General features: G+C 44.9%; 46 protein-coding genes, 2 tRNA genes and 1 pseudogene. 20 read left to right on the top strand and 29 right to left on the bottom strand.

The genetic code is table 11. The features are described from left to right. Positions 1 to 36 precede the first annotated feature (36 nt). Both F5613_RS16185 and F5613_RS16180 read right to left on the bottom strand, forming a co-directional pair. Positions 37 to 1,029: a fusion protein gene (locus F5613_RS16185; RefSeq protein WP_179400524.1), complete on the bottom strand. Its 993-nt coding sequence runs from the start codon at positions 1,027 to 1,029 to the stop codon at positions 37 to 39. A 10-nt stretch (positions 1,030 to 1,039) separates the two neighbouring features. After that, positions 1,040 to 1,300, bottom strand: a complete 261-nt coding sequence (locus F5613_RS16180) for a hypothetical protein (RefSeq protein ID WP_179400354.1) — start codon at positions 1,298 to 1,300, stop codon at positions 1,040 to 1,042. Positions 1,301 to 1,722: 422 nt separating this feature from the next. Here F5613_RS16180 and F5613_RS16175 point away from each other — a divergent pair, with 422 nt between their 5' ends. Beyond that, entirely contained in the window at positions 1,723 to 2,178 is a 456-nt protein-coding gene (locus tag F5613_RS16175) for a LexA family protein (RefSeq protein WP_179400353.1), read from the top strand. Continuing rightward, positions 2,175 to 3,425, top strand: a complete 1,251-nt coding sequence (locus F5613_RS16170) for a Y-family DNA polymerase (RefSeq protein WP_179400352.1) — start codon at positions 2,175 to 2,177, stop codon at positions 3,423 to 3,425. The genes F5613_RS16175 and F5613_RS16170 overlap by 4 nt, the downstream gene beginning before the upstream one ends. 300 nt (positions 3,426 to 3,725) lie before the next feature. On the opposite strand, the gene F5613_RS16165 is transcribed toward F5613_RS16170, so the two are convergent. From F5613_RS16165 to F5613_RS16145, 5 genes and pseudogenes are all read right to left on the bottom strand, one after another. Then, positions 3,726 to 4,250 carry a hypothetical protein gene (locus F5613_RS16165; protein WP_179400351.1) on the bottom strand — a complete coding sequence of 175 codons (525 nt, stop codon included), beginning with the start codon at positions 4,248 to 4,250 and terminating at the stop codon, positions 3,726 to 3,728. Positions 4,251 to 4,275: 25 nt separating this feature from the next. Next, positions 4,276 to 4,695, bottom strand: a complete 420-nt coding sequence (locus F5613_RS16160; RefSeq protein ID WP_179400350.1) for a virulence RhuM family protein — start codon at positions 4,693 to 4,695, stop codon at positions 4,276 to 4,278. Between the two features lie 7 nt (positions 4,696 to 4,702). Beyond that, entirely contained in the window at positions 4,703 to 5,215 is a 513-nt protein-coding gene (locus F5613_RS16155) for an ORF6N domain-containing protein (protein ID WP_179400349.1), read from the bottom strand. A gap of 269 nt (positions 5,216 to 5,484) precedes the next feature. Beyond that, a pseudogene (locus F5613_RS16150) lies at positions 5,485 to 6,675 on the bottom strand (site-specific integrase); the annotation flags it as partial. 451 nt (positions 6,676 to 7,126) lie between these two features. Further along, positions 7,127 to 7,203, bottom strand: a tRNA-Asp gene (locus F5613_RS16145). Positions 7,204 to 7,347: 144 nt separating this feature from the next. Here F5613_RS16145 and F5613_RS16140 point away from each other — a divergent pair. Further along, a complete protein-coding gene (locus F5613_RS16140) occupies positions 7,348 to 8,664 on the top strand; it encodes an aminotransferase class I/II-fold pyridoxal phosphate-dependent enzyme (protein WP_179400523.1) in 1,317 nt (438 codons plus the stop codon). Between the two features lie 117 nt (positions 8,665 to 8,781). Next, complete coding sequence (locus F5613_RS16135; protein WP_179400522.1) at positions 8,782 to 9,378, top strand: YqgE/AlgH family protein; 597 nt, start codon at positions 8,782 to 8,784, stop codon at positions 9,376 to 9,378. 30 nt (positions 9,379 to 9,408) lie between these two features. Here F5613_RS16135 and F5613_RS16130 read toward each other — a convergent pair whose 3' ends face one another. From F5613_RS16130 to recR, 3 genes are read right to left on the bottom strand one after another with little or no spacing between them, the layout of a single operon-like run. Continuing rightward, complete coding sequence (locus tag F5613_RS16130) at positions 9,409 to 9,942, bottom strand: GNAT family N-acetyltransferase (RefSeq protein ID WP_179400521.1); 534 nt, start codon at positions 9,940 to 9,942, stop codon at positions 9,409 to 9,411. Between the two features lie 20 nt (positions 9,943 to 9,962). Further along, the gene (locus tag F5613_RS16125) at positions 9,963 to 11,138 is read right to left on the bottom strand and encodes a glycosyltransferase family 2 protein (protein ID WP_179400520.1); all 1,176 of its coding nucleotides are present in this window, start codon (positions 11,136 to 11,138) and stop codon (positions 9,963 to 9,965) included. Positions 11,139 to 11,147: 9 nt separating this feature from the next. Next, positions 11,148 to 11,771 (bottom strand): recombination mediator RecR, encoded by a 624-nt coding sequence (gene recR, locus F5613_RS16120; protein ID WP_079683061.1) that lies wholly within the window; start codon positions 11,769 to 11,771, stop codon positions 11,148 to 11,150. A 157-nt stretch (positions 11,772 to 11,928) separates the two neighbouring features. On the opposite strand from recR, the gene F5613_RS16115 reads away from it, so the two are divergent. Together F5613_RS16115 and F5613_RS16110 are read left to right on the top strand one after the other, a co-directional pair. After that, positions 11,929 to 13,926 carry an OPT family oligopeptide transporter gene (locus tag F5613_RS16115; protein WP_179400519.1) on the top strand — a complete coding sequence of 666 codons (1,998 nt, stop codon included), beginning with the start codon at positions 11,929 to 11,931 and terminating at the stop codon, positions 13,924 to 13,926. A 12-nt stretch (positions 13,927 to 13,938) separates the two neighbouring features. Then, positions 13,939 to 15,252, top strand: coding sequence for a SpoIID/LytB domain-containing protein (locus F5613_RS16110; RefSeq protein ID WP_179400518.1), 1,314 nt, complete (start codon positions 13,939 to 13,941; stop codon positions 15,250 to 15,252). Between the two features lie 214 nt (positions 15,253 to 15,466). Here F5613_RS16110 and F5613_RS16105 read toward each other — a convergent pair whose 3' ends face one another. After that, the gene (locus F5613_RS16105; RefSeq protein ID WP_179400517.1) at positions 15,467 to 16,180 is read right to left on the bottom strand and encodes a LytR/AlgR family response regulator transcription factor; all 714 of its coding nucleotides are present in this window, start codon (positions 16,178 to 16,180) and stop codon (positions 15,467 to 15,469) included. 110 nt (positions 16,181 to 16,290) lie between these two features. Beyond that, complete coding sequence (locus tag F5613_RS16100; protein ID WP_179400516.1) at positions 16,291 to 17,355, bottom strand: sensor histidine kinase; 1,065 nt, start codon at positions 17,353 to 17,355, stop codon at positions 16,291 to 16,293. Positions 17,356 to 17,429: 74 nt separating this feature from the next. Between F5613_RS16100 and F5613_RS16095 the strand changes: the two genes are divergently transcribed. Together F5613_RS16095 and yihA are read left to right on the top strand one after the other, a co-directional pair. Beyond that, positions 17,430 to 18,902, top strand: a complete 1,473-nt coding sequence (locus F5613_RS16095; RefSeq protein ID WP_179400515.1) for a sodium:solute symporter — start codon at positions 17,430 to 17,432, stop codon at positions 18,900 to 18,902. Beyond that, the gene (gene yihA, locus F5613_RS16090) at positions 18,892 to 19,488 is read left to right on the top strand and encodes a ribosome biogenesis GTP-binding protein YihA/YsxC (RefSeq protein ID WP_179400514.1); all 597 of its coding nucleotides are present in this window, start codon (positions 18,892 to 18,894) and stop codon (positions 19,486 to 19,488) included. Before F5613_RS16095 ends, yihA begins: the two co-directional genes overlap by 11 nt. A gap of 118 nt (positions 19,489 to 19,606) precedes the next feature. Here the strand turns inward: yihA and F5613_RS16085 are convergent, their stop codons facing one another. From F5613_RS16085 to tamL, 3 genes are all read right to left on the bottom strand, one after another. Then, the gene (locus F5613_RS16085; RefSeq protein ID WP_179400513.1) at positions 19,607 to 20,203 is read right to left on the bottom strand and encodes a hypothetical protein; all 597 of its coding nucleotides are present in this window, start codon (positions 20,201 to 20,203) and stop codon (positions 19,607 to 19,609) included. Between the two features lie 321 nt (positions 20,204 to 20,524). Continuing rightward, a tRNA-Arg gene (locus F5613_RS16080) sits at positions 20,525 to 20,598 on the bottom strand. Between the two features lie 74 nt (positions 20,599 to 20,672). Then, a complete protein-coding gene (gene tamL / locus F5613_RS16075) occupies positions 20,673 to 23,015 on the bottom strand; it encodes a translocation and assembly module lipoprotein TamL (protein WP_068180121.1) in 2,343 nt (780 codons plus the stop codon). Between the two features lie 75 nt (positions 23,016 to 23,090). Here tamL and F5613_RS16070 point away from each other — a divergent pair, with 75 nt between their 5' ends. Beyond that, the gene (locus F5613_RS16070) at positions 23,091 to 23,861 is read left to right on the top strand and encodes an RNA methyltransferase (protein ID WP_179400512.1); all 771 of its coding nucleotides are present in this window, start codon (positions 23,091 to 23,093) and stop codon (positions 23,859 to 23,861) included. On the opposite strand, the gene F5613_RS16065 is transcribed toward F5613_RS16070, so the two are convergent. From F5613_RS16065 to F5613_RS16035, 7 genes are all read right to left on the bottom strand, one after another. Further along, the gene (locus F5613_RS16065) at positions 23,775 to 24,341 is read right to left on the bottom strand and encodes a hypothetical protein (protein WP_179400511.1); all 567 of its coding nucleotides are present in this window, start codon (positions 24,339 to 24,341) and stop codon (positions 23,775 to 23,777) included. The two genes, F5613_RS16070 and F5613_RS16065, sit on opposite strands and share 87 nt — an antisense overlap. A 5-nt stretch (positions 24,342 to 24,346) precedes the next feature. Then, on the bottom strand, positions 24,347 to 25,249 hold the full coding sequence (locus tag F5613_RS16060; protein ID WP_179400510.1) for a DUF4296 domain-containing protein: 903 nt from the start codon (positions 25,247 to 25,249) through the stop codon (positions 24,347 to 24,349). Then, entirely contained in the window at positions 25,242 to 25,877 is a 636-nt protein-coding gene (locus F5613_RS16055; protein ID WP_068180130.1) for a lipoprotein signal peptidase, read from the bottom strand. Before F5613_RS16055 ends, F5613_RS16060 begins: the two co-directional genes overlap by 8 nt. 102 nt (positions 25,878 to 25,979) lie before the next feature. After that, positions 25,980 to 26,360: a TraR/DksA family transcriptional regulator gene (locus F5613_RS16050; RefSeq protein WP_068180132.1), complete on the bottom strand. Its 381-nt coding sequence runs from the start codon at positions 26,358 to 26,360 to the stop codon at positions 25,980 to 25,982. 116 nt (positions 26,361 to 26,476) lie between these two features. Next, complete coding sequence (ileS, locus tag F5613_RS16045) at positions 26,477 to 29,899, bottom strand: isoleucine--tRNA ligase (protein WP_179400509.1); 3,423 nt, start codon at positions 29,897 to 29,899, stop codon at positions 26,477 to 26,479. Between the two features lie 199 nt (positions 29,900 to 30,098). After that, positions 30,099 to 30,452 carry a thioredoxin domain-containing protein gene (locus F5613_RS16040; RefSeq protein ID WP_179400508.1) on the bottom strand — a complete coding sequence of 118 codons (354 nt, stop codon included), beginning with the start codon at positions 30,450 to 30,452 and terminating at the stop codon, positions 30,099 to 30,101. 135 nt (positions 30,453 to 30,587) lie between these two features. Then, entirely contained in the window at positions 30,588 to 31,727 is a 1,140-nt protein-coding gene (locus F5613_RS16035) for a cystathionine gamma-synthase (protein WP_179400507.1), read from the bottom strand. 967 nt (positions 31,728 to 32,694) lie between these two features. Between F5613_RS16035 and F5613_RS16030 the strand changes: the two genes are divergently transcribed. From F5613_RS16030 to F5613_RS16010, 5 genes are all read left to right on the top strand, one after another. Beyond that, positions 32,695 to 33,603 carry a transposase gene (locus F5613_RS16030; protein WP_246303365.1) on the top strand — a complete coding sequence of 303 codons (909 nt, stop codon included), beginning with the start codon at positions 32,695 to 32,697 and terminating at the stop codon, positions 33,601 to 33,603. Between the two features lie 45 nt (positions 33,604 to 33,648). Further along, the gene (locus F5613_RS16025) at positions 33,649 to 34,578 is read left to right on the top strand and encodes a 5'-nucleotidase (RefSeq protein ID WP_179400506.1); all 930 of its coding nucleotides are present in this window, start codon (positions 33,649 to 33,651) and stop codon (positions 34,576 to 34,578) included. A 546-nt stretch (positions 34,579 to 35,124) separates the two neighbouring features. Next, positions 35,125 to 35,421: a DUF4884 domain-containing protein gene (locus F5613_RS16020; RefSeq protein WP_179400505.1), complete on the top strand. Its 297-nt coding sequence runs from the start codon at positions 35,125 to 35,127 to the stop codon at positions 35,419 to 35,421. Positions 35,422 to 35,512: 91 nt separating this feature from the next. Further along, positions 35,513 to 35,812, top strand: coding sequence for a transposase (locus F5613_RS16015; protein WP_179399000.1), 300 nt, complete (start codon positions 35,513 to 35,515; stop codon positions 35,810 to 35,812). After that, a complete protein-coding gene (locus F5613_RS16010; RefSeq protein ID WP_068187386.1) occupies positions 35,809 to 36,630 on the top strand; it encodes an IS3 family transposase in 822 nt (273 codons plus the stop codon). The genes F5613_RS16015 and F5613_RS16010 overlap by 4 nt, the downstream gene beginning before the upstream one ends. Positions 36,631 to 37,030: 400 nt before the next feature. Here the strand turns inward: F5613_RS16010 and F5613_RS16005 are convergent, their stop codons facing one another. The 6 genes from F5613_RS16005 to F5613_RS15980 all read right to left on the bottom strand — a co-directional run bounded on the left by F5613_RS16005 (position 37,031) and on the right by F5613_RS15980 (position 46,881). Then, complete coding sequence (locus F5613_RS16005) at positions 37,031 to 39,235, bottom strand: sodium-translocating pyrophosphatase (protein ID WP_179400504.1); 2,205 nt, start codon at positions 39,233 to 39,235, stop codon at positions 37,031 to 37,033. An 87-nt stretch (positions 39,236 to 39,322) separates the two neighbouring features. After that, a complete protein-coding gene (locus tag F5613_RS16000) occupies positions 39,323 to 41,731 on the bottom strand; it encodes a heavy metal translocating P-type ATPase (RefSeq protein ID WP_179400503.1) in 2,409 nt (802 codons plus the stop codon). An 80-nt stretch (positions 41,732 to 41,811) separates the two neighbouring features. Then, on the bottom strand, positions 41,812 to 42,372 hold the full coding sequence (locus F5613_RS15995; RefSeq protein ID WP_179400502.1) for a helix-turn-helix domain-containing protein: 561 nt from the start codon (positions 42,370 to 42,372) through the stop codon (positions 41,812 to 41,814). A 37-nt stretch (positions 42,373 to 42,409) separates the two neighbouring features. Further along, positions 42,410 to 43,294, bottom strand: a complete 885-nt coding sequence (locus tag F5613_RS15990) for a DMT family transporter (RefSeq protein ID WP_217697224.1) — start codon at positions 43,292 to 43,294, stop codon at positions 42,410 to 42,412. A gap of 273 nt (positions 43,295 to 43,567) precedes the next feature. Then, positions 43,568 to 45,292 carry an FAD-dependent oxidoreductase gene (locus F5613_RS15985; protein WP_179400501.1) on the bottom strand — a complete coding sequence of 575 codons (1,725 nt, stop codon included), beginning with the start codon at positions 45,290 to 45,292 and terminating at the stop codon, positions 43,568 to 43,570. 314 nt (positions 45,293 to 45,606) lie between these two features. Further along, on the bottom strand, positions 45,607 to 46,881 hold the full coding sequence (locus F5613_RS15980) for a uracil-xanthine permease family protein (RefSeq protein ID WP_179400500.1): 1,275 nt from the start codon (positions 46,879 to 46,881) through the stop codon (positions 45,607 to 45,609). Positions 46,882 to 46,984: 103 nt separating this feature from the next. Between F5613_RS15980 and F5613_RS15975 the strand changes: the two genes are divergently transcribed. The 4 genes from F5613_RS15975 (at position 46,985) to F5613_RS15960 (ending at position 51,260) form a co-directional block, all read left to right on the top strand. Continuing rightward, positions 46,985 to 47,815: a metallophosphoesterase gene (locus F5613_RS15975; RefSeq protein ID WP_246303448.1), complete on the top strand. Its 831-nt coding sequence runs from the start codon at positions 46,985 to 46,987 to the stop codon at positions 47,813 to 47,815. Between the two features lie 184 nt (positions 47,816 to 47,999). After that, positions 48,000 to 49,277: a dicarboxylate/amino acid:cation symporter gene (locus F5613_RS15970; RefSeq protein WP_179400498.1), complete on the top strand. Its 1,278-nt coding sequence runs from the start codon at positions 48,000 to 48,002 to the stop codon at positions 49,275 to 49,277. 76 nt (positions 49,278 to 49,353) lie between these two features. Beyond that, the gene (gene pdxH, locus F5613_RS15965; protein WP_179400497.1) at positions 49,354 to 49,998 is read left to right on the top strand and encodes a pyridoxamine 5'-phosphate oxidase; all 645 of its coding nucleotides are present in this window, start codon (positions 49,354 to 49,356) and stop codon (positions 49,996 to 49,998) included. Positions 49,999 to 50,297: 299 nt separating this feature from the next. Continuing rightward, the gene (locus F5613_RS15960; RefSeq protein ID WP_179400496.1) at positions 50,298 to 51,260 is read left to right on the top strand and encodes a UDP-GlcNAc--UDP-phosphate GlcNAc-1-phosphate transferase; all 963 of its coding nucleotides are present in this window, start codon (positions 50,298 to 50,300) and stop codon (positions 51,258 to 51,260) included. Positions 51,261 to 51,306: 46 nt separating this feature from the next. Here the strand turns inward: F5613_RS15960 and F5613_RS15955 are convergent, their stop codons facing one another. After that, entirely contained in the window at positions 51,307 to 52,269 is a 963-nt protein-coding gene (locus tag F5613_RS15955) for a calcium/sodium antiporter (RefSeq protein ID WP_179400495.1), read from the bottom strand. A gap of 139 nt (positions 52,270 to 52,408) precedes the next feature. Between F5613_RS15955 and F5613_RS15950 the strand changes: the two genes are divergently transcribed. Next, the gene (locus F5613_RS15950; protein ID WP_179400494.1) at positions 52,409 to 53,899 is read left to right on the top strand and encodes a S41 family peptidase; all 1,491 of its coding nucleotides are present in this window, start codon (positions 52,409 to 52,411) and stop codon (positions 53,897 to 53,899) included. Between the two features lie 167 nt (positions 53,900 to 54,066). Next, positions 54,067 to 55,681, top strand: a 1,615-nt coding sequence (locus F5613_RS15945) for a glycoside hydrolase family 2 protein (protein WP_394353479.1), incomplete at its 3' end; no start/stop codon positions are given.

Here is a 55,681-nt window from a genome sequence, read left to right as displayed (position 1 = left end):
TTGTGGGACAGAATAGGCTCTGTCCCTTGTGAATAATTAATCTAATCCGAAATAATACGCTAACCGTTGCTCTTGTGATTTTGGGAATATCCACCCTGCCAACTTCTGACCATTGAAAGTCAATCGAGCGTTAAATCGTCCGCCCATTGCTTTAAGTTCGTCTTTGATTGACTTTGTTTCTCCGAAAACCGCCACCGCTTTGGTTGAATACTCAACCAATGTGCAATTTGCTTTGCCTCCTGTCGGCTTGCTTGGCGGCGTTGTACCTCCGTTCTTGTTGATATGAATGTTATCCTCGTTTCCTGCGGTGTAGGCAAATTCCTCTATCGTGTTTTCACGTTTATACACGGGTTCTTTCTCGATTATCCAACCGTGATATTTGCTTTCGCCCAAATAGTAGCCGTCGCCCATGCTGTACTTCTCACGGTGTTCGTAATCTTCGTTAGGCTCAGCTAAATAAGCGGTTTCCTCAAAGTTGGATGCGTGTTTACGCATTTCAGAAAAGATGTCCCTTTTGTGCTTGGAAAAACCTATGATAACCGTCCGCTGTGTGCTATATGAGTAGTAATCAGTATAGCTGTCGCTCTCGTTTTGTCTTAAACGTGCTACGATAACCGCCTGTGCATCTTCGGGAAATATCTCAGCAAAGCGTTTGCGACCGATTTCCCTAACCTGTTCTACTCTGTTTTTTTCCTGTTCGGCTTCGTCCTGCTCTGTTTTCTTCTTTTGCTGTGCCTCCTGCAATAGCATTGCGACTTCAATGCCGTCCAAAAATGTCGGATTGTCCTGGTCGTAATAATAGCCGATACCGAATTTTTCTTTCAATGGTCGGATAATATCCGCAATGTAGAATTCCTTTGTCCGTAAACAAATTAACTTATATGCTATACCCCAATCTCTTTTAAGAATGTCGCACACAACGTATTTATCGTTGTTGTAGCCCTCCATTTGGATAATCTGATTGACTTCTACCACTTGTTTGGCTCTGTCAATTTCCTTGTTTGCACCTAATAAAAATACTTTGCTCATATTTCTGATTTTAAAAAATTAATAATGTGATGATTACGAGAATAATCCCGATAGAAACAACTGTCAGAAAGAGAGAGAAAAGCAAGCCTACAAACTTGAAAAAGAGTCTTAATAACTTCCAGATAAGCCAACCTGCCACCACAAGGGAAATAGTTCCACCCGAACGAGATAACAACCCTAAAAACGCTATCCAAACCACTACCGCCACCAATTTTATGATGATTCCGGAGCCGAGGGAGTTTTGTTTCAGTATGTTTTTCTCTTTTCTCATAATTCTGACATTTTTTTTGCGTCATCCATCACGTCGGTCGTTTTTTGTTTCGAGGGCATAAAAAGGGATAGTGCATAGGACTGTCAAGTTTTTTGCAATAAATACGCTCGCCCGACCCCAATTTTTCAGGGAGGGAAAGAGGAAGATTTGTGGCAAAACCACTTGTGGCTCGAACTTTACAGTCCGTAATCTGCACGTTCATACCTTTGCCCGCAGAACAAAAGCGACCGCTCAAAAGGATGACTTTAACCGGAATGTGGAAGAATTAGGAAGGCAAGGAAAAGAGAGAAATATACCGTTGAAAAGTTTTTTGAACAGATTTCTTTTATAATGAGAAAGATGCTTGAAATCCGGTTATACGACACAAATATTTTAAGATTAAAAAAGAAGGAGATAGCTCAATAAATTCTATTTTTGTAGCTATGATTAACAAGTCAAAACACAAAATTCGCATTTACCGTTCCGACACACAAACGGAACTCGCTCTGCCTTTTGCCAATGAAGGTATAAAGGCTGGATTTCCTTCTCCTGCCCAAGATTTTTTAGACCAATCGATTGATTTGAATAAGGAATTGATTAAAAATAAAGAGGCGACATTTTACGGTGTAGTGAATGGCGACAGCCTGAAAAAGATAGGCCTTATGCACGGTGATATTCTCGTTATCGACCGCTCGATGGAGTTTTGTGATAATTATTTGGCTGTGTGCTTTATTGACGGCGAATTTACGACCAAATTTATCAAAAGAGACAATGATATTATATGGCTGATGCCCGAAAATGACGATTACCAACCAATAAAAGTGACAGAAGAAAACCAGTTTATGGTGTGGGGTGTGGTAACATACAGTATCAAAAATTGTCTGCATATTAAACGATGATAGGACTTCTCGACTGCAATAATTTCTATGCTTCTTGCGAGCGCGTATTCAATCCCGCTCTCAACGGACAAGCTGTGGTTGTGCTAAGCAACAACGACGGCTGTGTTATTGCCAGAAGTAACGAAGCCAAAGGACTTGGCATTAAAATGGGAACCCCTTTTTACCAGATAGACGATTTGGTAAGGACGAAAAAGGTTGCCGTTTTCTCGACCAATTTTACACTTTACGGTGATATGTCGAACCGAGTGATGAATATCATCCGCCAATTTACGCCCGATGTGGAGATTTACTCGATTGACGAAGCATTTTTAGCATTGGACGGATTTAGTGATTTAGCTAATTACGGCAAAAAAATAGTTGGAACTATCACAAAATGGACCGGCATTCCTGTTTCTTTGGGCATCGCGCCTACCAAAACATTGGCAAAATTGGGTAACCGTTTTGCTAAAAAATATCCCGCTTATAAAAATGTCTGCATTATCGATTCGGACGAAAAACGTATCAAAGCATTACAGAAAACAGAAATAGGTGATGTGTGGGGTATCGGAAGACAGCACCGGAAGTTTTTAGAATCCCAAGGCATAAAAACAGCATTTGACTTTACGCAGAAAAGCAGTTCGTGGGTACGCAAATATATGACCATTGTTGGCGAACGCACCTGGCGTGAGCTCAACGGCGAAGCCTGCATAGGCTTGGAGCAGGTACTTCCCAACAAAAAGCAGATCCTCACATCCCGAAGTTTTGGTAATATGGTTTCGGAATATATCCCATTGTCCGAGTCGGTAGCTACTTTTGCCTCGCTTTGTGCCGGAAAGCTAAGAAGGCAAAAGTCCTGTGCCACTTCACTGATGGTGTTTATCCATACCAATAAATTCAAGGAAGATTTGCCGCAATATTATCAGAGTAGCATTATCGAACTGCCCGTGCCGACAAATTTCCCAGCTGAAATAATTCATTATGCGCTTGAAGCGTTGAAAAAGATTTTCAAGGAAGGATATCAGTACAAGAAAGCGGGCGTGATGATTACCAATATCGTTCCCGACAGTTGTATCCAGACCAATCTTTTTGATGGCTTGAACAGAGAAAAACAGAGGAGATTGACAAAAACGCTTGACCTGATCAATTCCAAGTATCCAAAATCGGTTATTTTCGGTGCTCAGGGCATAGACCACGAATGGAAAATGAGGCAGAACAATCTTTCTCCTTGTTATTCCACCCGCCTGAAAGACGCAATACGGATTAATTAGAACGGGGAAGATTATGTGCTTCAAGCATAATTGCGTGAAAATAAAAACCGTCTAAATACATTGTTCCGACAAAACAATCTTTACAAGGGTACGATACGCTTCAAAAGAGTATGCTTGTGTTTTCCTACCGAAACTTTCTTTGATGTGTGAGTGCAGTTCTCGTAACTTCCTGCCCGGCGAAGCGTGGCAGACAAGAAGATTACGCAAACGAAACGGAAACACAAAGAGTGTTGCAGGTGCGATAAAGAAAAAGCCTATCTCAATGAAGAAATAGGCTTTTGGTCTGTTTACAAGTATCGTTTAAATTCTCTTTTTACCATAAAGTTTTTTGCCATCGGGAGATAGATAAAAATCGAATGTTTCTTCAACAGCCTTTCCGCCGATAGTAAGCGAATATTTACATCGAACAATTACGGCGAGGGCATCATCCGCACTTCTGCTTTCATACCCTTGCAGGTTATCAGGAGTAAGATTTTTAAGCGAGTCGATACGGTTGTTCATTACTACAATGTCATCGTCGTATTTATCAACTTCACTTTTGAGCTTAGTATTCGCCCGCAAATCAGAGGTCATTTCCTTAGCCAGTTCGATACGTTTAACAATAAGTTCTTTATCCTTCCGAAATTCGTCAGTAAGGAAAGCGATACTGTCGGCAACTGTTATTTTGCCTTGTTCGTTTAACTCAATAATCTTGAAGTTTAGGTCGGAAGCAGAGCTTCCTTTTAGCAATGATTCGCTAATCGTTTTTTCGTAGATGCTATTGCTATTTGAGCCACCGCAGGCGACCAACAAAACCGCGATTAATAAATAAAATACATTTTTCATAATGCCTATGTATTAATAGTTTGACTTAATTCAATGAAATATCAAATAGTTTTGATGATAGGTTATATACAATCAAAACCTCTGTTTCTTTTCTGGGTTTCGTCCGGGTATATTCGGTTAGTGCTTTCATAACCCATTCCCTGAACGCTTTCGCTTCATAAGACGCGATGCGATAACTGACAAAAATCAGTACTTCCATATTATATAATGTCGTCTCGCTTTGGCGACCGTTATGCCCGTATTTGTGTATTCGGGTTACGTCTTCTTCTCGCAATAAACCCGATTTGAATATAGACCGCAGATTATTACCGACTGTATTTACAAATACGTTGAACAAATCAGCTATCTCGTGCTTAGTCATCCACAGGGTGCAATTTACGAGTTTTGCTTCGATAATTAGCTGATTTTCGTTGTTTTCTTTGATTCTGATATATCCTCGTTCCATAATTTTGCTATTCTTTATCGTGTTGAATATTAAAGCCTATTCGCCTGCGAGGCTTATTTTCCTGCTCCTTTTGTGAAGCCAGTTCGGTGAGAACCTGATAAATATCGCTGAACTGCATATTGGTTTCTATCATAAAATCCTCTAATTTACGGTTTAGTTCTGCATAACCGAGTGCGTATTGGCGCAAAGTTACGAAAGCTCTGATAATAGAGATATTGACTTGAATTGCCAAAGAACTGTTGAGTACGCTCGAGAGTTGGGCGACCCCTTGTTCAGAAAATGCGAATGGGGGATAACGGCTACCGCCCCAACTTGAGGTGCCAAAATTGCACCTCAAGTCTTCGTTCTCACTATCAGTTAGTTCAAACATAAAATCCTCCGGGAAGCGTTCTATATTACGCCTTACAGCACGTTTCAGATTTTTTGTTTCTACTTGATACATTTCTGCTAAATCAAAATCCAAAAGGACACGCATCCCTCTGATTTCATAAATCTTACTTTGTATGATTTGTAGTTCCATGATATTGTGATTTATTGATTTACAGCTATTTTTTGTACTTTCATCATCGGTTTGAATGAAAATGCTTCTTCTTTCTCAAATGTATTCGCCCAAAGAGAAAATTTTTCTTCCTCTGAAAGACTGTGCCACATCATAGATATGCGTTTCACTCTTTCAGGATCATTTGATAGAGTAATTGGAAGATTGAATAATGCCATTTTCTCACCCAAAGAAAGACACTCAAAATGTTTATCCAAGTTAGATTTAGATTTAATCTTTTTCTCTTCCAGTTTTTCAGCAAATGAAGCCATGTCATTGCTGACCTTGACATCTGTGATTCTTGCGTAAATTTGGGTAGTTTTGATATTGGTATGCCCTAACATCTTTGATACGCTTTCGATAGATACCCCTTTGGTCAAGGTAAGGGTTGCAAATGTATGTCTTGCAAGGTGATAGCTCAAATTTTTATCAATACCGCACACTGTTCCGATTTCCTTCAAGTATTCATTCATCTTTTGATTGCTCATAACCGGAAGAACTTTATCATCCGGTAATTTTCCAGAATACTTATCTATAATTTGCTTTGGAACATCAAGCAAAGGGACGTTGTAATTAACACCAGTTTTCTCCCGTTTACCCATAATCCATAATCCATCATCAAAAGAAGTTCGGATGTTAGAGTTGCGTAAGTTCTTTACATCTATGTAGGCAAGCCCCGTGAAGCAACTGAAAATAAATATATCCCGTACTCGTTCAAGGCGTTCGGAAGCAAATTTCTTTCGCATAATTATATCAATTTCTTGCTGTGTCAAGTAGCCACGATCTGTCTTCTTGAAGCGTATCTTAAAATTGGCAAACGGATCAATGTGTATCCAACCATTATTTTTTGCCATGATGATAATTGTACGGAAACGTTGCAGAAATTTTGCGGTAGTATTCTCTTTACAGTTACAGGAAGTCATCAGGTAAATTTCAAAGTTGTGCAGGAACATATGATTCACCTCTTTTAAAGAAATGTCTGATACATTATAATACTCCTTTATAAAGTCAGCCATTCGTTTATAGGCTACTACATATTTTTGGAGTGTTTCTTTGGATTTGCTTATACCAACTAATTTGGCAATATCATCATTATGGCGTTGAAAAAGTTCGAGTACAGTCTGATGTTTTACTTCAATGCCGAGAAAGAGATTCTTAACTCTTTCGGCATTTACATTGTTTTCCTTTGTCTGTAACTCATGATACACATTATGAATACTTGTTTTTATAGTATTCAATAAGGCATTGACTTCAACAGCTTCATTAGATTTGCCGATAGCGATACCGGCTTTTGCGTCCCAGATATTGGGATTGACATTTACTTTTGTGTTAAAACGGCTTGGTTCTCCGTCGATGGTAATACGGCACATGATAGGATAAGTGCCGTCTGCTCTTTTTTTGTCTTTCTTTACATAGAAAAGAATGCGAAATGTACTTTTCATAAACTCATTTTTTAATGTTACAAAATTACCGATAACTATCTAAAAATGAATTTTATGCACTATGCCAAATCAGGACAATACGCTGCCAATTTTGACCAAACTGTACCCCCTTCGCTTCGAATTACTGTACCCCCTTGCGTTTTTTCGGAAAGGGGGTACAGTTTAGGTTAGCTGCTTTGTCTTTTTTCGTCTTTTTCTTGGCTTTAGACCAAGACATGATAAACAAAAAAAGCCCCTCATATTCACTGAATATGAAGGGCTTGTCTTTCTTTTGGCGCCTCTTGTCGTAGGCTCTCTGCGGTATGGACGGGAAAGCCACCTTTGTAGGTTAATTTGCTTTCTTTTAGCGTTTTATCCTTTCGATTTCTCTTAGGGGGTACAGTTTAGGTTAGGAAATCCTAACTGACTGTTTTTCAACGCTTCCAACATTGTATTTCAAATTTCCTTTTCTTGGCGGTCCGGACGGGACTCGAACCCGCGACCCCATGCGTGACAGGCATGTATTCTAACCAACTGAACTACCGAACCATTTTTTTTGTTTTCGTGTTGCACTTTCTCTCAAATGCGATGCAAAGATAGGGGCTTTTTTTGAATTCGCAATACTTTGAAAGACTTTTTTTAAATCTAACAATTATTTTTTTTACTTTTGCAGGAAACATTAAATGATTAAGCATGAAAAATACGCCTGTTGATTACCAAACCGCACGTAAAGTGATTGAAGGATACGGGTTGCCCGATTTTGGTAAAGCTACTATACGTGAGGTGGTTGCGATTTCCAATCAATTGGAACAACTTACTAAAACAGAATTTATTCATATGGAGATGGGGGTTCCGGGACTGCCGGCCGCCAAAGTAGGTGTAGAAGCAGAAATTAAAGCGCTTCAGGCAGGTGCTGCCTCCATATACCCTAATATAAATGGTTTGCCCGAGCTGAAAGAGGAGGCTTCACGATTTATTAAGGCTTTTATAAATATTGATGTGGCAGCCGAAGGGTGTGTGCCTGTTACCGGTTCCATGCAGGGTACGTACGCCTCTTTTCTGGTAAGCGGACAGTGCACACCGGGCAAGGATACCATCTTGTTTATTGATCCGGGATTTCCGGTGCAAAAGCAACAGATTGCGGTGATGGGCTATAAGTACGAATCGTTCGACGTTTACGAATGCCGCGGCAAGAAGTTGCGCGAGGTGCTGGAGTCGTACCTGAGTAAAGGTAACATTGCTTCGATGATCTATTCGAATCCAAACAATCCAGCCTGGTTCTGTCTTACAGAGGAAGAGCTGCAGATCATTGGCGAAATGGCCAATAAGTATGATGTGATCGTGATTGAAGATCTGGCCTACTTTGCCATGGATTTCCGCAAACCCCTCGGGGTGCCTTTCGAGGCTCCTTATCAGGCTACGGTAGCACGCTATACGGATAATTATGTTTTACAGATCTCTGGGTCCAAAGCGTTCAGCTATGCAGGTCAGCGTATCGGTGTAACCGCCATATCCAACAAATTATATCATCGCTCCTACCCCGGACTTACCCAGCGTTACGGAGGTGGCACCTTTGGTACGGTATACATACACAGGGTACTTTATGCGCTGTCGTCCGGTACAAGTCACTCGGCTCAGTATGCGTTGGCGGCTATGTTTAAAGCAGCATCCGACGGCTCCTTCGATTTTGTGTCCGACGTGAAAGAGTATGGCAGAAGGGCGGCCAAGCTTAAAAAGATCTTTACCGATTATGGTTTTACCATTGTATACGATCAGGATTTGTCCGAACCGATTGCCGATGGTTTCTATTTTACAATCGGGTATCCGGGTATGACCGGCTCCGAATTGATGGAAGAACTTATGTATTACGGAATCAGTGCAATTTCGTTAAGTACAACGGGTAGTAATCAGCAGGGATTGAGAGCTTGTACTTCGTTCATCAAGGATCATCAATATGCTCTGCTTGAAGAGCGTTTGAAAATATTTAAAGCCAATCGTGCTCATAATTAACTATTTACCGGCATACCTTAACACTTCTTTAACAGGTATGCCGGTGTAATATATTTGTTTCGTCCAACTTTTTGTTTTATATTGTCGCTGTTTTTCTAACCAAACGACTTCACAGGTATGGCACAATATAACAACATATTCAAGATTACTCACAACAACGTACTTCCTGAAAAGGGGCATATACTGATCTCGGAACCTTTCCTGCAGGATGCTTACTTTCAGCGTTCGGTTGTTTTATTGGTGGAGCACGATAAAAAGGGCTCCATGGGCTTCGTGCTGAATAAAAAGCTGGAAATGAAGCTGAACAGGGTGATTCCTGAGTTTGAGAACCTGCCGGATATCCCGGTTTATTTAGGGGGACCGGTGGCTTCGGACCGTTTATTTTTTATACATTCATTAGGTGACACGCTTATTCCCGAAGCGGTGGAATTCAGTAAAGGACTTTATATGGGTGGCGACTTTGATGCGTTGAAGCGTTACATTCTGGCTGGTCACAAGCTGGAGGGCAAAGTAAAGTTCTTTTTAGGGTACTCGGGATGGACCGAGAATCAGCTTAGTACCGAGATTAACCAGGATGCTTGGGTAGTTGGAGAATCGTCCTGCAACAAGGTGATGCTTGCGGAGGACGAGTCTTTCTGGAAAGCTTCGTTATCCGGACTGGGTGGACGCTACAAAACATGGTCCAATTTCCCCAAAGATCCTTTTCTTAATTAGTCACCTCACCGGCGGATAAGTTATCCGCCGTTAATTCGTTTCCGCAAACACGTATTGCATCAGGTATACATCGGCAAATCCGTCTGGTGTACTGATCCATTGCACCAATCGTCCGGCTATCTTAAAGCCGGCAAGGGTGAACAGCTTAACGCTGGCTTCGTTGTTTACGGGCACATGGGCATACACCTGTTTGAGTTTAAGAAAGGAGAAGGCGTAGGATAGCACAAGCGACAAGGCCTCGCCGGCATATCCCTTACGACGGTAGGCCGGGTCTACCAACACACCTATTCCGCAACGGCGGTGATGCGGATCTACATCGAACAGATCGATGGTACCCACAGCTTCGCCGGTCTGCCGCGATTGAATCATGAGGCGAAGCTGACCGGTGGTATAGATATCCTGGTGTGCACTGGCTATGTACTCCTTCAGCACATAGCGTGAAAAGGGTGTCAGGGTGTTGCCGTGTTGCCACAATGAGGCATCATTCTCCCAACGATAGAGCACGTCAAGGTCTTCGGGCTCGAGGGCCCTCAGGATGATTCGTTCATTTTCCAATAGCTTCATATCCAACCTGTTTTTATCTGTTATTTTTTACCGGGCGAGACCAGCACGCCGCTCTTTTTGTTGTAGATATGATAGGTAATATGCTTGTCGGGCATCTTATCCATCAACAGCAGGAGTTGTTCAAATCGTACATCATTGTAACAGAAGGCGATGTCTGTAAATCCCTTCATCCGGTTGCTTCGGTTGATACAGTCCATCACCCGGTGCTCGTCGAGGTTCCAGTGATTTACAAATTCGAGGTTCGGTATCTGTTTCAAACAGGCGGTTCGCACAGTTTCGAGCGACATTTCACTGCTAAGAATAAGCAGACGCCTGCAGGATGACTTTGTTTTTTTGTTGGCCGACGTATGAAACACCAGGTCCAGCAACGCCCGAAACCACACGGCCAGGCGAATCAAGAGGGAGAACAGCTTTCCGGCTCCGGAATAATGCTTCCGGTAAAAGATGAGCATGGCTCCGTAGAATATCTTTACATATTTAATGTTGCCCTTGCTGGTACTTTCGCCTTTGTAGTGCAGGATTCGTTCGGGCATGTAATAATTCTTGTATCCGGCCAATTTAAGACGGTACGAAAGATCGATATCCTCGCCGTACATAAAGAAATCTTCGTCCAGCAGTCCGGCTTTATCCAAAGCCTCCTTCCGGATCAGCATAAAAGCACCGGCCAGCACATCTACCTTGTGTCGGGCATCGGGATTGAGATACGGCAGACTGTACTTGGCAAAGCGTGGATTTTTGGGAAACAACTTAGACAGACCGAACATTTTGCAGAACGATACCCAGGGTGTGGGAAAGCTGCGCTTGGATTCGGGCAGGAAGACACCGTTTCCATCTATCATTTTAACGCCCAGAGCACCGGCCTTGGGTTTCTCTTCGAGGAAATAACACAAGGAACGTATACTGTCTTCACCAATAACGGTATCGGGGTTAAGCAGCAGGATATATTTTCCCTTAGCCAGACGGATGGCCTGGTTGTTGGCTTTGGCAAAGCCGGGGTTGTCGCTGTTTTCGATAAAGGTAACCTCGGGGAAATTGGGTTTGAGGTAGGCCACCGATCCGTCGGTGGAGTTATTGTCTACCACAAAGACTTCGGCTTCCATGCCCTGCAGGGCGGCACGAAGGGAATAGAGGCATTGTTCCAAAAAATATTTTACATTGTAATTTACGATTACAACCGATAGTGTTATCTCTTCCATGTTTTGTTTTTAGATTTTGATAGAATCGTTAAAGCTTGTACGGTTAACGATAGACCGTCCCAGCGTGATCTCGTCGGCATACTCGATCTCGTCGCCGATGGAAACTCCCCGGGCTATCACAGATACGTTGATCTGGTAGGGCGACAATTTGCGGTAGATAAAGAAGTTGGTGGTATCGCCTTCCATGGTGGTACTCAGCGCCATAACAACCTCCTTTACATCACCGGCGGCCACACGATCAACCAGACTGGCTATCTGCAGATCGCCGGGTCCAATTCCTTCGATGGGCGAAATAATGCCTCCCAACACGTGGTACACGCCCCGGAACTGACCGGTATTTTCGATAGCCATCACCTCTTTGATGTTCTCCACCACGCAGACCAGGGAATGATCCCGTTGCGGATCGGCACAGATACCGCACATCTCGTCGTCGCAGATATTATGGCATACCTTGCAATACTTCACCTCTTTACGCAGGTTCAACAGAGCCGAAGCAAATCCTTCGGCATAGGCTACATCGCGCCGTAAGATATAGAGAGCCAGACGTAAAGCGGTCTTCCGCCCCACTCCCGGCAAACTTGACAATTCATTTACTGCGTTCTCGAGTAACGCAGATGGATATTTCTGATTCATTTATTTCTGGTTGTACGCTACAAATATACGCGAAATATAAACGGAATACAAAAGGTAGGTGGCTGAACTGTTGTCTCATTAGAAATAAAAACTTAGCTTTGTGTCCGGCTATCGGATGCATCCGCCGGCTAATGTTAATCGACTAAAATAAGATACCGTGAGTAAAGTAGATGAAGAAAAAGTAAGCGGATTACCAGAGAACGCTTACCGTGAATTAAAAGAGGGGGAAACATACACTCCCCTTATGTCGCCAACTAAATCGTACAGGGAAGTTACCCCGTGGTCTGTGCTTTGGGGTGTGCTGATGGCTGTACTGTTCAGTGCTGCCGCCGCTTACCTGGGATTAAAGGTGGGCCAGGTGTTTGAAGCCGCCATTCCCATTGCCATTATCGCCGTGGGATTGTCCGGAGCCTTTAAACGCAAAAACGCACTGGGCGAAAACGTGATTATCCAGTCAATCGGAGCCAGCAGCGGCGTGGTGGTGGCAGGTGCCATCTTTACCTTACCCGCTTTGTATATCCTGCAGGACAAATATCCCGAAATAAGCGTAAACTTCTTCGAAGTGTTTATGAGCTCGTTGCTGGGAGGTGTGCTGGGTATCCTGTTGCTCATTCCCTTCCGTAAATATTTTGTATCAGAAATGCATGGTAAATATCCCTTTCCCGAAGCTACAGCTACAACCCAGGTGCTTGTATCGGGCGAAAAGGGAGGCAACCAGGCCAAACCGCTTATCTTTGCCGGTATTATCGGTGGGGTGTACGACTTTATTGTAGCCACATTTGGTTGGTGGAGCGAATCCATCAGCACCCGCATCGTAGGTATCGGCGAAATGGTGGCCGATAAATTCAAGGTGGTGATGAAGGTTAACACCGGAGCTGCCGTACTGGGACTTGGGTACATTATCGGACTGAAATATTCGATGATTATCTGTGCCGGATCATTTCTGGTGTGGCTGGTGATTATCCCGTTGCTGTCGGCCCTGTTCGGTTCGGAGGTTCTTACCTTTGGCAACGCAGCCATCACTGCCACGGTAGGCAGTATGAGTGCCGAACAGATCTTTACTACCTATGCGCGCCATATCGGTATCGGGGGTATTGCCACCGCCGGGGTTATCGGTATCATCAAATCGTGGTCCATCATTAAGAGTGCTGTAGGCCTTGCAGGCAAAGAGCTGAAGGGTAAAAATACGCAGACTACCGATACGATTCGTACCCAGCGCGACCTGCCCATGAAGATTATCGCCATCGGCACCATCCTTACGCTGATCGTAACCTTTATATTTTTCTATTTCGGAGTAGTGGGCAACCTGTTCCATGCGCTGATCGGACTTCTTGTAGTGGGTATTATTGCATTCCTGTTTACCACCGTGGCAGCCAATGCCATTGCCATTGTAGGTACCAATCCGGTATCGGGTATGACTCTGATGACGCTTATTCTGGCTTCCATCGTTATGGTGGCGGTTGGACTGAAAGGGGCTGCCGGAATGGTTTCCGCACTTATCATCGGAGGTGTGGTTTGTACAGCGCTTTCCATGGCTGGAGGTTTTATTACCGACCTTAAAATAGGTTACTGGCTGGGTACTACCCCTGCCAAACAACAGGGTTGGAAGTTTTTAGGCACTTTGGTATCGGCTGCCACCGTGGGTGGTGTTATACTTATCCTGAACCAGACTTACGGCTTTACAAGCGGTCAGCTTGCCGCTCCGCAGGCCAACGCCATGGCTGCGGTTATCGAACCGCTGATGTCCGGCGCGGGTGCTCCGTGGGTATTGTATGCCATCGGTGCTGTGCTGGCTATCGTGCTTAATTTCTGCAAGATTCCTGCTCTGGCTTTTGCTCTGGGTATGTTTATCCCTCTCGACCTCAATACACCGCTGCTGATTGGTGGTGCCATAAACTGGTATGTTGGAAGCCGGTCGAAAGACAAAGAACTTAACGCAGCTCGTCTGGAAAAAGGAACGTTGCTTGCTTCCGGATTCATCGCCGGAGGTGCTTTAATGGGTGTGATAAGTGCCGCATTGCGTTTTACGGGTGTAAACCTGGTAAACGAAGCCTGGCTTGAGGGTAACCTGGCTGAGGTATTGGCTGTTGTAATGTATATTTTATTAATTGCCTATCTTGCCGTAAGTTCGCTGCGTGCCAGAAAAGAGGCCTAATATCCGATAGATATGGATGCTCCATCAGTAAGGGTCGGGATTCTGACCGAAAAAGCTGTCAGTTTTGTATTCAACGCCGAGTACGTAAATGCCGAAACCGGGGCATTGGTAAGCGGCGAACAACGTGCCTTGCTAATAGACAATCACATTGTTTATAACGGCAAATTATACAAGGAATTGTTTTTTGATTCGGTAGACCCCAATGCTTCGTTCGACATCAAGGCGGTTACCATCGGTGTTAATTTCCATTGGGAACGTAAGGAGGACCAGCGTTTCCGCGGAGCATTACTTCTGCTGGCCAGCAAAGAGGGAATCATAACCATCAATCAGGTGGATGTGGAAGAGTATCTTACCAGTGTAATCTCGTCCGAGATGAGTGCCACGGCTTCCAAGGAGCTTCTAAAGGCGCATGCTGTTATTTCGCGCAGCTGGCTGCTGGCCCAGATCGAAAAGAATACCCTGATAAAGGGTTCTGATAAGAAATACCAGACCTGTTACCGCGACGAGAACGAACTGGTGCGTTGGTACGACCGCGAAGATCACGACCTGTTCGATGTCTGTGCAGACGACCACTGTCAGCGGTACCAGGGAATCACCCGTGCTTCTACACCCATCGTTGAAGAGGTGATTAAAGAGACACGCGGGGAAATTCTATCCAACGGCGACCGGATTTGCGATGCGCGCTTCTCCAAATGTTGCGGGGGCGTTACCGAAACATTCGAACATTGCTGGGAACCCGAGCCTCACCCCTACCTTGCCGTATTGCGGGACAGCACGGAAACGGAGTATCCGGATCTGAGCATCGAGGAAGAGGCCGAAAAGTGGATACGTACCTCGCCGGAGGCTTTTTGCAATACAACGGACAAAGAGATTCTGAGTCAGGTGCTGAACAACTACGACCAGGAAACGGCCGATTTCTACCGCTGGAAGGTAACCTATACACAATCTTATCTTTCGGATCTGATACACAGAAGAAGCGGCATGGATTTCGGACAAATACTGGATATGATACCCGTATCGCGTGGCACATCCGGACGTATCGAGAAGTTGAAGATTGTGGGAACACGTAAAACATTTACCATCGGTAAGGAGTTGGAAATTCGTCGCACACTATCGGAATCACACCTGTACAGCTCTGCTTTTGTGGTGGACAAAGAGGAAGTGAAACTGGATGTACCGCAACGGTTTGTACTTACAGGAGCCGGCTGGGGACACGGAGTGGGTCTTTGCCAGATCGGTGCCGCAGTTATGGGGGCGAAAGGATACGACTACCGGGAGATTCTTACACACTATTTTCCCGGAGCCAACCTCAATAAGAGATATTGATTCAATAAAAAGATTGATATAACGTACCTACACAAAAGAGAGCATCCCGAAGGGTGCCCTCTTTTTTAATGTTTACCTATTTTTCTGGTTTGATGAACAAACCAGTTTGCCTGGACTCTCACGAGCTAAATGCGATACAAAGTAACCACATTCCGTTCAATGAGAAAAGTTAAAATAGATAAAAGACAATAAAGTATGGATAAAGAGGCAGATTCTATCGGTAAAGACGTTTTGTAACTTCATTTAGATAGGAAGATCCGATAGGTAATGACTCTTTTCCAATCGTAATCCGTTCGTTGCTTTTACTTTCTATCTTATCCATGGCAACGATAAAAGAACGATGGATACGTATAAATTGCTGCTCGGGAAGCTTCTCCATCACATTCTTCATGCTCAGGAGAGTCATCACCTTCTTCGTAGTGGTATGAATCCGGATATAGTCTTCGCAACCTTCTATATAGAGTATGTCGCTAAAGTTGATTTTCACATCCTTGTAGTTGGACTTTACGAACATATAGTCGGGCACTTTCTTCTCTTCCGTCTGAATCCCTTCCTGGGCTGCCCGGGAGAGTTCCAGGTAATCCCTCACCCTGTTTACGGCAGTAAGGAAGCGGTCGAACGAGATCGGCTTAAGCAGATAATCCATGGCGTTCAGTTTGAACCCTTCCACAGCATACGAGCTGTAAGCCGTAGTAAAAACAACCTTCGGAGGGTTAGTAAGGGTACGCACCAGCTCAATCCCCGTAATGTCGGGCATCTGGATATCTACAAACAACAAATCCACCGGATGCTTTCGCAGATGTTCCATGGCAAGGAACGGGTCGGTATACTGCCCCTCAAGAACAAGATAAGGAACCCGGGCAATCAAAGACGATAGTACGTCCAGCGCCAGGGGCTCGTCATCAACAATAATGCATGCAATCTTCATGGAATCCATATTTAGTAATTACAACTATCTATTATCTATACACCCTCAAGTTCAGCTCCGGAGCCATTTACCGGTATTCTTACGTTTTATGTGAATATCTTTCATTCCTTCTATTCGTTTCCTAAAGTTGGCTCCAAGGGGTACTGTTCTCCCTTCAGTTTAATCTCGAGGCGTACGTTATAGCTGTTGTCTTTTTCCTCTATTTTCAATTTATGCCGTTTGGGGTAAAGTAATTGCAACCGCCGCGTGGTATTGGCAATACCGATACCTTCGCCGGAAACCCGTACCGGTTCCGATTTAAACTTCTTGTTGTGCATCTCGAACAAAAGCCGGTCTTCTTCTACAAACAAATACAACGATATAGGAGACGTTTCGTGGTTGCTCACCCCATACTTAAAGGCATTCTCAATAAACGGAATAAGGATGAGAGGGGCGATCTGTGCCGATGTATAATCGCCTTTAATGCAAACATCCAGCTCCAGCTTGTCGGTAGAACGTAACTTCTGCAGTTCAATATACTGTTCGATGTATTCGACCTCTTTTTCGAGAGGAACGAAATCATTTTTCGCATCACTCAGCACGTAGCGCATCATGGTAGACAAGCGGAGTATGGCAGTGGAGGTATTTTCCGAGTTCTTCAACGAAAGGGCATAGATGGTGTTGAGTGTATTGAACAGAAAATGCGGATTGATCTGCGTCTTCAACGACCTGAGCTCCGTCAGCGTACGCCGGTATTCCATCTCTCTGTTGCGTTGCTCGGCTCTAAGCCACTCCTGCACACTGCGCATCCCCAGACTGATTCCAAGGATCATCAGGCCCACAAAGCCCAACCAGAGATTCATGATTTTAGGATTACCGAAACGACCGTGGTATTTAATACCAAAGAAGAAGTCGAGGAAAACCGGAAAGAAAAGGAACAAGCCGAATATTAAGATCGAAGCCAGAATATACAATCCCTTACGCCGTTTACCTAACAGATTGGGGACCAGTACCAGATAATTGAGATAAAAGATACAAAATATCAGAATATCTTCGGGAATGATGGTTCTGTAAAAACTGATATCATCAAAAATGGTGGGGAACTTACCCCAGCTGGGAAGCAAAATAATCTGCAGAATAAACAAGGCCAGCCAAATCATAAGCTGTATGACTACGTTGAGGTGTTGTTTCTTCATAACCGGTGTGATTGATTTCCTCAAAGATAGTAAAAGTATTTTATTACCTTTGCATCCATTCAAAAAATACCGTAATGAACAGTTACATTATTTTACTTATCATTGCCGCCTATTTCGGCCTGCTGCTGCTAATCGCCTCCATTACGGGGAAAAAGGGATCGGGTAACGAGGCCTTTTTTCTGGGCAACCGCAAATCTCCCTGGTACATCGTTGCCCTGGGTATGATAGGCACTTCCATATCCGGCGTTACCTTCGTATCGGTTCCGGGGATGGTAAGGGGGATGGATATGACCTACATGCAGATGGTTTTCGGGTTTTTCTTTGGTTATATCATCGTAGCCAAAGTACTGCTCCCGCTTTACTACCGACTGAATCTTACCTCCATATACACCTATCTGGAGAGCCGGATGGGCAACAGAGCTTACAAAACCGGCGCCTCTTTCTTTTTGCTTTCTAAAACAATAGGGGCCGCCGCCCGATTGTATCTGGTGGTGCTTATCTTACAGACCTACGTGTTTGCCGCCTGGAACATCCCCTTTGGGGTTACCGTGGCCGGAAGCATCCTGCTGATATGGCTCTATACCTACAGAGGTGGGGTGAAGACAATCATCTGGACCGACACCCTGCAGACCATCTGCTTTATCGCCATGCTGATCGTCATTATATGGCAGGTGAAGGATGTGATGCACACAGACAGTCGTGGACTGGTACAGACACTGATTGAGAGTCCGCATTTCCGCATCTTCGAATTCTCCGACTGGCACAGTACCCAGCACTTTATAAAGCAGTTTCTGAGCGGAATATTCATTGTAATCGTTATGACGGGCCTGGACCAGGACATGATGCAGAAAAATCTGTCTTGCAAAACCCTGAAAGAATCGCAGAAAAACATGTACTGGTACGGCTTTGCCTTTACGCCCGTAAACTTTCTGTTCCTCTCGCTGGGCGTGTTGCTGCTCACCCTGGCCGGCAGGCTTAACATAGCTCTGCCAGCTCTTAACGACGACATACTGCCCATGTACTGCACATCGGGTATTTTGGGCGAAAGCATTCTTATCTTCTTCACCATAGGGATCATTGCAGCGGCCTTTTCCAGTGCGGATTCGGCCCTAACAGCCCTCACCACCACCTTCTGTGTGGATATTCTGGGCATTCATAAGGAGGAGGCTCAAAAGGCAAAAAAGACACGATTGAAAGTTCATTTACTTATTTCTGTGTTATTTGCCCTGATTATTATTATCTTTAAGGCCATAAACAACCGAAGCGTGATTGATGCCATCTACATGATTGCATCGTATACCTACGGCCCCTTGCTGGGATTGTTTTCGTTCGGACTGTTTACCAGGATGGTTCCCCGCGACAAGCTGGTTCCCTATATATGTATCGCTTCGCCGGTTATTTGTTATGTGGCGGACAAGCTTGTATTCGCCTATACCGGATACCGGTTCGGATACGAGATTTTAATGATAAACGGGCTGCTTACCTTTATGGGATTATGGCTCACAACAAGTAAAACAAAAAATAACATACACGATAATGGAAATTAAAAGTGCTGAATTTGTAGTAAGTAATACCGATGTAAGGAAATGTCCGGAAAGCAAAATGCCCGAATATGCCTTTATCGGGCGGTCTAATGTAGGCAAATCGTCTCTCATCAACATGATAACAGGGAAGAAAGGGCTGGCTATGACCTCCTCCAAACCGGGTAAGACTCAGCTTATCAACCACTTCATCATCAACGATTCGTGGTATCTGGTGGACCTTCCGGGCTATGGTTATGCCCAACGGGGTAAAGAGGGACGCGAGAACATCCGCAGAATCATCGAAGACTATATCCTGGAGCGCGAACAGCTCACCAACCTGTTTGTTTTACTGGACTGCCGACTCGAAGCGCAGAAAATCGACCTCGAGTTTATGGAGTGGCTGGGCGAGAATGGAATTCCTTTTTCCATTGTTTTCACCAAAATAGACAAGCTGGGTGGAGGCAAGCTGCGTGAAAAGCTGAACGCTTACACCAAGAAGCTGCTCGAAAGCTGGGAGGAGCTCCCTCCTATCCTGCTTACCTCGTCAGAAAAGAAAGAGGGTAAAGAGGAATTGCTCAACTACATCGACGAGATTACAAAGAGTCTCTGATATTACATAATACCAAATAAAAAAGTCCTGGCAGGAAACCGAATTCCTACCGGGACTTTCTATTTATTCATCCACACGTTTCAGGGTGTATTTTTAAGACTACCGTCTTTGCGATAAATCAGAATACTTCAAAGTCGATTGTGTAATTTACGCCGGGATTTGTTTTAGACGGAATGCCTTCGTAATAGATAAATGCACTTTCAAACTCACCTGTTCCGGTGTAGTTGATCTTTAATCTCGAAGGAGTCATCTCCGTATCGATGTTGGCATCCTTAAACATTGCATCTGTTTCCTGCGGGCAGGTGCCTTTACGCAGATACACCAGGGTAAGCAGCTTAAGATCTTCCAAAGGAATACCTTTACCAACTTCGGGGTTGAATTTACCGAGACCATCTATCGTAAACTCTTTTCCCGTAAAACTAAAACGCAACTTCACGTCGTCGTAACCTCCAACAGGCTGAGCGCCGGCTTCATTACGTATAATTCCGGTTGTAACAACCGAAGTACAGTGATTGTACTTAATAAAATAGTCCCAGATCTTTTGTTCTTCACCCGACAAGGTTGAATACACAGCTACCGAACTATCATCCGAAACAACATCTTCCGATGTACACGAAAGGGTAAGAAAGGGGACAAGTAGAATGAGCGACTTTGCATTGCGTGAAACACGATGCAACATCTCCCCCCCGAAAAAACTCAGGATCTTTTCAAACATAAGCAGAACGTTAAAAATGATTAATGGAATTCTAAACCACGTGCAAAACTAAACTAAATATTTTAATACAAAAATAAATGGCTGCAAAAACTAATAACGTGAGATCATTATTATTCAAATTAATATTACAAGCTCTTATAGTTGCCATTTTAGTGTAAGTTATTTGTAAGTTATAGTGAGCTATTTGTGAGCAGAAGTGCAAATAGTCGTATAATTCGAGTGTTTTTAAGTGCGTTTAAATTATCCAGTTTTGCGTATAAACAAAGAGAACCGATAATTTAACTGCTTAATTTACAGTTTATTATCAGTTCTCTATTTCAGTGATCAGGATGGGATTCGAACCCATGACCCACAGCTTAGAAGGCTGTTGCTCTATCCAGCTGAGCTACCCGACCATCCTTGTTTGCTGTATTGCGGTGCAAAGGTAACGCTTTTATTGGAATAACCAAATGGATTAGGCACTTTTTTATCAGAAAGGATACCCTACAGCAAAGTGCCAGGCAAAGTTATTGGTAAAATTGGGTTTCAATATGGCCCATCGCTCCTTGCCTGTCTCCTGCGGATTGTATGCCTTAAATCCTGTATCAAAACGGATTAGGAAGAAATCGAAATCCACACGCAATCCCAAACCATAAGAAAGTGCAATCTCTTTATAAAATCTGGAAAAATCGAAATTTCCTTTGTCCTGGAACGAATACGGACGGATTGTCCAGATATTTCCAGCATCTACAAAGGCTGCCATCTCAAATTTCCAGAAGAGTTTACTTCGATACTCCACACTCAAATCCAACCGCACGTCGCCGGACTGGTTGAAGAAGGAGGTAGAATCGGTTACAGCCATGCTACCCGGACCTAACCGGCGAACCGACCATCCGCGAACACTGTTGGCACCTCCGGAGAAGTAGCGGCGCTCGAAAGGAAGCATCTCCGCATTGCCGTAGGGGAACCCTACGCCCGCACCGATACGGTAAGCGATGGAGTTACGCTCGTCCAGCACGATGCTCTTACTGAAATCGAAGTCGGCCTTCACAAACTGGGCATAATTAATGCCAAACAGATTATAGATGCCATTCTCGTCCTTGCTGGCCTTGGTAAGCTTGGACAAACCGTAAAGCATGTTACCGGCCAACTCCACCGAAGCCCGCAGCGAATGGGTGTTGCGTTGTTTAAACAACGGGTTGTAATTGGTAAACGAATAGGTGTACCCCGATCCCATTATAAACTGGTCGGAATAATTGTATAGTCGGGTCGACTCGGGAAGCGAGTCTTTAAAGGCCTGGTTGATGCGTGGCAGGTACATATAATCCACATCCAGCAGTTTGAATACGTGGCGTCCCTGACTATTGGCCCGCTCCTGCCATATATAGCTCCACCCTCCGGATAAAAGGGTACGGCTGTATTCCGGACGGGTCTGGTAGTTGTAACTCACCTTCAGCTCCGAGCTGGCACGTAGTTTACGTCGCATATCGTAACCCACAAAAGGAAACAGGAATTCGGGGAAGGTGATGGAGGCCTCACCACCATACTCGAAATAATCCTGGGCAAAGCCGCCGGAAAGAGACTCGTAGGCACCGCGCACCTTGGCAGAGAACACCTCCGCACCTTTAAACAAGTTCCGGTGCTGGTAATTCAAGCTGGTGGCAAACCCAAAGTCGCCCGCCGAGTTGGTACCCTCCAGGTCCACCCCCACTGATTGCGGTTTGGCCGGTGTGGTAAGAATGGTACAATTGAGCTTCATCGTATCGTTTTCCAGGAACTCCGAAAAGCGGATATTTACATTCTTAAGCGCCCGCAAGGCAGAGAACGATGCATACGTCTGCTCCACCGTACGCTCGTTATACAACGTTCCGGGCATGATATAGACATTCTTACGCAATACAGAGGGACGAATCACACGCCCGTCTGCTCCGTACAGAACAGCCATATTACCTATCTTCACCGTATCCTTGGGCCCGGAGGCAACAGAGGCATCCTGGTTGATCGGATCGTAATCGGTCTCCACAAAGACATCATTTATATAATACCGGCTGTGAGGCATCGAAATAACCTCGCCCGAAGCCGTTTTCTGAAGTATCGGATTTACCTGCAGACTCAGATCCACCACCTGCTTGTTAAAGGCACTATCGGCTTTATACGAAATATAATCGCGGTTGAAGGCAAAATACCCCCTTCGGCGCAGCAGCGACGTAAGGCGCTGACGCTCGGCATCCAGCACATCGCGGTCAAACAGACTCCCCTCCTTCACCAACGGAGTAAAATCTTCGGGAACGGCACGGAACGGAGAGGCAAACCGCGGACGGCGGGGCTGTTGCATATGGGCAATACGGTTAATGGTCGTATCGCTTATATCCATGCTATAGTTACGGATACGGTACGGCTCGTGGGTGATAACCTCGTACTTAACCACAGCTTTCTTGCTTTTGCTGGTATCAATCGAGGCATCCACCCGGGCATGCACATACCCTTTGTTCACAAAATAACGTCTGAGCTCCTCTTCCGACTGATCCACCAGCACGGTATCCAGCAACACAGGCGCCTCGCCGAAGCGACGCAATAATTTATTTACCCATTTATCATCTTTTCCGGCCCAGTTATATACGTGCAGAGGCCATTTAAGCAGACCAAACACCTTGAAATTTGGTTGCTGTGCAAGGTACGAACTAAGGTTCGCACTTTTAAAATCTTCATTATCTGATACAATCTCCACTTTATCGAGCAGATAATCACCCTCCTTAACATGCCTTGTAGTACTACAACCTGTAAGATAGAGGCAAAAACCCATCGCAAAGAGGACACGAAACAATCCCTTCATTCTGCTACCTTTTAAGCTACAAATGTACTTGATTTAAATTATTTCCTGTACATTTGTTTTGTAAAAAGAAAAAAGATGCTGAGTAAGTCGAAAGTCAAGTATATCCGCTCCCTCGAGATGAAGAAATACCGCAACGAGTACCAAACGTTTGTGGCAGAAGGAAACAAAATGGTGTCCGACATGATGGGTGCATTCCCGTGCGAACTAATTATCGCCAAACCCTCGTGGATGGCCACCCAGGGAAACATCCCCACCAAGGAATTGCTGGAGGCCGACGATGACGACCTGCGTAAAGCCAGTTTCCTTAAAACGCCCCAGGATGTACTGGCCGTATTCAAACAACCGGAATACAGACTGGAAGATGTTTGTCCGTCGCAATCCCTCGTACTCGCCCTCGACGGCGTACAAGACCCGGGCAACCTGGGTACCATCATACGGATGGCCGACTGGTTCGGGATAGAGCACATTGTCTGCAGTATGGACACAGTAGACGTATACAGTCCCAAGGTAGTACAAGCCACCATGGGCGCCCTGTGCCATGTACAGGTACATTATACCGATCTGGAAGCCTATATTAAACAGCAGACAGCTCCTCTTTACGGAACCTTCCTGGATGGAGAAAACATGTATACGAAGCAGTTTGAAGGCAGCAACGGCATCCTGGTGATGGGAAACGAAGGCAAGGGAATCCGTCTGGGTATCGAGGCACTAATCAACGAAAAGCTCTACATCCCCAACTTCCCCGAAGGAAGAGAAACCTCAGAGTCCCTCAACGTAGCGATTGCCACTGCTGTTATCTGCGCCGAATTCCGCCGCAGACAGGCTTATCCCCTTAATCAGAAATAAAGAAACGGACTTACCTTGTACAGGTAGATAAGTAGCTGGCTGCTCGTTATTGATCCCATCCTGATCCAATATAGAACTTTCAAGGAAAGCTGGCAGCTCGTCCTCTATGGATACAGCTGCTTGATCAGAAGCTAGCTGCTCGTTGTTACTGCTATCCTGAATTAGTTTAGATTTTTCAACGATGGCTATCTGTTCCCCTACTGCAGGTACAGCCGAAGTGCCGATAAGCTCTTTCAGCATCTCCGGCACGCTGGCATCGGGCATCTGTTGGTGAATGGCAGTCAGCCTGCTCCATACATCCGCTACCTCCCACCCTAAGGCAGCAGGTACCACCCAGATAACGCCGTTAAGGAAAGAGGTGCCGGCCAGCTCCTTTTCCAAAGGGAATACCCCATTCAGAACGGACCCGGACGTCACCTCCACATAATGCAGTCTGTCTACAGACTGGCAAGCAATATAATTTGCAGCAAATCTTTTCACGGAAATCAATTAACCGGACTCTTGGCAAGCTTGGGGCTCACACGCAAGGGTCTCTTTTTAAGCATGGAATCAGAATGCATGGAATCGGTATGTACGGAATCGGCCGGCGTGCCTTTTACGACTACAGAATCTGCAGGAAGCTCCTGTGGAGTAATCACCTCCGTACCGTAATTGTACTTCATCAGAGTCAGACTGTCAACATACACCTTATGCACACGGGTATCGGGAGTAAGCATCCGGATGTAGCCGTACACCTGCTGCACCTGTCGGGCCGGCAGCGAACGAAGCACCACCTGATGGTATCCGTCGCGGGTAATCGTCCGGACTACATTCACCGTAGTATCCAGCTGCACCACACTCAGTTTTATTTCGGGATAATGCTTCATCCCGTTATGAATTCCCCACACATTGAGGCCCAGCACAAATGTACTGCCCGATCCGTAGGGAACCTCGGGCTTTATCTGGTACGACACAAGCCCACCCTGTACACCTTCGAAGGTGATAAACGGACGGCGTGGCCATATATTTAACGAATCACGTTCGGTAGCAGGACCGGCATTGGCCTGAACATCGCCCAATGCTTTGGTGCGGCTGTCTATTTCGGCCAGCACACCGTCGTACACCTCCATGTAGATTTTCAGATTCTTTCCATACCATACGATGGAACTGTCGTATACAGCCTGGGTGGTATTATGTTTACGGAAAACCGACTCGTAAAGCGCCTGCTTGGAAGCATCCTCTTTATATTTCAGGTAATCCGTACCAATCATGGCCTCGGCAAGGTATACGTCCACCATAACCGCCTGCATCTCCTTCTCTTTCAGAATGCCCTCGGGCACTTTGCTGCAAGCAATTAAAGCCAACGATGTAAGAAAAGCAAAACTATATCTTGAAAGTTTACTACGCATGCGTTTCTGTAGCTTTTGTTTCTTTTGCAAGACTTTCGGACAAGGTATGACGATAAAATATCAGCAACACGAATACCCCTACGCAAATCGCCGAATCAGCCAGGTTGAAGATAGGACGGAAAAACACAAACTCCTCTCCACCCCATACAGGCACCCATTCGGGCATTACGGTCTGCACAATAGGGAAATAAAACATATCCACAACCTTTCCGTGCAGCCAGGTCTCGTAACCTCCTCCGGCGGGCATAAAGGTGGCAACCTGACCATAACTATGGTCGAACACCACTCCGTAAAAGATTGAATCGATAATATTCCCCATGGCTCCGGCCCAGATCAGCGCGATACAGGCAATAAAGCGGAAGCTATAGTTTTTCTTTACCAATCCATACAGATAATAGCCAATAAAACCAACAGCAATGATCCGGAATACGGAAAGGAAAAGTTTACCAATCACCTCGATGCCGAAAGCCATACCCGGATTTTCGGTGAAGTAAAGATAAAACCACTTTGTAATTTCAATACTTTCATGCAATTGCATGTGCGTTTTAATCCAGATCTTAAGCGCCTGATCGGCAGTTAGCAGAATCAAAATAATCAGCACTGCGCCCCACCCTTTGGAATACTTCATTGTTTGTTTATAATTACCTGTTTCGCAAAAAACAATTCGACAAACTTGCAAAACAATCTGTCTGCCTGCTTGCCGAATTGTGAATTATCTCTTAAAATTCAATCACCGTACGCCGCCCTGTTTTGCTTCGATGCTTAACGTAGCATGCGGTACAGCACGTAATCTCTCTTTAGGAATCAATTTACCGGTTTCGCGGCAAATACCATACGTTTTGTTTTCGATACGGATCAGGGCAGCCTGCAGACTTTGAATAAACTTCATCTGACGTTGTGCCAATCTGCCGGCCTCTTCTTTTGAAAGCGTAGCAGCCCCCTCTTCCAACACTTTAAATGTAGGAGAAGTATCGGCAACATCGTTACCGTCCGAGTTTGTAACCCCCGAGCGTAACAACTCATAATCTTTCTTCGCGATGTCTAACTTATCGAGTATAATTGCTTTGAACTCCTCAAGTTCTGCATCCGAATATCTAGTCTTTTCTGCCATGGTTCATTAATTTATGGTTCAACAATACTATTATTTTCTTTCACCCTGTAACAGCTCAAATATACGTAAAATATTATTTGCTGCAACAAAAGTGATATGCTAATTTACTTATTATTTCAAGCCTTCTCAACTTTTACAGTTAATTTGAATTCTTCGAAATCAAGTTCGGTTCCATCGCTCACCACATCTGCAATCTCAATAGATTCGGCAAGTACCTGACCGGCAATGTATGAGCTGTAGGCGCGGATGGCCGGATCCATGTCTTCGGACGATAAAACGGCGATCGTGATCTTGTCTGTTATATCGAAACCGCTGGACTTACGGATGTTCTGTATCCGGTTTACCAGCTCGCGGGCCAAACCTTCCAGACGAAGTTCTTCGGTAACGGTAATGTCCAGGGCAACCGTCAGACGACCTTCGTTGGCCACCAACCAGCCCGGAATATCTTCCGAGATCACCTCTACGTCGGCCAACTCCACAACGGCCTGCTGACCATCGATATCGAAGGCAAAACTTCCCGTAGCTTCAAACTGCTGGATGTTTTCCTGCGTCATAGCCTGGATTGCTGCAGCAAGCTGTTTCATCACCTTTCCGTAACGCGGACCTAACTTCTTGAAGTCAGGTTTGATACGTTTCACCAAAATACCGGCGGCATTATCCACAAAGGTAAGCTCCTTCACATTCACCTCGTTCAGAATCAGGTTCTTCACCAGTTCGATTGCCGCCTGCTGATGAGCATCGGCCACCGGAACCATGATAGCCTGCAGCGGCTGACGAACCTTGATGTTCACCTTTCTGCGCAAAGCCAATACCATAGACGAGATAGACTGTGCCAGCTGCATACGCTCTTCCAGGTCTTTGTCAACCCACGCCTCGTTGCAAACAGGGAAGTCGGCCAGGTGAACAGACTCGGATTTATCGCGGCCCGTTACGGCAATCAAGTCTGTAAAAAGCTGATCCGCATAGAACGGAGCGATAGGCGCCATCAATTTGGCAACCGTTTCCAGACAGATATACAACGTCTGGTATGCCGAAAGCTTATCGGTAGTCATTCCCCCACCCCAGAAACGGCGGCGGTTCAAACGTACGTACCAGTTGCTCAGGTTGTCGTTTACAAAATCGGATATGGCGCGACCGGCACGTGTAGGCTCGTATGTATCATAGAAACCATCCACATCCTTTACCAGCGAATTGAGCAGCGACAAAATCCAGCGGTCAATTTCCGGACGTTCCTCCATGGGTACGTCGGCCTCCTTGTAATCAAACCCGTCCACGTTGGCATACAGCACAAAGAACGAGTAGGTATTATACAATGTACCGAAGAATTTGCGGCGCACCTCTTCGATGCCGTCCACGTCAAACTTAATATTATCCCACGGAGAGGCGTTGGTAATCATATACCAGCGAAGCGGATCCGAGCCGTACTGTTCGATAGTTTCGAACGGATCCACCGCATTGCCAAGCCGCTTAGACATCTTGTTACCATTCTTATCCAGCACCAGACCGTTAGACACTACAGCCTTGTAAGCCACACTGTCGAACACCATGGTAGCAATCGCATGCAAGGTAAAGAACCAACCACGGGTCTGATCCACACCCTCTGCGATAAAGTCGGCCGGATATACAAAACCCTTATCCAGCGCATCCTTGTTCTCGAACGGATAATGAATCTGGGCATAGGGCATCGCACCCGAGTCGAACCAAACATCAATCAGGTCCGTTTCACGTTTCATAGGCTTACCCTCGCAATTACTTACCAGGATAATATCATCTACATACGGACGGTGCAAATCTATCTTATCGTAATTCTCCTTATCGTATTGACCCGGAACGAAACCCTTATACGGGTTGCTTTCCATGAAGCCCGCCTTCACAGACCTTTCTATCTCATTGTAAAGCTCTTCCACCGAACCGATGCACTTCTCTTCCGTGCCATCCTCTGTACGCCAGATAGGCAGCGGAGTACCCCAGTAGCGGCTTCTGCTTAAGTTCCAGTCCTGCAGATTTTCCAGCCACTTGCCAAAACGGCCCGTACCGGTGCTCTGCGGTTTCCAGTTAATTGTATTATTCAGTTCGATCATCCGTTCGCGGCAAGCGGTAGTCTTGATAAACCAGCTATCCAGCGGATAATACAAAACAGGCTTATCTGTACGCCAGCAATGCGGATAATTGTGAATATGTTTTTCGATACGGAACACACGGTTCTGCTGTTTCAGCATCACACTGAGGTCGATATCCAGGGTAGCATCCGCATCCGTAAGCTCCGGATCGTAGGCATTCTTAACGAAACGACCGGCATAGATAGCATACAGCTCCTTGTCCATCTGGCCATCGATAAAGTCCAGATCCAACTCTTCAAGCAGATAGAATTTACCTGTCAGATCCACCATCGGACGCTGGTTACCCTCTTTGTCCACCATCATCAACGGAGGCACCCCGTTGGCCTTGGCCACACGGTCGTCGTCCGCACCAAAGGTAGGCGCGATATGAACGATACCCGTACCATCTTCGGTGGTAACAAAATCGCCTGTAATCACACGGAAAGCACCTTCACCCGGATTCACCCAGGGAACAAGCTGCTCGTATTTCATACCAGCCAGTTCGGTACCCTTCCACTCACCCACAATCTGGTAAGGAATCAGCTTGTCGCCCACCTTGTAATCGGCCAGGGCAATTCCCTCTGCCTTCACATTAAAGTAAGCAGCCACCAGATCCTTAGCCAAAACAGCCGTCATCGGCATACCCGTATACGGATTGTAAGACTGAACAGCCACGTAGGTTACGTTCGGTCCCACACACAAAGCCGTATTGGATGGCAAGGTCCACGGAGTGGTTGTCCACGCCAGGAAGAAAGCCTCGCCAAAGGCCGCCATCTCCGGTTTGGGATCAATTATCTTAAACTGAGCCGTACAGGTTGTATCCTTTACATCCTTGTAGCAGCCCGGCTGATTCAGCTCGTGGGTACTCAAGCCCGTACCGGCAGCCGGCGAATAGGGCTGAATGGTATACCCCTTGTAAAGCATCTCCTGCTTGTAGAGCTCCTTCAGCAGATACCATAAAGTCTCGATATAGCGGTTATCGTAGGTGATATACGGATCATCCATATCCACCCAGTAACCCATCTTGTTGGTAAGATCTTCCCACTCTTTGGTAAACTTCATCACATCCTTGCGGCATGCGGCGTTGTACTCGGCTACAGTAATCTTCTTTCCAATATCTTCCTTGGTGATACCCAAAGCCTTTTCCACACCCAGTTCTACGGGCAGACCATGCGTATCCCAACCTGCCTTACGTTTCACCTGAAAACCCTTCATGGTTTTGTAACGGCAGAAAATATCTTTTATAGAACGAGCAATAACGTGGTGAATACCCGGCATTCCGTTTGCAGAGGGCGGACCTTCATAAAATACAAATGAAGGGGCACCTTCCCGGATTTCAAGACTCTTGTGAAAGATATCGCCTTCGGCCCATCTTTTCAACACCTCTTTGTTCACACCCGACAAGTCAAACTTTGAATATTCAGCAAATTTTTTACTCATATCTATTTATTTATTCTTGCAATTCTAAAATTGCCGCAAAGGTAATTTTTTTATTTAAAGTTTGCAATAAAAAAACAACCCCGTTTGCACCCGATATTCACCATTTTAGATAATAATATTAAAAAAAGGAGCTTACCGTATTACAGTGTAATAGGGTAAGCCATATTCTTTAAACGATCCGGCGCATCCGGATAAACCATTAAAGCAACTCTTTTTCTATAATATTTTTAAGTTCCAGTTTTGAAACCGTTCCCAGCATCTGTTTGTAAGAACCATCGGCGCGGCACAACAATAAAGTAGGCACCGTACGGATGTTGTAAGCCTCTTCCAGCTTAGGCTCTTTATCAAGATCCACCTTGTAGAAATCCACCTTTCCGGCAAATTCCTTTTTCAGGTCGTCCAGAATCGGGTTCAGGTTTTTGCAATAGACACACCAGGTAGTATAAAAATCCACCAGACAAGGCCTTTCACCCTTGAAACTCCATTTATCAACGTTCTTATAATCGCCCACCTTCTGTTCATAGTCGGCAGTAGTTAAATGCGGTACACTCATATCGTTTTCAATTAGTTTGAAATAATACTATAACTATCCAAGCCCCCGATTGGTTCAACGGCTCCTCAAACTTCTTACACAAGCCATCCTGAAACCAGCAATGCAGCAGTTTCGCGGTCCGTTTCCTTGCGTAAATCAGGCCAAAGCCTGTTTCAGGTCGGCCAACAGATCATCCACTCCCTCAATACCGATGGAAAGACGCAGTAAGTCGCCGGTTATACCCAACTCCAGCCGCTGTTTTTCTGGCACCGCATCGTGCGTCATCACCATGGGGAAGCACACCAGCGACTCCACCCCACCCAGACTGTCGGCCAGGGAAAATACCTTTAACTTCTTAACAAAAGCATTTACCGACTCGCGGTTGCCCTCCTTCAGGCGGAACGACACCATCCCCCCGAAGCCACTCATCTGCCTGCGTGCCACCTCGTGATTGGGATGTTGGGGCAACCCCGGGAAATAGACCTGACTCACCCTGGGATGATCCTGCAGAAAACGGGCAACAGCAAAGGCATTCGCTTCGTGCTGACGCATACGTACCGCCAGAGTCTTTACACCCCGCAAGGTAAGCCATACATCCTGCGGACCGGGAATGGCACCAATCGTATTCTGGAAAAACCGAAGCTCCTCATAAATAGACGCATCATTCAGCAACACCGCACCGCCTATCACATCCGAGTGCCCCGCAATATACTTGGTAGTACTCTGCACCACAATATCCGCCCCCAGCTCCAGCGGACGCTGAAAATAGGGCGAGGCAAAGGTATTATCCACCGCCAGCAACACACCGCGTGCCCGGGCAATGGCGGCCACCGCCTCGATATCCACAATTGTAAGCAACGGATTGGTAGGCGTTTCCAGCCAGATCAGCTTCGTGTTGCTGCCAATGGCCCCTTCAAACTCCTGCGCATCACTCCCCTCCACATACGAAAAGGTAATACCGTAACGCGAAAACAACCGTTCAAACAAACGCACCGTCCCGCCGTACACATTGGCAACGGTAACGATATGGTCGCCGGGGTTGAGCAATGAAAAAACAGCATGTTCGGCCGCCATACCCGAGGCGAAGGCAAGACCGTAGCGTGCATGCTCCAAAGCAGCGAGCGACACCTCAAGCGCTGTACGCGTGGGGTTGCTCAGCCGGCTGTATTCAAAACCCTTGTGTTCGCCAATCCCCTGTTGGGTAAATGTCGAAGTCTGGTAAACAGGCACTACAGTAGCACCTGTAGCCGCATCCGGAGCCTGCCCCTCGTGTATAGCCATTGTTGAAAAATCCATAGCACATCAATTAAATTCGTAAATAAAACCTAAAACAATCCTTTGCCCTGAAGACAAAACCTAAACAATCTAAAAGCCCTAAAGCAACAACCTTGTAATGATTGCAAAGGTAACCCCCATCCCATTCGCCCCCAATACCATGTTTAAGGTATATTTAAAGCAAGGATGGTAGTGAATGCTGCTCATTGGCATTTTCTTTCTGTGTTCGGAGTTCTTTATTGATTTGTTGAGGGGTTAAGATTTAAAATAAATCCCCTCAGATCATATTAACCAACCCCTCTAAGAAAATTTAAAATACATAAGTTGATTTTCAATCCTATATGTTTGTCTTTCCAACCTTATATATTTAAAAGTTCATTTCTATATGTTTGAAAAACTAAACATATAGGAATGAAATTCAGATTCTTCATCTTAAATAGATATATGTTATCGGTTTATTACAAATCCTCCCCCAACGAAAAAAATTATCTACCGGCTGAGATCTTGGGGTAAGGAAACCTGTTTTGAGAGGACGCATTTTATAATCTTAAAATGTCACCGCTATTGAAATACTATATTTCTTAATCTTTATCTGACTTTTCACATAAAACATCAAAGGTACTTGTTGTAATTATAAGAATAACTATCTTTGTCACACAACCCATTAGTAATCATTTCTGTTTTCAGAATGAGCGCATATAAATTGGAAACTCAACTTTTAAAGAATAAAATTATATAGATAATTTATTCAGTAGAGAATCTCATAATAATCGTTAATGAGGTTAAGTGACTGAAAATAGGGCCTTGTTTATAGGATAAAATCATAAACACTAAATATAATTATTAATAATGCGAATCAGTAGTTGAAATCACTTGCTGATTCATTTAGTTAAAATGTTGTTATACAGTTTATTATTACATTAAAATATTTCTTAATCTCCCTGGAAATCAGTATCTTAGAAGAATAAAACCACTCATTTTTCTAATTATGATTCCCAAGGAGAAAGAACTTAAGCTTATAAAAATATATATGTATATCTGCGATATCTATGAGTCTTCACTGAAATTTTGTTGTCAGAGATTCAGTAATAATGCAACTCCTATCTTCACCGACCAGGAACTGCTTACTGTATACCTGTTCTGTGGAGCTTATCAACGCTACTTCAGTATCAAAGAGATACATACATTCACTAAAGAATATTTGCTTTCTTGGTTTCCTTGTCTACCTTCTTATCAGACGTTCAATTATCGATTGAACCTGTTAAGTGAGGCAATTAATGAACTCGTAAAGCATCTCATTACATCCTTTAAACCAGAAGATTGCGACAATATGACATCACTGATCGATTCCATGCCAATTGTTACCTGCAAAGGAAAGAATAAAACAGGAAAAGTGGCTACAGAAATTGCAACAAAAGGCTACTGCTCTACCAAAAATATGTACTACTTTGGTTTGAAACTCCACACGTTAGCTTTCAGAAGGAAAGGAACTATTCCATTCCCTGAGATGTTGATACTTTCATCTGCGGCAGAGAACGATTTGACGGTACTTAAAACAGAAGCAGCAGACAGCCTGACCAATAGAAGTATCTTTGCCGATAAAATCTACTCCGATTTCTCTTTTTGGGGAGAAAAACACAGGGAAATAGGTCTGGATATGCTAACTCCCGTAAAAGCTATTAAGGCTGAAGAGCCCGTAATTACTCAAAGAGAGAAAGCCCACAGAGACTTATTTTCGACGGCTGTTTCTAAAGTCAGACAACCCATAGAGTCTTTCTTCAACTGGTTGAATGAGAAAACAAATATTCAAAGAGCGATGAAGGTCAGATCAACATCTGGACTTCTTATACATACGATGGGGAAAATAGCCATCGCATTCATTTATCTAATTGTTTAAAACAAATGAATCAATGTCAAATACTGATTCGCATTAATAAATAATATGGGTTACCCAATAGAAAAAAAACTTGTTGTTGGAATATCATCTAATGCATTATTCGACTTACGAAAAGAAGATGAAATTTTTGAAAACGAAGGTTTAGAAGCGTACCGACAATATCAAAATGAGCATAAAGCTGACATTTTAAATACAGGAGTCGCATATCCTTTTATTAAGCGTTTTCTTCGTATTAATGATGTTTATAATGTAGAAAAACCTGTTGAGGTCGTTTTATTATCTAGAAATAGTCCAGAAACGGGTGTACGTATTTTCAACTCAATTAGACAATATGAGTTAAATATCACAAGAGCTGCTTTTATGTCTGGAAGTTCTGCTGTTAAATATATTCCAGCATTTAACATTTCATTATTTCTTGCAACAAATGAAAATGATGTAAAAGAAGCAATTAAAGCGAATTTGCCTGCGGGAAGAATCTTACAAAATGAAATTCATGATGATGAAACTTTTGAACTTAGAGTTGCTTTTGACTTTGATGGAGTTATAGCAAATGACGAAGCAGAAAAAATTTATAAACAAAATGGTATTCAAAAATACCATGAATATGAAAAAGAACATAGTTCTGAAGAATTAGAAGCTGGACCATTAGCCGACTTTTTTACCAAATTAGCTTTTTTTCAGAGATTAGAAACAACCCATAGACAAAAGAATAAAGATTATCAAAGAATACTCAAAACAGCAATTGTAACTGCACGTAATGCTCCTGCTCACGAAAGAGCTATTAATACATTAAATAAGTGGGGCGTTGAAGTTGATGAAATGTTTCTATTAGGTGGAGTCGATAAATCAAGGATATTAGAAGTAATGAAGCCTCATTTATATTTTGATGATCAGATGATTCATTTAGATCAAACCTCAATTAAAAACATCCCATTAGTTCATATCCCGTTTGGTATTGCCAATGAAGATATTTAGTTAATAAGAAAGTAAAAACGGAGAAAGATTGGAGGAGACAATTAATAGTTAGAAAGAAAAACAGCTCTGAATTACTGTAAAAATATTACATACGAGCAAATTAATTACGCTTATTTTCACCCTAACACTCTAATTCTTATAGTTGAGAAGACTTCCCTCCTTCTAAAGTAGCATTTAAAAACTTTATTAACAAGGCTCCAATGGCTCTATCTTTTATTGCGAGGAGTTTATAACTGCGAAATTGTACTAACGCCTTTTCTCACATTACCAGATACTCTTGACTGTTTGCATATATATTGCAATGTAAATTGTTTTATATAACAATAAATAATTGACATATTTTGCAATTGGAATCCATCCTTTTTACAACTGATAAAATATATTATTTATTATTTTACTATTTTATGCGAATAGTTCTCCAATAAATGTATATTTGCTTTTGAATACATTGATTTTCTGGATTATAAATTGGTGATGCTTATTTTGTAAACGTGATTCTTGGTACTGAAGTAATGGTATTAAATAACAGAATAAAAAATTCAGCGTATGAAAATTATGATTAAAACATGCCTCCTGCTATTGGTGGGATTTATCTGCTTTTCTTGTACAATATCAAGGCCTATTGCTGTGGTTCCATCGGATAATAACACTACTTACAAAGTGGATTATTTATTTGAACATGATGGCTGTAAAGTGTACCGTTTTTATGACAAAGGTAATTATGTGTATTTTACAAACTGTAACGGTGAAGCGATCGCTATCGAAAACGATAGTACGGAGACAAGAATTACAAACACTACTAAAGTAAAGACCCCAACCATACGACAAACCTATTTTGAATGAGATATCATTCTATAATACTCCCCAAAACCTGGACCACTTGTGAAGTCGAATAAAAAGGGTTTAATTTGAATCAAAAAAGAGTATTTTAGAGATGGGGAAAAGAACACATTACACGGCCGAATTTAAGGCCAAGGTTGCTATTTCAGCCTTAAAGGAACAAGAAACGCTAAGTGAGTTGGTTCATCGCTTTGGAGTAAGTGCCATGACGATCAGTAAATGGAAACAAGAGTTTTTAAATGGCAGCAGCAAGGTTTTTGAGGGTGCTCGATCAGCTGAAAAAGAGGACAGTGAGGAGGAAATTCAAAAACTACATGCTACGATCGGCCGCCTGACCGTCGAACGGGATTTTTTAGCAGATGCCTGCAAGAGAGCCGGTCTAAAAAAGAAATGAGACAACTTGTAAATCCCAGGCATAAAGAGCTCAGCGTTCGTTCACAAACGGAATTATTGGAAATACCAAGAAGTACACTGTATTACAAACCGATAGGAGAAAGTCCTGAAAATTTGGAAATAATGCAAAAGATGGATAAGCACCATATTGAACATCCCACTTGTGGCGTGTTGGGGATGCAGGATATGCTTCGTTTAAATGGATTTCAGATAAACCACAAACGAATCCGACGATTGATGCGCTTGATGAATATCCGGGTCAAATATCCTCAAAAAAGCTTGAGTAATCCGGGTGCCCGCAAGTACATCCTCCCTTATCTGCTTCGGGGACTTGATATTGTAAAGACAAATCAGGTGTGGTCCATAGATATCAGTTACATTCCTATGAAACAGGGGTTTATGTATCTAACAGCCATCATGGATGTGCAAAGCCGCTACATTGTGGGCTGGAGCTTATCCAACACACTTGAGAAAAGTGTTTGCCTGGATCTGGTTGAAGAGTCGATCAGAAAGTATGGTGCACCGGAAATCATCAACTCCGACCAGGGTGTTCAATTTACCAATCCGTCTTGGATCGAAACGCTTAAAGAAAATGGTATTAAAATAAGCATGGATGGAAAAGGACGTGCCAAGGATAATATCTGGATTGAACGATTTTGGCGCACGATCAAACAAGAGTATGTATATTTGAATCCGTGTGATGACGGACTGGAGCTTTATAAGGGAATCAGGAAATATATGCAATATTACAACTACAACCGGGCGCATCAGGGGATAGGAAGACAAATTCCCGGTGTGGTGTATAAAACGGTTGCCTGAGCGTTCTTTTCTTTTAAATGCAAAGAAAAGGTATGCTCCGATTCTTGAAAGGCTAAAATGAACAACCCTTCGCTAAAGCTACGGGTTGGCCTTGCATGAATCTACTCATACCTTAAAAAAGCATTGAAAAGAAAAAAACGAATAAAAATATTAAAAGGCCTTCATATAGGTAAAAGGCTGATCAAGTGGTCGAAAAAGAGGGAGTACTATATTCATAAAGTCGATTTTTAGCTCATTAATGAATTAGATTTCATTCATTAATGAGGTTTTAATTTATAGGATGGCAATAGGCAAAACATTGCTATCTATTAAATCATAATAAAATAAATCACCCCCAGTCACGCAAGTTAGCTGTGTAACAGGAGGTGATTTATTTTATTACGTTAGGAACCTAGGTAGATCAGAACAGGCTCCAGGCTACGGTTAGGCCGGCCATTACGATGGCTACCATGCTCATAAGCTTGATAAGGATGTTTAGACTTGGGCCGGATGTGTCTTTAAATGGATCGCCTACAGTGTCGCCTACTACAGTGGCTTTGTGTACATCTCCGCCTTTACCGCCCAAGTTGTCTTCTTCTACGTATTTCTTGGCATTGTCCCACGCGCCACCGGCATTAGCCATAAAGATAGCTAGTACAAAGCCGGAGCTTAGTCCGCCGATAAGCAGTCCGATCACACCGGTTACCCCAAAGATAAGTCCGGTTACGATGGGTGCGATGATGGCCAGCAGGGAGGGGAATATCATCTCGTGCTGTGCGCCTTTGGTGGAGATCTCTACGCAGCGGGCATAATCGGGTTCGCCTTCGCCGGTAAGGATTCCTTTAATTTCGCGGAACTGACGGCGTACCTCTTCTACCATGTGTCCGGCAGCGCGACCCACAGCATTCATGGTGAGTCCGCAGAACAGGAAGGCCATCATAGAACCCAGGAACATACCAGCCAGCACCTTGGGATTCATCAGGGTTACATCATAGTAGTACATAAAGTCGGTGAAGGTTGCCTTGTGGATGGGGATCTCGCGTCCGTCGGCAAAATTGAGTACAGTCTGACCAATGCGGATAAGTCCTATCTTGATTTCTTCAATATAGGAGGCAAGCAAGGCCAGTCCGGTTAATGCAGCCGATCCGATGGCAAAGCCTTTTCCGGTGGCAGCGGTGGTGTTACCCAGTGAATCCAGAGCATCGGTACGTTTACGCACCTCTTTACCCAATCCGCACATCTCGGCATTACCTCCGGCATTGTCGGCAATAGGTCCGTAAGCGTCGGTAGCCAGGGTGATACCCAGCGTAGACAACATACCGACTGCAGCGATACCGATACCGTAAAGTCCCATGGAAGCGTTGGCAAAGTCGAAGCCCGAAGCAAACAGGTACGAGAGGATGATCCCCGTGGCAACGGCCACAACGGGAATGGCGGTAGATATCATTCCTAATCCGATACCCGAAATGATAACCGTAGCCGGACCGGTTTTACCGGCTTCCGAAATACGCTGGGTGGGACGGTAGGACTGGGATGTATAGTATTCCGTAGACTGTCCGATAATAATACCAACCAGCAGACCGGTGATAACGGAACAGGCTACCCAGAACCAGTTTTCGAGCTGCAGCATATATAAGATACCGAAGGTGGAAATGGCAATCAGCACCGAGCTGAGATTGGTTCCCACGGCCAGCGAACGTAACAAATTCTTAATGGTGGCATTCTCATTAGTACGTACCGCAAAGATACCCAGGATAGAGAGCACAATACCCACCGCCGCAATAAGCATCGGGGCGATAACCGCCTTGTATTGCATTTCTACATTACCGGTGGCCACATAGGCTGCTGCACCCAAGGCGGCGGTAGCCAGGATAGAACCGCAGTAAGATTCGTACAAGTCGGCACCCATACCGGCAACGTCACCCACATTGTCGCCCACATTGTCGGCTATGGTAGCCGGGTTACGCGGATCGTCTTCGGGGATACCGGCTTCCACCTTCCCTACCAGGTCGGCTCCCACATCGGCAGCCTTGGTATAGATACCACCACCCACACGGGCAAACAGGGCCTGGGTGGAGGCTCCCATACCGAAGGTAAGCATGGTGGTTGTGATGATGGAGAGTTTGTGCGTAGGGTCCATAGCTTCGGCAGGAATCACCGAATTAAGCAGAACGTACCAGAAAGAGATGTCCAGCAAGCCCAGACCAACAACCACGAGTCCCATTACGGCACCGCTACGGAAGGCGATCTGCAACCCTTTATTGAGTGATGTGCGGGCTGCATTTGCCGTTCTGGCAGAGGCATACGTTGCTGTTTTCATTCCTAAGAAACCGGCCAATCCGGAAAAGAAACCTCCGGTAAGGAAGGCAACGGGTACCCACTCGTTCTGCACCCCGAAGCCAAAGGCCATAATAGCAAATAAAATAACAAGAACCACAAATACAGAAGCAACAACCTTGTATTGCTGCTTCAGATAAGACATTGCTCCTTCACGTACGTGAGATGCAATTTTCGCCATCATTTCAGTACCTTCGCTTTCCTTCATCATCTGTTTGTAGAAGAAAAATGCCAAAGAAAGAGCCAACAGAGAGGCGATGGGCACAATCCAGAAAATAGGTGTTATCATTTCTACTAGAATTTAAGTTTAACTCTGTAAAAGTAGATAAAAAAGAATGTAACTATACCTATTTTCCGGAGAAAAAAATGATGCAAATTATAATTTACTTTTTCTGAGCCTTAATGAATTAGAGATTACCGATACGGAGCTGAAACTCATGGCGGCGGCGGCAATCATGGGTGAAAGCAGCAGACCGAATACGGGGTACAGCACTCCGGCGGCAACGGGTATACCAAGGGCATTGTAGAAGAAGGCAAAGAAGAGGTTCTGCTTTATATTCTTCATCACAAGCGCGCTTAGTTTCCGGGCCTTCACAATACCCATCAGGTCGCCTTTCAAAAGGGTGATTCCGGCACTTTCGATAGCTACATCGGTTCCGGTTCCCATGGCGATGCCGATGTTGGCCTGGGCCAGTGCGGGGGCGTCGTTGATGCCGTCGCCAGCCATGGCTACCACTTTACCCTGTGCCTGCAGCTGTTTGATATACGACAGCTTGTCTTCGGGCAGACAACCGGCCTTGAACGAATCGAGGTGCAAGGCATCGGCCACGGATTTGGCAGTATTATGATTGTCACCGGTAAGCATCACCACCTCTACTCCCTCCGATTGCAACAGGCGGATGGCCTCCCTACTGGTGCTTTTTACAGGGTCAGAGATGGAGATAAAGGCAGCCGACTGCCCCTCCATCGCGAAGTAGGATACGGTTTTGCCCTGCAGCTGTTCCTCTTCCACCTTCTGTCTCCAGGTGTCGGGAACGGCTATTTGCATCGACTCCATCAGTACGGCATTGCCCAGAGTCAGGCGTTTGCCGTCTACCGTCCCCACCAGTCCTTTGCCTGTAAGGGATTCGAAACCGGTAACGGTTCCCGGCTGCAGGTTCTGCTCCTTTGCATAGGTTCCGATGGCCTGGGCCAACGGGTGTTCGCTGTGGCTGTTCAACGAGGCCATGTAATATACTAACTGCGCAGGATCGAAGCCGTCGAAAGCCACCACCTTTTCCACCGAGGGTTTACCCTGGGTAAGAGTGCCGGTCTTGTCCGTTATCAGCACATCCATACGGTTGAGCTTCTCCAGCGACTCGGCATTTTTAATAAGGACTCCCTGCTGGGCCCCCTTACCTACCCCAACCATTACGGCCATAGGCGTTGCCAGTCCCAAAGCACAGGGGCAGGCAATGATAAGTACCGCCAGGGCATTCACAAAGGCGTATACGTAGGAGGGCTGCGGACCGGCAACCGCCCATACGATAAAGGTGATAACGGAGACGATGAACACGACTGGCACAAAGTATCCGGCTATCTTATCGGCCAGGTTCTGGATGGGTGCCCGTGAACGGCTGGCTGTACGTACCATCTCAATGATCTGTGAAAGCAGGGTTTCAGAGCCTACCTTTTCGGCCTGCATCAGGAAGGAACGGGTACTGTTTATGGTACCGGCACTCACCCGGCTACCTGTGGATTTATCCACCGGAACAGGTTCGCCGGTAATCATGGACTCATCCACCACCGCCTGGCCTTCGGTTATTATGCCATCCACCGGGATCTTCTCGCCCGGCTTCACCCGCAGGATATCGCCTTTCTTTATCTGATCCACCGGAATCACAGTGCCATCTGCGAGGGTAGCTTCCGTAGGCGCCAGTTTAAGCAGGGCCTTGATGGCGCTGGTGGTCTGCTTGTGTGCACGGGCTTCCAGCAACTGACCGAGCAATACCAATGTGAGGATTACCGTGGTGGATTCGAAATAGAGGTGCACCGTTCCACCATGGCCGGTAAACTGATGAGGGAACAGGTCCGGTGCTAATAGCCCAACCAGACTGAAGATAAAGGCGGCTCCGGCACCCAGACCGATAAGGGTGAACATATTGAGATTCCAACTTTTTACCGACACCCAGGCTCTTTGGAAAAACATCCATGCAGCATAGAACACCACCGGCAACGAGAGAGCAAACTGCAGCCAGTTGTTCAATGTATGAGGCAACACCGATGATACGGGTCTGCCGGGAAGCATATCGCCCATGGAGAGTACAAAAATAGGGATGGTAAAGAGTAACGCGATCTTGAATTTCCTTTTTAAGGAGGTATAGGAGCTGTCCTCCTCGTCGTCACCAGCGGTAACAGCCGCCACTAAGTCCATACCGCACACTTTGCAGCTGCCCGGCTCGTTGTACATTTTATCTCCCTCGCACTGCATGGGGCAGTAATAGATACCTTCGCTGCTGCTGGAGACGGTCTTCTCCGGATAGGTGTGCGAATGGGTATGTCCGCTGCAGCAGGCAGGGGGCATGCCGTTTTCGTCCAACTCAGTCTCCGACAGTTCATAATGTCCTATCTCGCGCAGGGCTTGTTGCAGTTGGGATAACTCAATCTCTTTATCGGCAGTCACAGTTGCCAGCGGCGGATCCAAAGTGACATTTACCGTTGCACCGTCCACCGTATTAAGGGCCTTCTCCACCCTTGTGCGGCAACCGTTGCAACTCATTCCTGTAACCAGATACGTATGTTTCATAATCTTCTCTTTTTTATTGCAAATATCCGATGCAAAGAGGGAATCTGCGTTATACAATTATGGAAACGATTTGTATAGTTTCAGAGTTCGTCCAGGGGACGGCGTTTATTTTCCTTGAGTTGTTTGTAGTGTGTAGGGGTCAGACCCGTAACCTGCTTAAACTGCTTGCTTACGTGTGAAACACTGCTATAGTGCAACATATCGGCAATTTCGCTGAGTGACAGCTCGTCGTACACAAGCAACTCCTTCACCCGTTCTATTTTCTGGGCGATGTAGTAATGTTCGATGGTGGTATTCTCGATCTGAGCAAACAGGTTGCTGAGTGATGAATAGTCGGACCGCAGTGCATCAGAAAGGTAATCGGACAGGTTGGACCTAAGTTCGTTGTTTTTCTGATAAACCAGCTCCGTAATAAGATTCTTTATCTTCTCGATGATACGGCTCCGCTTGTCGTCTATCAGCGAAAAGCCCAGCGCGGCGAGCCGTTCATTCAGGCTCACTTTCTCTGCTTCAGTCAGCTCTCCTTCCAGCTCAACCTCGCCTAACCCTACGTGCAGAGGGTTGAAGCCGGCCTTTTCCAACTCCGACCGCACCACCATGATGCAGCGGTTGCAGACCATATTTCGTATATAAAGTTTCATATCATCCGGATTATAGCTAATAAACAGAAAGGAGGCCTTAACTGTTCAGCACCCTTTTGCCTCGAAGCACCACCTTATGTCCGTTTTCGGCATACCATACCCCTCCGATGATAAGCAACGCTCCTATAATTACGAACATCGTAATCTTTTCATCCAGCACGACGGCAGCCGTTAGCATGGTGATAAAAGGAAGCAGGTAGATGTAATTATTGGTGGTTATCGGGCCCAGGTTCTTGATGGCCACACTCCACATTACGTAGCACAGCGAAGAGGCTATCACTCCCAGAAACAACAGATTGGCCGCAACTTCGGGTATCAGAAGGGTTTTGAGCGGTGCTCCGAAAGGCTGAAACAGGAAGTAAGGCGATAAGGTGAGCAGTCCGTACAGAAAGAGTTTACGGGTGATAAACAGCACGTTGTATCGTCCGCTGATGTGACGTATCAAGATGGAATAAACCGCCCAACTGAAGGCGGCTCCAAAGGTGAGCAGGTCGCCCAGCGGATTGAGCTTGAGGATAAAATTACCGTTAAACACCACCAGGGCAACTCCGGCAAGGGATAGTATGGATCCGGCAAGGATATAACGACTCAGCCGGACACCTTTCATAAACAGATGAGCCAGCATAGCCGTAAGCAACGGAACCGTTGCACAGATTAGTCCCACGTTGGTAGCCTGTGTGTACTCCAACGCCGTATTTTCAAGCAGGAAGTACAACGTACCCCCAAAAAAGCCGATGGAAAGAAAAGAGAGTTCGTCTTTCACGCTTTTAATACGGTGGGTGCGTGGATACAATATCCACAAAAAGAGGTAGGCTATTATAAAACGGTACAGCATTATTTGTGCCGGTGTAAGACCGTAATGCAATAAGACTTTGGAAGACACCAGGGTTGTACCCCAGACTATGGATGTTACACCTGCCATGAGGTGCGACATTTTTATCTCTTTATTTATCATTGTAGAGGAACTGCAACTTCATATAATGCTACAAAAGTAGTTAAAACAACTTTACCTACAGCAGTTTCCTCGAAATAAAAGAAAGGATACCCATCGTAAGACAGGTATCCTCCTTCGTGCTATCTGATTGTTAGCTAATCGTTATCTGATTGCTATTCGTTTAATCTGATTGTTATCCTATTGAGATCCGTTGCAATTCAGTTGGCTTGTAATCCGATCTTTATCCGATTGTTAAAGCAATCAGGCCTTCTTCCATTCGGTTTCGATACCTTGCGAACGGATAAAATCCTGAAATTCTTTTAACATGGATGCGTTTTCGCGTACGTTACGTGGTGTGACTTTCTTATCCAGCGAATAAGATACCAGCATTCCCACTGCCTCGCCGATACTCCATTCTACTGGATGCAGACGGAAACAACCGTTGGTTATATGGGTGGTACCGATATTTTTGTTGGCCGGAAGCAAGTTCTTCATGCGAACCGGGATAAGTGATCCTAAAGGTATCTGGAAAGGCAACGAACCGAAATCGAGGTAGTTCTCTCCATCGCTGCTGGGGTGAAGATCGATGTGGTAATACCCTACCCCTACGCTGTCGTAGAAAGGTGCAGACGTGAGTCCGGTAGTCTGCCCCGTAACCTTAGCACGGTTTTCGGCACCTACGTGTTCTTCCAACACGGTAAACAAAGCCTTGATACGTCTTGCTTCGCGAATATAGGGATACTTTGCCAGTCCGTCGTCTGTACCCATTATATCCTTACGCAATCGCACACCCGGCCAACCCTTGCCCCCGTCGGGACGCGGAGCCTCGGTCTGCAGCCAGTATAACAGCGAAAGACTCTGCTGTTTGGCTCTGTACACATGTTTGTTGAACACCTCTTCGCTTACGTCTACAATATCACCCAGTACATAATCGTTCTGCGGCCAGTTAACAATGGTTATATCTCCTTTGTAGAAGCCCGGAACAAAATTCTCACGGTTTATTATCTTGCGGTAGTTCCATAAATTCAACATACTGCCCATCTGTCGACCGTCAGGGTGGAAACCCAGCTCTTTAGGTTTCAGCGTACGCGGATCCGAATAGTGCAACCCTATCATCTTACCAGACCATGGAATTCTCATCTTGGGAACAAACTCCTTCCAAAAGTCGTATTCGGCCGGCTTTTTGATGGTCCAATCTTCTCCCGGTGCATAGTCTATGGCAAAACACATGGTAAACGCCTGGTTGTTCTTGGGGTTTGCCTTGTCCGGAGCATGCAGCTCGTTGGTCTGTGCCTTCGATTCGGTACCCGTAACGTACTCGGTACCCGTAAGTGGCAGCAGGTCGCCCAACTCGGTGGCATCCACAAAATAGGATCCGGAAAGTGTTACGGTCTGCTTGTTGCGGAGGTTCTTCACATTTACGGAACGCACCTCATCCTTTTCCACAGTAGCATTCACTACTTTGTGCTCCGTAAGCAGAACCAGCTTCTGCGCACTTATATAAGGTGCCATCATCTCCATAAGTACGCTTACTGCCACCTGGGGTTCGTGACAGAGCTTAGACACAGATCCGGAACCCGGATTGAGGTACTGAACAGCCTTAGCCTGCTCTGTGAGCGGATAGTTCTTTTTATAATACGCACGGATGGCTGTTCTGAAGTCGCGGTAAAGCTGAGGGGCGCCATGTGTTTCAATCCACATGTGCTCGTCGGGTGGAACGCCCTGTTGCGTAAGCTGTCCGCCTACCCAATCGGTCTCTTCGGTAAGCACTACTGTAAGGTTGTTGCGTAAAGCCGAAAAAGCAGCAGCACAACCTCCCAGACCGGCACCTATTATCACTACATCGGCAGTAAGCTTCTGGTCCGACTCCTCTCGTTTAATACGTTTTGTCTGTTGATTCTCCGGAACAGAAAACCCCATCAAAGAAGATGTGGCAAGTGCTCCTCCTCCCATGGTAAGACGTTCAATAAAATTTCTACGATCCATATTAATTATTTTAAATCATAAGGAAAACAAATGAATTCCGACAAAGCATCGTTTTGTCAGTCATATAATAATAGGATCAAATAGGGGAGAAATTCTTTATAATATCCGTATCACGTGCCCCCACGAAAGAGAGTAAGGCGTACGGCTAGGTTTCGGCAACAAACATAGGGTATAAATTTGAAAAAAACAAATAATCGGTATTTTTAATTTACACTTCTTTTATAAATACCGAAGCTGGTAGTTATTGGAAGCACCTCTTTTAAACAGAAACACTTTTAACACAATTACTCTTCTAAGAATAACCGAGCTATCCGTTAGAAGCTCTTTTTTTTATCTTTGAATATAACGTGTTCTAATAGCAAGACGGTGAGGGTTCCCATTACGAATCCATTCCCAAGAATAGGTCTGATAAGCGGAGGTAATTCTGCAAGGGCCTGTTCAGGGGCAAAGGAGATTACAAGGGCAACCATGAGCGGAAAACCGATAATCAGACCGCTGTTGAAGGAAGAAACCGATTTCTCACGAGCCATCATCTGTAGGGCAGCCGTAAGCTGCGAACCCATAAGATACAACAAAATGGTTCCCAGAATAACCTCCGGAATAGCACTGATAAAAACCAGCCACGAAGGCATGAAGGCTATCATGATTAGTCCCACTCCGGCAGGGATCAGCGGAAACCTGGAGGCACAACCGGTGGCTGCTATTACACCGGGACTTAAGGAGTAGTCCACCGGACCGATCACTCCGAGCAATCCCGACAGTGAATTAAATAGTCCTGTTACCGAGATGCCTCTCCTGCTCCGTTCATTCAGCTTATCGGCTTTGATCTGTTGTCCAACCGATTGAATGGAGCCTAGTTCATTTACAATCAGCGCCATATAGCAGAAAAGAAAAGAGAGTAACACCCCGCCGTCAAGCTGGAAGCTAAAATCAAACCAATCGGCCGAAAACGCAGACACAGAGCCGATCTCCGCAGGAAACAGTGGACCTTTTGCCAGGAAGCAGACCGCCGTACCGACAACCAATCCCATAAAAACCACCATCGACCGCCACATTCCCGGAAGCCGGTTGTTAAGGTAGATCATAACCAGCGAAAGCGAAAGGGCCAATATAAAATTAAAAAGCACATCGGTTGTGCGGCCAAACAACATGCGTACGATGACGGGCGACAAGGTGAAGGCGATCAATGCAAGGATAACAGTCACAATACGGGGAGTGAAAACCGACTGAACTTTATCGAACATCCCACTTATACCCAAACCGAACAACAAAGCACCTCCCAATACGATGGCTGTATTTACGGCATCGGCATGAGCTGCAGTAGCCGAAATAATCCCCACCAACAACACCGAAGCCGGTCCCATCACCAAAGGCAGACGATGCCCCCACAGCATCTGGATAATAAGTCCCCCTCCCACTGTGGCAACTAATTTTTGGATGTAAAGAATCTGCTGGGCTGCCCCCTCCTGATTCATCGAGGCAGTTACCGCACCTAATATAATGATGGATGGAATGGATATCACCAACCACTGTAAACCGTACAGCAGCAAGGGAAATAAAGGCATCCTGTCGTTCAATCCGTAGTTCATACACGTTCGTTTCGTAAATTTACAAGGCTAAAGATAACGAATTTCCCTAATCAGTATCATTATTTTAATTTATCTTTACCGGCAAACTTTTAAACATACCGATATGAATATGAAAAAAACGACACTCTTTTTGTTGGGCATACTCTTTTCGCTGGGTATATCTGCACAAACTCCCTTCTATTTTATTCAGCTTACCGATCCTCAGTTCGGGATGATCAACAAAAACGCCTCATTCGATAAGGAGACTGCCTTGATGGAAAAGGCTGTTAAACAAATAAACAAACTCAATCCGGGCTTTGTAGTTGTGACGGGCGATTTGGTAAACGAAGGCAACAATGCCGATCAAATAAAAGAATTTAAACGCATCCTTGCCACTCTGCGCAAAGATATTCCCGTATACCTGACTCCCGGAAACCATGATGTTGGTCAGCAGCCCACCTCCGCCTCTCTTGCTGGTTACATAGACACCTACGGTTACGATTGTTTCTCGTTCCAGATGAACGGTACCTGCTTTATAGGCATCAACACCCAAATTATCTGGGCAGACGTAAAAGAGGCAGAACAATCCCAACTTGTGTGGCTTACCAAAGTATTGGAGAATTCACAAAAATGCACCCACCGCATATTGTTTGGTCACCATCCTGTTTTTGTGCACTCGGCAGATGAAGCCGATAAGTACGATAACTTCCCGTTGGCTAAACGCAACGATTACCTCAATCTGTTCAACCGGTTCAATGTAAGCGACCAGTTTGCCGGCCACCTTCACTATAACTCCAATGGTCAACACGGCAACTTCCGTATAACCGGCACTAGTGCTGTGGGGATGCAGATTGGAAAGGAGAAATCCGGATTGCGTATCGTGAAGGTGTATCCCGACAAGGTAGAATCCACTTACTATCCGCTGGACGAAGTGCCTGCTATTGTGGAGCTGTAGTTTTATTATAACTATAGGTTGTTACGATGATTCCCGGCTAAGCATCCTAAAACCCGACCGCAGGCAAAATACATCCAAATAGATACTGAAATGCATTTTTTGGTATCTATTTTACATTAATACTTGCATATGTATTTGCTTTCTTCTATTTTTACCAATCAACAATCACTCTAATATTAAACAGATGAGCTTTAAATTTGCCGTTCCTTTATATGCTAAGATATTGATTGGGATGCTGGCTGGTGTACTGATAGGCATCGCAGCCCTCACATTTCAGCAAACCGGATTCGTAAATAACTGGGTACGTCCGTGGGGACAAGTATTTATCCGTTTGCTGCAACTCATTGCCGTTCCTCTGGTATTTGTTTCGCTGGTTAAAGGAGTGATTGGATTGTCGGATATCGGTAAATTCTCTCGCATCGGTATCCGCACGATTATTCTCTACCTGCTCACTACAGCCTTTGCTGTAACCGTAGGTATGTCGCTGGGACTCGTTGTTCGTCCGGGGCAGTTCGTTGACCGCCAAACGGTTGTTTCCATGCAGGAGAATTACAAATCTGTTGTGGAACAGAAAAAGGCCGAAGCAGATACAATGAAGAACAGTGGTCCCCTCTCCTTCCTCGAGGAGGTGGTTCCGGATAACTTCGTGGCTGCAACAAGTGATAACAGAAAGATGCTGCAGGTAATCTTCTTCGCTGTTCTTTTCGGGATAGCTGCCCTGTGCATCGAGAGAACAAAGATTGTCCCGGTTGAACAGCTGTTCGATTCGCTGTATCATATTCTATTGAAGGTAATCGACTTTGTGATTATGTTCGCTCCCTATGGAGTTACGGCTCTTATGGCAGGACTGGTTATCGATTTTTCGGGAAACCTCAGTATGTTCGGGGCGTTGGCGGTTTATGCGATAACCGTAGTAGGCGGACTCTTGTTTCTTATAAGTGTGTTCTATCCCACACTTATCTATCTGTTTACCAAAATGAAGCCCAACTTCTTTATCAAGACGATGTATCCGGTGCAGCTGTTTGCCTTTACAACCAGCTCGAGCGCCGCTACGTTGCCGCTCAATTTGGAGACTACCGAAAACAAGCTGGGAGTTTCTAACGAGGTTACCTCTTTTGTACTTCCGGTGGGAGCAACAATTAACATGGACGGAACAAGCTGTTATCAGGCAATAGCCGTTTTGTTTATCGCCCAGGTGATAGGCATAGACCTTACGCTTATGCAGCTGTTTACGATTATATTAATGACGATCATCTCTTCCATAGGAACGCCCAGCATTCCAGGAGGCAGCTATGTTATCCTTACCATGGTGCTGGCATCTGTGGGTATTCCTCCCGAAGGGCTGGCTCTAATTCTGGGTATTGACAGACCGCTGGATATGCTCCGCACGGCAGTAAACGTAACCGGAGATGCTACTGTAGCAGCCATTGTAGACACCCAGAATAACAAACAAATTTCATAAAAAAGGAAGAAAGAGCCTGATCCGGAACTATTACTGCCCCGGATTTGTTGCTTTACAAATACAAATGCCGTACAGAATGAAAACAAATATAGCCGATATACGCAGAGATTACACCAAAGGTGGACTACGAAGAAGGGATTTGAACGAAAATCCATTGGATCAGTTCCGTAAATGGCTGGACGAAGCCATCTCCTCTAGAGTAGACGAACCTACAGCCGTGCTGATTGGCACCGTATCTCCCGAAGGAAGACCTTCCACCCGTTGTGTGCTGCTTAAAGAGTTGCGCGACGGACAGTTTGTATTCTATACCAACTACGAAAGCCGCAAAGGGAGTCACCTGGCCAATAATCCATACATCTCCCTCACCTTTCTCTGGCATCAGCTGGAGAGACAGGTTCATGTAGAAGGGATTGCCCAGAAGGTTTCACCACAGGAGTCGGATGCCTACTTCAGGACTCGCCCTTATAAGAGCCGAATTGGAGCCCGTGTATCGCCTCAAAGTCATCCTATACCCAACCGGGGTGTAATAGTAAAATCGTTTATGCAGGAGTCACTTCGCTATATCGGTCGCGAAGTTGAAAGACCAGCCAACTGGGGTGGTTATGCCGTAACGCCGCACCGAATTGAATTCTGGCAAGGTCGCGAAAGCCGCCTCCACGACCGGTTTCTTTATACTCTGCAAGCAGACAATACATGGACCATAGAACGACTTGCACCATAACAAGACAAATACAATTAAAAAGATTATTATACAGGTTAAAACCTGTCCTGCTAAAGGTTGATTACTCAAAATCAATCTTTAGCATATAGAGCAAACTATCCTGACAAATAACATCATATCTATCTAAAAAACATAACACAACCACCCCATTGATTAAAACGAATCTGTTTCAAAAAATATTTAAATAATTTTGTGTATTTCTTTAAAATTATTTGCACATTTGTCCTATTAATTACCGTTTAAAACCGTTAATCGCAGTTCCCTATTCTTTTTTTTGATCATATACGAGTGTAAACGCTATGTGGATTTATTTAATTATTACTGTGTTGCTTTTAGTTGCAGAGCTTATTTATTTTAAAATAGCAGATCAACTGAAGCTGGTAGTACGTCCGGAACAAAAGAATTTTCAGCAACGTACCACCTGGCGCGGAGGGGGTGTGATATTTTATATGGCTGCTCTTATTTACTGTATATGGTATGGCTTTCCTTACCCTTGGTTCTTTGCAGGTTTGACTGTTGCAGCTATTACAGGATTTGCCAACGATATGCATCCCCTTAAGGAATGGAAGCGTAAGCTACTCATTTCTAGCGGATTACTCCTCATGTTTATGGAATTAGGTCTATTTACTGACTATCCGCTGTGGTATATAATACCGGCTTTAGTTGTATGTGTTGCAGTTATAAATTCGTACCGTAACATGAATAAAATAAACGGTATCACCGGAGCCTACAGCTTTGTTGTTATTATAATTCTGGCCTATCTGAACCAAAAATTCACCCCATTTACTGATCAACGTTTCCTGTATATTATTTTACTATCTATTATTATCTTTAGTTTCTTTAATTTCAGATATAAAGCGGTTAGTTTCTCCGGAATGGTGGGTTCTGCATCCATTGGTCTTATCGTACTGTTTTTGGTCGGTAAATTGATTTTGGAAACTCAGGATATAAGCCATTTGGTGCTACTGCTCGTATACGGAATGGATACTCTTTTATCTGCCATTCATGGATTGATAAGGCATCGGAAAAAGGGTTGTCCCCATTTTCAGTACGTGTACCAGATCATTGTTTACAAGCTGAATTTTCCACAAATCTTTGTATCGGCAATCTATGCTGCTGCACAAGCTATCATATTTGCCGGTTATGAACTGTTTTATCCCTACCGATGGTGGTATCTGGGCATTGTAATTCTGTTGCTTACGGTTGCATATATTACGTTTATCCGCAAACATTGCAATCTGATTCATCATACACATAAATAAAAAGAGGCACCTTGTTGAAGTGCCTCTTTTTATTTATTGATGAAATTTATGCATTATAAATCAGGTAGACTGTATAGGCTACATAACATAATACAAAGAAAGCTCCTTCGGTCCGGTTGATGGTACGCTTGGCAAAAAAGAGCCCAAAAAACCACATCAGGATACTTGCACCTACAAGCACCAGCAGATCGATGTTAGTGATACCTATAATATTCATGGGTGTGATTGCCGAACTACAGCCCAGAATAAAGAAGACGTTAAATAAACAACTACCTATTACATTCCCAATTGCAATTTCCGGATTCTTCTTTAGAGCAGCTACAATAGAGGTGGCCAGTTCTGGCAGCGAAGTTCCTAATGCTACCAGGGTAAGACCAATTACAGACTCACTCACCCCCAATGAACGGGCAATGTTTATGGCTCCATCTACAAAAAGCTGACCGCCATAGACCAACCCACACAATCCTCCGATTATAAATAGTACAGATTTAAGCATGGGCATCTGCTTTATGTTATTCTCCTCGTCGGTTGCCTGAGATTTACCATCCAGCGCTATGGCAAAAGTATAAGACAGGAAAATCAGGAAAAAACAGAGCAATAGTATCCCATCCGTTGTACTTAAGATGTTGGAAGCGCCCTTATCAAGCAGCACATCATTTGCAATCACCAGCAGCACTACAGACGACAATATGCAAAGGGGTATCTCTTTCCGAAGTGTGTTGCGCGTAATTACGATAGGTGCCACCAGGGAAGTACAACCAACGATAAACAGAATATTAAAGATATTGCTTCCCACCACGTTCCCGATCGCAATGTCCGAACTTCCTTTCATTGCAGACGATATGCTGACCGTTAGCTCGGGCGTGGAAGTTCCAAAGGCAACAATAGTAAGACCAATTACAATGGATGGAATATTGAACCGCTTGGCAATGGAAGCAGCCCCATCTGTAAGTCCGTTTGCCCCAAGTAGAATAAGGAGTAATCCTCCGATAAGTAGTAGTATGTCCATAAACTTTTCAAATTTTATGCAAATATATAGAAAGTTCAGATAATAATTTATTTTGCCTGCTCAACAATGATCGCAAATAGTTGGCCGAGAATAAATATATATTAATTTTGTAGTTCACATAATACACCTATTTAATCGTATGCAAAAGAACTACCGGATTTTAATCATTTTATTTGCAGCAATTACTGGAACCCTGTTTTTTCAAAGCTGCAGCAAAGACGATAACCCTATCGACGAACCCGCAAAAGAAGTTGTACCCAAAGAGACTCAAAAAGTTACGCAGTTTGCAATCGATGTGCTGCAGGATGTATACCTGTGGAGCTCTACAATCAAATCAGTAGATGTTACTAAAATAAAGGATCCGGTAGCTATGGTGGACAGTATCAGGTACTCGGCCGACCGATGGACTTCCCTTACGGATGATGCAAAGGGTCTTACAGATAGCTTTGCAGGCGAAGGTACCTCTTACGGATATTCTCTGGGAGTCTATCTTTTCTCAAATACATCTAATCAATGCTTTGCGGTGGTACAGTTCGTATATCCGGGTACACCTGCCGAAAAAGCAGGAATGAAAAGAGGCGATTTGATTTTACAAATGAACAGAACCGATATAACCACAAGTAATTATTATGATTTGTTCTATTCTTCGTCGGTCACCCTCGGGATGGCCGCATTAAACGGGAATGTAATTAGTCTGAATAATAAAACCATATCGCTTACGGCCGTCTCCATGTATCAGGAACCGGTCAATACTTACAAGGTGATTAACAAAGGAAGCAGTAAGATAGGTTATCTCTTTTATACGGATTACACCCTTAAATCCCACGAAAAGCTGCTGGAAGTATTGCAGTCTTTTAAAGCCTCCGGGGTTACGGATGTGATTTTAGACCTGCGTTATAATCTGGGTGGATATTCCCTCACCTCGCAGATATTGAGCAGTATGCTTGCACCGGCTTCGGTTGTGTCGGGAAAACAGATATTCCTGAAACAAATCTGGAACGATGACTATACGGCTTATTGGAAAAAACAGGGTGAAGATCTGGATGAATACTTTTCCTACACCTATAACTACGAAGATGAGGATAGTAAAAAGGTAAATCTCTCGGTAGAAAGTGCAAACCTGAACCTCAGCAGATTGTTCGTACTGGTATCGGGAAATACGGCATCAGCCTCCGAAGCTACCATAACGGGACTTTCTCCCTATATCAAGGTGACTACCATCGGCGAACAGACTGCCGGAAAGTACTGTGGCGGTATTGTATTCACTCCGGATGATATATACGAAACTCCGGATGCCGCACTAAAGAATTGGGGCATTTACACCATGGTGTACCGGTACGCCGACAAAAACGGAAATACGGCCTGTATGCCGGACGGCTTTAAACCGGATTATGAAGTGGCGGACGATCCTTTCGACAGATACGCTATGGGCGACGAAGCCGAGCCTCTGCTAGCCAAAGCTATTCAGCTCATCACCGGCGAATCGGTTACCACCAAGGCTGCTGTAAGTCTGTTCAGACCTAAATCGGTAGACAAAGCCATCAGTCGGAAGGGAGCGCTCAACAATAAGCTGATCGAGCTTCCGGGCAGATACAAACTCAATAAAGAGAATCAGTCTCCGGCCAGATAATAAACATCTGCTGATGCCTGCCCCCGGGTGCCCATTGCGTAAATAAGACGATTGTTGTACATTTGTGCAATCATGTTGATCCATATTACACATACGTCCATTCCGAATCTGAAAAGAATGGATCAAACGTCAATTTACATACAATGAAAAGATTAAAATTAATTTTTATGGGGTTATATGCTGCAGCACTTTCAGCATTGGGGCAAAGTCCGGCTTCGCAAGTGCTTCATCTGGATAAAGGGTGGAGCTTCTCTGAAGGGGGAAAAGACAAGTGGCAAGAGGCAACTGTGCCAGGTACGGTGCATCAGGACTTATTACGTCTGAAGCTTCTGCCCGATCCTTTTTTCGGGACTAACGAACAGCAGGTTCAGTGGGTGGAAGACAAAGACTGGGAGTATCGCACCTCCTTCACCCTTACGCAGGAGCAGGTTGCCCATAGCGGTGCATTGCTCGAATTTAAAGGGTTGGACACCTATGCGGATGTATATCTGAACGGGTCTCTTATCCTGAAAGCCGAAAATATGTTTGTAGGTTACGAAGTACCGGTGAAAGAGGTGCTCCGCGCAGGCGAAAACAGATTGAATATTTACTTCTATTCGCCCATAAACAAGACGCTCCCTCAATGGGACAGCAACGGGTTCGATTATCCAGCCGATAATGATCACCACGACAAGCACACCAGTGTGTTTACCAGAAAGGCTCCGTACCATTACGGTTGGGACTGGGGAATCCGGATGGTAGGCTGTGGAGTATGGCGTCCAATCGAATTGAAGTTGTTCGAAGTGGCCGACATCAAGGATTACTACGTCCGTCAGCTTTCAATCAGCCGCAACAAGGCCGAAATCTCCAATGAGCTGGAGGTGTACTCCATCGAAGACACAGACACCCAGGCCGAGGTTGTATTTACCTGTTCGCTGAAGGGACAGGAGGTAATGGTCAACAAAGTACCGGTAGTGCTTACTCCGGGCAAGAATCTGGTAAAATCTGATATGACTATCCTCAACCCCTCTTTATGGATGCCTCACGGTTGGGGCGAGGCAACCTTGTACGATTTTAAGACAGAAGTGCGCAAGGCAGGCGGACAGGTGATTGACCAGGTAAGCTGCCGCAGCGGACTTCGTACCGTACGGGTGGTAAATGAGGAGGACAAAGATGGTAAATCGTTTTACTTCGAGGTAAACGGTATTCCGTTGTTTGCCAAAGGTGCCAACTATATTCCAAGCGATATTATCCTTAACAATGTGAAGGAAGAGGACTATCGCAGGTTGTTCCGCAACGTGAAGGCGGCCAACATGAACATGATCCGCATCTGGGGAGGAGGTATCTACGAAGAAGATTACTTCTACCAGTTGGCCGACGAGAACGGGATATTGGTGTGGCAGGACTTTATGTTCGCCTGTACAAGCTATCCTTCAGATCCGGCCTTCTTAAACCTGGTTGAACAGGAGGCGCATTACAACATACGCCGTTTACGTAATCATGCCAGCATTGCCATGTGGTGCGGAAACAATGAAATCATTGAGGCCATCAAATACTGGGGCTGGGATAAGAAATTCAGTAAAGAGGTACACCAGGGTATGTTTACGGGATACAACAAGCTGTTCCGCACGTTGCTGCCCAACAAGGTGAAGGAGCTGGATCCCGACCGCTTCTATCTGCATAGTTCGCCGGATTCGGCCAACTGGGGCAGACCCGAATCCTGGGGCTGGGGCGACAGTCATTACTGGGGTGTATGGTATGGCGTTCAGCCCTTCGAAGTATTGGATACCCGTCTGCCACGCT

Origin of the sequence: Macellibacteroides fermentans (assembly GCF_013409575.1) — a bacterium.
In the GTDB taxonomy this organism is placed as follows: domain Bacteria; phylum Bacteroidota; class Bacteroidia; order Bacteroidales; family Tannerellaceae; genus Macellibacteroides; species Macellibacteroides fermentans.
The sequence above is the reverse complement of the archived record's forward strand: the minus strand, read 5'-3'. Positions and strand labels throughout refer to the sequence as shown.

Excerpts from the sequence above, each read along its gene's own strand:
- F5613_RS16085 (WP_179400513.1), bottom strand. The coding sequence starts at position 20,203 with ATGTTTGAAAAGATCCTGAGTTTTTTCGGGGGGGAGATGTTGCATCGT.
- F5613_RS16160 (WP_179400350.1), bottom strand. The coding sequence starts at position 4,695 with ATGGAACGAGGATATATCAGAATCAAAGAAAACAACGAAAATCAGCTA.
- F5613_RS16060 (WP_179400510.1), bottom strand. The coding sequence starts at position 25,249 with ATGCGTAGTAAACTTTCAAGATATAGTTTTGCTTTTCTTACATCGTTG.
- F5613_RS16050 (WP_068180132.1), bottom strand. The coding sequence starts at position 26,360 with ATGGCAGAAAAGACTAGATATTCGGATGCAGAACTTGAGGAGTTCAAA.
- F5613_RS16110 (WP_179400518.1), top strand. The coding sequence starts at position 13,939 with ATGGATGCTCCATCAGTAAGGGTCGGGATTCTGACCGAAAAAGCTGTC.
- ileS (WP_179400509.1), bottom strand. The coding sequence starts at position 29,899 with ATGAGTAAAAAATTTGCTGAATATTCAAAGTTTGACTTGTCGGGTGTG.
- F5613_RS16035 (WP_179400507.1), bottom strand. The coding sequence starts at position 31,727 with ATGGATTTTTCAACAATGGCTATACACGAGGGGCAGGCTCCGGATGCG.
- F5613_RS16040 (WP_179400508.1), bottom strand. The coding sequence starts at position 30,452 with ATGAGTGTACCGCATTTAACTACTGCCGACTATGAACAGAAGGTGGGC.
- F5613_RS15975 (WP_246303448.1), top strand. The coding sequence starts at position 46,985 with ATGAATATGAAAAAAACGACACTCTTTTTGTTGGGCATACTCTTTTCG.
- tamL (WP_068180121.1), bottom strand. The coding sequence starts at position 23,015 with ATGAAGGGATTGTTTCGTGTCCTCTTTGCGATGGGTTTTTGCCTCTAT.
- F5613_RS16185 (WP_179400524.1), bottom strand. The coding sequence starts at position 1,029 with ATGAGCAAAGTATTTTTATTAGGTGCAAACAAGGAAATTGACAGAGCC.
- F5613_RS15955 (WP_179400495.1), bottom strand. The coding sequence starts at position 52,269 with ATGGACATACTACTACTTATCGGAGGATTACTCCTTATTCTACTTGGG.
- F5613_RS16095 (WP_179400515.1), top strand. The coding sequence starts at position 17,430 with ATGAACAGTTACATTATTTTACTTATCATTGCCGCCTATTTCGGCCTG.
- F5613_RS15990 (WP_217697224.1), bottom strand. The coding sequence starts at position 43,294 with ATGGCAGGTGTAACATCCATAGTCTGGGGTACAACCCTGGTGTCTTCC.
- pdxH (WP_179400497.1), top strand. The coding sequence starts at position 49,354 with ATGAAAACAAATATAGCCGATATACGCAGAGATTACACCAAAGGTGGA.
- F5613_RS16170 (WP_179400352.1), top strand. The coding sequence starts at position 2,175 with ATGATAGGACTTCTCGACTGCAATAATTTCTATGCTTCTTGCGAGCGC.
- recR (WP_079683061.1), bottom strand. The coding sequence starts at position 11,771 with ATGAATCAGAAATATCCATCTGCGTTACTCGAGAACGCAGTAAATGAA.
- F5613_RS16100 (WP_179400516.1), bottom strand. The coding sequence starts at position 17,355 with ATGAAGAAACAACACCTCAACGTAGTCATACAGCTTATGATTTGGCTG.
- F5613_RS16165 (WP_179400351.1), bottom strand. The coding sequence starts at position 4,250 with ATGAAAAATGTATTTTATTTATTAATCGCGGTTTTGTTGGTCGCCTGC.
- F5613_RS16175 (WP_179400353.1), top strand. The coding sequence starts at position 1,723 with ATGATTAACAAGTCAAAACACAAAATTCGCATTTACCGTTCCGACACA.
- F5613_RS16005 (WP_179400504.1), bottom strand. The coding sequence starts at position 39,235 with ATGATAACACCTATTTTCTGGATTGTGCCCATCGCCTCTCTGTTGGCT.
- F5613_RS16130 (WP_179400521.1), bottom strand. The coding sequence starts at position 9,942 with ATGAAGCTATTGGAAAATGAACGAATCATCCTGAGGGCCCTCGAGCCC.
- F5613_RS16180 (WP_179400354.1), bottom strand. The coding sequence starts at position 1,300 with ATGAGAAAAGAGAAAAACATACTGAAACAAAACTCCCTCGGCTCCGGA.
- F5613_RS16070 (WP_179400512.1), top strand. The coding sequence starts at position 23,091 with ATGCTGAGTAAGTCGAAAGTCAAGTATATCCGCTCCCTCGAGATGAAG.
- F5613_RS15985 (WP_179400501.1), bottom strand. The coding sequence starts at position 45,292 with ATGGATCGTAGAAATTTTATTGAACGTCTTACCATGGGAGGAGGAGCA.
- F5613_RS15960 (WP_179400496.1), top strand. The coding sequence starts at position 50,298 with ATGTGGATTTATTTAATTATTACTGTGTTGCTTTTAGTTGCAGAGCTT.
- F5613_RS15950 (WP_179400494.1), top strand. The coding sequence starts at position 52,409 with ATGCAAAAGAACTACCGGATTTTAATCATTTTATTTGCAGCAATTACT.
- yihA (WP_179400514.1), top strand. The coding sequence starts at position 18,892 with ATGGAAATTAAAAGTGCTGAATTTGTAGTAAGTAATACCGATGTAAGG.
- F5613_RS16025 (WP_179400506.1), top strand. The coding sequence starts at position 33,649 with ATGGGTTACCCAATAGAAAAAAAACTTGTTGTTGGAATATCATCTAAT.
- F5613_RS15970 (WP_179400498.1), top strand. The coding sequence starts at position 48,000 with ATGAGCTTTAAATTTGCCGTTCCTTTATATGCTAAGATATTGATTGGG.
- F5613_RS16155 (WP_179400349.1), bottom strand. The coding sequence starts at position 5,215 with ATGGAACTACAAATCATACAAAGTAAGATTTATGAAATCAGAGGGATG.
- F5613_RS16010 (WP_068187386.1), top strand. The coding sequence starts at position 35,809 with ATGAGACAACTTGTAAATCCCAGGCATAAAGAGCTCAGCGTTCGTTCA.
- F5613_RS16055 (WP_068180130.1), bottom strand. The coding sequence starts at position 25,877 with ATGAAGTATTCCAAAGGGTGGGGCGCAGTGCTGATTATTTTGATTCTG.
- F5613_RS15995 (WP_179400502.1), bottom strand. The coding sequence starts at position 42,372 with ATGAAACTTTATATACGAAATATGGTCTGCAACCGCTGCATCATGGTG.
- F5613_RS16105 (WP_179400517.1), bottom strand. The coding sequence starts at position 16,180 with ATGAAGATTGCATGCATTATTGTTGATGACGAGCCCCTGGCGCTGGAC.
- F5613_RS16000 (WP_179400503.1), bottom strand. The coding sequence starts at position 41,731 with ATGAAACATACGTATCTGGTTACAGGAATGAGTTGCAACGGTTGCCGC.
- F5613_RS16140 (WP_179400523.1), top strand. The coding sequence starts at position 7,348 with ATGAAAAATACGCCTGTTGATTACCAAACCGCACGTAAAGTGATTGAA.
- F5613_RS15980 (WP_179400500.1), bottom strand. The coding sequence starts at position 46,881 with ATGAACTACGGATTGAACGACAGGATGCCTTTATTTCCCTTGCTGCTG.
- F5613_RS16030 (WP_246303365.1), top strand. The coding sequence starts at position 32,695 with ATGATTCCCAAGGAGAAAGAACTTAAGCTTATAAAAATATATATGTAT.
- F5613_RS16020 (WP_179400505.1), top strand. The coding sequence starts at position 35,125 with ATGAAAATTATGATTAAAACATGCCTCCTGCTATTGGTGGGATTTATC.
- F5613_RS16135 (WP_179400522.1), top strand. The coding sequence starts at position 8,782 with ATGGCACAATATAACAACATATTCAAGATTACTCACAACAACGTACTT.
- F5613_RS16125 (WP_179400520.1), bottom strand. The coding sequence starts at position 11,138 with ATGGAAGAGATAACACTATCGGTTGTAATCGTAAATTACAATGTAAAA.
- F5613_RS16015 (WP_179399000.1), top strand. The coding sequence starts at position 35,513 with ATGGGGAAAAGAACACATTACACGGCCGAATTTAAGGCCAAGGTTGCT.